32 protein-coding genes and 2 pseudogenes are annotated in these 48,315 nt (G+C 48.2%); 19 read left to right on the plus strand and 15 right to left on the minus strand.

Going from position 1 to position 48,315, the window contains the following annotated elements; all coding sequences use genetic code 11:
- The first annotated feature begins 472 nt into the window (after window positions 1-472).
- Window positions 473-892, plus strand: a complete 420-nt coding sequence (locus NDI52_RS26120) for a hypothetical protein (protein ID WP_190774965.1) — start codon at window positions 473-475, stop codon at window positions 890-892.
- 483 nt (window positions 893-1,375) lie between these two features.
- On the opposite strand, the gene NDI52_RS26125 is transcribed toward NDI52_RS26120, so the two are convergent.
- Window positions 1,376-5,002, minus strand: coding sequence for an NB-ARC domain-containing protein (locus NDI52_RS26125; RefSeq protein WP_190773794.1), 3,627 nt, complete (start codon window positions 5,000-5,002; stop codon window positions 1,376-1,378).
- Between the two features lie 504 nt (window positions 5,003-5,506).
- Between NDI52_RS26125 and NDI52_RS26130 the strand changes: the two genes are divergently transcribed.
- The 9 genes from NDI52_RS26130 to NDI52_RS26170 all read left to right on the plus strand — a co-directional run bounded on the left by NDI52_RS26130 (window position 5,507) and on the right by NDI52_RS26170 (window position 12,604).
- A complete protein-coding gene (locus tag NDI52_RS26130) occupies window positions 5,507-5,944 on the plus strand; it encodes a VOC family protein (RefSeq protein ID WP_199307586.1) in 438 nt (145 codons plus the stop codon).
- 117 nt (window positions 5,945-6,061) lie between these two features.
- Window positions 6,062-6,928, plus strand: coding sequence for an oxidoreductase (locus NDI52_RS26135; RefSeq protein WP_190773792.1), 867 nt, complete (start codon window positions 6,062-6,064; stop codon window positions 6,926-6,928).
- Window positions 6,929-6,967: 39 nt separating this feature from the next.
- Window positions 6,968-7,678 carry an SDR family oxidoreductase gene (locus tag NDI52_RS26140; protein ID WP_190773791.1) on the plus strand — a complete coding sequence of 237 codons (711 nt, stop codon included), beginning with the start codon at window positions 6,968-6,970 and terminating at the stop codon, window positions 7,676-7,678.
- Window positions 7,679-7,778: 100 nt separating this feature from the next.
- A complete protein-coding gene (locus NDI52_RS26145) occupies window positions 7,779-8,105 on the plus strand; it encodes an NIPSNAP family protein (RefSeq protein WP_190773796.1) in 327 nt (108 codons plus the stop codon).
- Between the two features lie 3 nt (window positions 8,106-8,108).
- The gene (locus tag NDI52_RS26150; protein WP_190773790.1) at window positions 8,109-8,294 is read left to right on the plus strand and encodes a hypothetical protein; all 186 of its coding nucleotides are present in this window, start codon (window positions 8,109-8,111) and stop codon (window positions 8,292-8,294) included.
- A gap of 47 nt (window positions 8,295-8,341) precedes the next feature.
- Window positions 8,342-9,028 (plus strand): VOC family protein, encoded by a 687-nt coding sequence (locus NDI52_RS26155; protein ID WP_190773789.1) that lies wholly within the window; start codon window positions 8,342-8,344, stop codon window positions 9,026-9,028.
- 97 nt (window positions 9,029-9,125) lie between these two features.
- Entirely contained in the window at window positions 9,126-10,214 is a 1,089-nt protein-coding gene (locus tag NDI52_RS26160; RefSeq protein WP_190773788.1) for a thioredoxin family protein, read from the plus strand.
- Window positions 10,215-10,239: 25 nt separating this feature from the next.
- Window positions 10,240-11,202 (plus strand): SDR family NAD(P)-dependent oxidoreductase, encoded by a 963-nt coding sequence (locus tag NDI52_RS26165; protein ID WP_199330869.1) that lies wholly within the window; start codon window positions 10,240-10,242, stop codon window positions 11,200-11,202.
- Between the two features lie 25 nt (window positions 11,203-11,227).
- Window positions 11,228-12,604, plus strand: coding sequence for an FAD-dependent oxidoreductase (locus tag NDI52_RS26170; RefSeq protein WP_190773787.1), 1,377 nt, complete (start codon window positions 11,228-11,230; stop codon window positions 12,602-12,604).
- 242 nt (window positions 12,605-12,846) lie between these two features.
- On the opposite strand, the gene NDI52_RS26175 is transcribed toward NDI52_RS26170, so the two are convergent.
- From NDI52_RS26175 to NDI52_RS26195, 5 genes and pseudogenes are all read right to left on the minus strand, one after another.
- A complete protein-coding gene (locus NDI52_RS26175; RefSeq protein ID WP_347280000.1) occupies window positions 12,847-13,284 on the minus strand; it encodes a response regulator in 438 nt (145 codons plus the stop codon).
- Window positions 13,267-13,644 (minus strand): annotated as a pseudogene (locus NDI52_RS26180) (response regulator); the annotation flags it as partial. The gene NDI52_RS26175 and the pseudogene NDI52_RS26180, both read right to left, overlap by 18 nt.
- 394 nt (window positions 13,645-14,038) lie before the next feature.
- Window positions 14,039-14,398: an ATP-binding protein gene (locus NDI52_RS26185; RefSeq protein ID WP_348256564.1), complete on the minus strand. Its 360-nt coding sequence runs from the start codon at window positions 14,396-14,398 to the stop codon at window positions 14,039-14,041.
- A gap of 50 nt (window positions 14,399-14,448) precedes the next feature.
- Entirely contained in the window at window positions 14,449-15,537 is a 1,089-nt protein-coding gene (locus NDI52_RS26190; RefSeq protein ID WP_348256561.1) for a response regulator, read from the minus strand.
- 24 nt (window positions 15,538-15,561) lie between these two features.
- On the minus strand, window positions 15,562-19,191 hold the full coding sequence (locus NDI52_RS26195) for a PAS domain S-box protein (RefSeq protein ID WP_190773784.1): 3,630 nt from the start codon (window positions 19,189-19,191) through the stop codon (window positions 15,562-15,564).
- An 838-nt stretch (window positions 19,192-20,029) separates the two neighbouring features.
- Between NDI52_RS26195 and NDI52_RS26200 the strand changes: the two genes are divergently transcribed.
- Window positions 20,030-20,440, plus strand: coding sequence for a hypothetical protein (locus NDI52_RS26200; RefSeq protein ID WP_190773783.1), 411 nt, complete (start codon window positions 20,030-20,032; stop codon window positions 20,438-20,440).
- Between the two features lie 113 nt (window positions 20,441-20,553).
- Here the strand turns inward: NDI52_RS26200 and NDI52_RS26205 are convergent, their stop codons facing one another.
- The 3 genes from NDI52_RS26205 to NDI52_RS26215 form a co-directional block, all read right to left on the minus strand.
- Window positions 20,554-20,976, minus strand: coding sequence for a hypothetical protein (locus NDI52_RS26205; RefSeq protein WP_190773782.1), 423 nt, complete (start codon window positions 20,974-20,976; stop codon window positions 20,554-20,556).
- A 356-nt stretch (window positions 20,977-21,332) separates the two neighbouring features.
- Window positions 21,333-23,039 (minus strand): hypothetical protein, encoded by a 1,707-nt coding sequence (locus tag NDI52_RS26210; protein WP_190773781.1) that lies wholly within the window; start codon window positions 23,037-23,039, stop codon window positions 21,333-21,335.
- Between the two features lie 100 nt (window positions 23,040-23,139).
- Window positions 23,140-23,448, minus strand: coding sequence for a hypothetical protein (locus NDI52_RS26215; RefSeq protein ID WP_348256562.1), 309 nt, complete (start codon window positions 23,446-23,448; stop codon window positions 23,140-23,142).
- 3,150 nt (window positions 23,449-26,598) lie between these two features.
- On the opposite strand from NDI52_RS26215, the gene NDI52_RS26220 reads away from it, so the two are divergent.
- Together NDI52_RS26220 and NDI52_RS26225 are read left to right on the plus strand one after the other, a co-directional pair.
- A complete protein-coding gene (locus NDI52_RS26220) occupies window positions 26,599-29,073 on the plus strand; it encodes an ATP-binding protein (RefSeq protein ID WP_190773779.1) in 2,475 nt (824 codons plus the stop codon).
- Entirely contained in the window at window positions 29,063-31,435 is a 2,373-nt protein-coding gene (locus tag NDI52_RS26225; RefSeq protein WP_190789201.1) for a response regulator, read from the plus strand. The genes NDI52_RS26220 and NDI52_RS26225 overlap by 11 nt, the downstream gene beginning before the upstream one ends.
- A gap of 266 nt (window positions 31,436-31,701) precedes the next feature.
- On the opposite strand, the pseudogene NDI52_RS26230 reads toward NDI52_RS26225, so the two are convergent.
- Window positions 31,702-31,842, minus strand: a pseudogene (locus NDI52_RS26230) (magnesium-protoporphyrin IX monomethyl ester cyclase); the annotation flags it as partial.
- 227 nt (window positions 31,843-32,069) lie between these two features.
- On the opposite strand from NDI52_RS26230, the gene NDI52_RS26235 reads away from it, so the two are divergent.
- Window positions 32,070-32,240: a PCP reductase family protein gene (locus NDI52_RS26235; protein WP_190789202.1), complete on the plus strand. Its 171-nt coding sequence runs from the start codon at window positions 32,070-32,072 to the stop codon at window positions 32,238-32,240.
- A 228-nt stretch (window positions 32,241-32,468) separates the two neighbouring features.
- Here NDI52_RS26235 and NDI52_RS26240 read toward each other — a convergent pair whose 3' ends face one another.
- Together NDI52_RS26240 and crtW are read right to left on the minus strand one after the other, a co-directional pair.
- Window positions 32,469-33,137 (minus strand): serine/threonine protein kinase, encoded by a 669-nt coding sequence (locus tag NDI52_RS26240; protein ID WP_190789203.1) that lies wholly within the window; start codon window positions 33,135-33,137, stop codon window positions 32,469-32,471.
- 329 nt (window positions 33,138-33,466) lie between these two features.
- The gene (gene crtW / locus NDI52_RS26245) at window positions 33,467-34,273 is read right to left on the minus strand and encodes a beta-carotene ketolase CrtW (protein ID WP_347279999.1); all 807 of its coding nucleotides are present in this window, start codon (window positions 34,271-34,273) and stop codon (window positions 33,467-33,469) included.
- 1,212 nt (window positions 34,274-35,485) lie between these two features.
- On the opposite strand from crtW, the gene NDI52_RS26250 reads away from it, so the two are divergent.
- Window positions 35,486-35,644 (plus strand): hypothetical protein, encoded by a 159-nt coding sequence (locus NDI52_RS26250; protein ID WP_190774460.1) that lies wholly within the window; start codon window positions 35,486-35,488, stop codon window positions 35,642-35,644.
- Here the strand turns inward: NDI52_RS26250 and NDI52_RS26255 are convergent.
- Both NDI52_RS26255 and NDI52_RS26260 read right to left on the minus strand, forming a co-directional pair.
- Window positions 35,580-37,520, minus strand: coding sequence for an ABC-F family ATP-binding cassette domain-containing protein (locus NDI52_RS26255; protein ID WP_190774461.1), 1,941 nt, complete (start codon window positions 37,518-37,520; stop codon window positions 35,580-35,582). The two genes, NDI52_RS26250 and NDI52_RS26255, sit on opposite strands and share 65 nt — an antisense overlap.
- 30 nt (window positions 37,521-37,550) lie before the next feature.
- Window positions 37,551-38,927 (minus strand): cytochrome P450, encoded by a 1,377-nt coding sequence (locus NDI52_RS26260; RefSeq protein ID WP_190774462.1) that lies wholly within the window; start codon window positions 38,925-38,927, stop codon window positions 37,551-37,553.
- Between the two features lie 468 nt (window positions 38,928-39,395).
- Here NDI52_RS26260 and NDI52_RS26265 point away from each other — a divergent pair, with 468 nt between their 5' ends.
- Window positions 39,396-41,678, plus strand: coding sequence for a Tex family protein (locus NDI52_RS26265; protein WP_190774485.1), 2,283 nt, complete (start codon window positions 39,396-39,398; stop codon window positions 41,676-41,678).
- A gap of 62 nt (window positions 41,679-41,740) precedes the next feature.
- Here NDI52_RS26265 and NDI52_RS26270 read toward each other — a convergent pair whose 3' ends face one another.
- Window positions 41,741-42,082: a cupin domain-containing protein gene (locus tag NDI52_RS26270; protein WP_190774463.1), complete on the minus strand. Its 342-nt coding sequence runs from the start codon at window positions 42,080-42,082 to the stop codon at window positions 41,741-41,743.
- A gap of 459 nt (window positions 42,083-42,541) precedes the next feature.
- Here NDI52_RS26270 and NDI52_RS26275 point away from each other — a divergent pair, with 459 nt between their 5' ends.
- From NDI52_RS26275 to NDI52_RS26285, 3 genes are all read left to right on the plus strand, one after another.
- Window positions 42,542-43,699: an MIR domain-containing protein gene (locus NDI52_RS26275; protein ID WP_348256563.1), complete on the plus strand. Its 1,158-nt coding sequence runs from the start codon at window positions 42,542-42,544 to the stop codon at window positions 43,697-43,699.
- A 576-nt stretch (window positions 43,700-44,275) separates the two neighbouring features.
- Window positions 44,276-44,419, plus strand: coding sequence for a hypothetical protein (locus NDI52_RS26280; protein WP_190789204.1), 144 nt, complete (start codon window positions 44,276-44,278; stop codon window positions 44,417-44,419).
- Window positions 44,420-47,014: 2,595 nt separating this feature from the next.
- A complete protein-coding gene (locus tag NDI52_RS26285) occupies window positions 47,015-47,818 on the plus strand; it encodes an SDR family NAD(P)-dependent oxidoreductase (protein ID WP_190774465.1) in 804 nt (267 codons plus the stop codon).
- Window positions 47,819-48,315 lie beyond the last annotated feature (497 nt).

Genomic DNA, 48,315 nt, shown 5'->3' on the forward strand with positions numbered 1-48,315 from the left:
CAATGTTTTTCGGATTAGAGTAATCTGGTTCATGAGGGTTTCGTGGATGAATGTGGTAATTCTCATGAAACCCTCTCCTACTCAATCTTTGCAAGCTTTTGTCCGGTACTTAGATAGAGCACATACATAAAACTAAATCTTTTTTGGAATTTCTGATAAACCCCGAATTTCCGCAGCATTCACCCTGCTGAGTAAACTAAATTGAGTAAACTAAGAAGTAATAGCTTATGTCATTTGTTAGAGGAATGAGGGCGATCGCTTTCCTAACATGGAATGAACATGCTATCCACAACATCCAGAATATTGTCAGTGAAAGACAATAGGCGATTGCCTAAACCGTGCCCATCTATATCACCGTTCCCATCCTTTAGAGAATGTTTGAAATCATCCAAGAGTTGATTTCGCACAGGTAAGATTCACGGCAAATTAGACTTGCAAGCATCCTTTTAGTCCCTCTCGTTTATCAAGAGCTATGAACTCTTTAATCTCGTTTGAGCAATTTTCAGACTGGGCAGCTGCTAGACCTGAGCCTCCCTACTTTTTGCTGTTTGCCAGCATGCTCATCATTTTGACATGCTCCCTTCCACTCATCGTTGCGGTGCGGCATCGGGTAAATTACTGGTCAAAAAACTTTTCTCCTGATACCTTGCCCCGGGGTGGGGGTGTACAAGTTCTGCTGCCCTTCCTTGGAACATCTGCAGGATTGTGTATCCTGCTTGCATCTACCATGGAAGTTTTTGGCCTGGCTATACTGCCATCTCTGATTTTCGCCCTTGTATTGACGGTTGTGATCAGCCAGCTTGCCTGGTCGCAATTAGGCAAACTGCTCAGTCGCCGTCTGGTTCGTTCCTATCTGGATCAGTTTTCTGATTTTCCACGAGTAGGCATTTAACCGCCTTATGGCGTTTTTCTAAGACCCATTCGAAGAGGGTGATTTTTCGTGCTTAACAGATACTAGTAGGCTACGGCCTAAGTTCGTTGCCTATTTTTTGTGGTGAGGTGCTTCGCACCTCACCACAAAAAATAGGTTGTACACTTCTGCCCCAGCCTACTAAAGATCAACCTCTTCAATAATTTTGAAAACAGCCTCAGGGATACTCAACATAGCGGATATTTTTCGCCCCAAAGACAAGTCGAGTAACAGCAAGAAATCAAGAGGAAGCCACTAAGTCGATCAGTTTGTTAAAAAGAAAATGGCGCGATCGCTCAATGCCTTTTAACTATTACTAGTGGGCTGCGGCCTAAGTTCGCAACCTATGTTTTTGTGTAGGGTGCTTCGCACCCTACACAAAAACATAGGTGATGGATTTCCGCCGCAGCGTACTAGGCACGATTGAAGACAAGAAAATTTATCGAACCCGGACGTATAGTCGCATTAGTTCTCGATTGCCCCTAACGTTTTCAGAGTGGCTCTCTGAGCCACGGTCAACCCGGTTACGCCTTGAATATTCATCCCTTCGTATAGGCGATCGACCGTTAACGTGTTGATACAACGTCCTGACTGCACATCCCAAAGCTTGATGGTGCGATCGTTGCTACCACTGAATAGAATTTGACCGTCGGAACTAAAGATCACCGACCGGACCCAACCGTTATGTTCATCCAGGACGTGGAGACAATGCCCCGTTTGCAGATCCCACAGTCGAATGGTTTGATCATCACCGCCACTTGCCAGAAATCGACCATTGGGACAGATGGCAACCGTCCAGATAGCTCCAGTATGCCCCTGCAAAACCTTCAAACATTTTCCAGTCTGCCCATCCCATAATCGAACGGTCTGGTCATGACTGCCACTTGCCAGCCGGTGACCATTCGGCTCAAATGCCAGTGCGAAAATTGCACCGATATGTCCCTGAAAAACCTTCAGACATTCTCCACTTTGCACATCCCACAAGCGAATAGTGAGATCAAAACTACCGCTTGCCAACCATTGACCACTGGAGTCGAACGCGATCGCACGAATACCGCTCTCATGTCCGCACAACATATGCAAACAGTGATGCGTTTGCACATCCCAAAGCCGCACAGTGCAATCATAACTACTACTTGCCAGAATTTGTCCCGTTGGGCTAAACAGAATGGTCCAGATCGATGCGTTGTGTGCTGACCATTGATCGAGGTGCCCAGTTTGGATATTCCATAGCGCGATCGACTCATTGTGTCGATTGACCGCGAGTGTTTGGCCGTCAGGACTAAAACTGACATTGCTGAAGGGTGACATCCGACGAATTGGGTTAGAAAAGGTTTTGTAGGGGTGAAGTTGCGATCGATTGTGATCTCGTTGCACATGCCACAACTGAATCGTTTCATCTTGACCACTACTCGCAAGAATTTGGCCATCCGGACTGAGGCTCAGGGAGTGAATGCCACCGGTATAGCCGCGCAGTGTTTTCAGGTTCTGTCCGCCCGGCAAATTCCACAGCCGCACGGTGTAATCTTTTCCTGTACTAGCCAATAATTGGCTGTCGGCACTGATGGCGAGCCCATAAACATCATGCGTATGGCCTTCAAGTACATGAATAGGTTGCCCGTCTGGAACACTCCAAAGGCGCAGCGTACTATCGAGGCTCGCACTGGCTAACCAATGACCATCCGGGCTAAAAGCAATGTTCCAAACCCAGTCGGTATGTTCCTGCAGTAGCTTGACGCTGGAAGTTATGACATTAGGCTTCGACGCTCGGTTGTGAGGCAGATGAGCGTTCCACAGTCGAATCGATCCATCCCGACAGCCGCTGGCGAGGAGTTGACCGTCCGGGCTGTAGCGTACACACTGAACCCCGCTGGTATGCCCTTGTAAGATACTCAAGCAGTTCCCATTACTCACATCCCAAATCCGAACCGTTGCATCATTACTGCTGCTGGCTAGAGTTTGTTGATTTGGAGCAAAGTGGACAGAATAAACACTCTGGGTGTGCCCTTCCAAAACACGGAAACACTGCCCCTGCAAGTTCCATAGGCGGACTGTTTTGTCTTCACTACCGCTCGCAAACTGCTGACCATCAGGACTAAAACTCACTGACCGAACACCACCCGAATGGTCTGTTAGCAGCTGCAAGCATTGCCCACTCTGAACATCCCACAAGCGCACGGAACTATCCGTACAGCCGCTGGCTAGCAAAGCACCAGAGGGACTAAAGGCAACTGACCAAACCCAGCCGACATGACCTTCCAAGGTGCCCAGAAGTTGGGTTGTGGTGACATTCCAGAGATAGATATTACCACTGGAATCGCCCACTGCCATCATCTCACCATCTGGGCTCATGTCGATTGACATGGCAATACTGAACATTTCCGAAAAGATGGACTTGGCAAACGTAGCATTCTGAAAATTGACCCTGGATAAATCGACTTGCCGTAAGTCGGCTTGTTGCATTACAAGACCAGAAAAATCTGAGCCACGCAAATCGACTTGAAGCTGCACCAGGAGGTTAATCAGGTTGCCGGCAATGTACCCGGGTTTCTTCCCCTGTTGCGTTAATAGGTGCCTTGCTTGCGACTCAATTGCTGCCACGCTACCAAAGCAAGACAGCAACCGTTCCATCACCGGTTGAATAATGAGGCGCGTCTGAATCTCTCGAACGTAATCTTTTGCTTGTACTCGTAATAAAGAATGCGTCTGCCAAACGTTAAGCCGCTGCGTCTCAAATTCGATACAAATTTGTTGTACGAATTGTTCCGTGACATATTCCATCACTACGGGTTGTAAGAAGAATAACCCATCATTTTTTTCAAGGAGCGATCGCCGGAGTAATGAGTTGACCAAATTAGGTACATGTTGCTGAGCAGCCAGATCAACTACATTCTCTCGAATGTCTGCGATCGAGACTGGCTCCCGATGAATAGCAAACCAGAACAGGATTTTTTGTTCTGCTTCAGATAGGCGATCGAACTGACGCTCCAGCACATCGCGAATATCTTCAAATACCGCCAATCCCTGGCTGAGAAAGGGTACTACCTCGCTAATACTGCCGTTAAACAAATCTTGAGTTGCGGCTGCCACCAGTTTCAGCGCCAGAGGATTGCCACCGTAGTGATGGATTAACGCCTCCCATTCGACTTCTGACCCTGTAAACGCTCCTTTTTGCCGAAAGATGGCACGTCCGTCATCCGGTGTGAGCCCACTCAGGGGCAGCGATCGCACCAGCGTCTGTGCGCCTTCCATCAGAGCCATCTCGCGTGGCTTTTCTCGACTCGTCAGTAACAAACAACTCCCATGAGACGCTTCACCAATGGCTCTGAGCAACTGTCCGTAACCTTCATACCCCGATCGCCATTGTCCCACTGGCTCACGCTGCAAAATGGTTTCAACGTTATCGAGAATTAATAAACACCGACGCGATCGCAGGTATTGCATCAGTTTGGGAAGCTGCTGAGCAAGCGTCGTGGGAATGATGGGGTCTTCCCCATAGAGCGGCATAAGAAACTTCAGCAGGCTTGATAGCAGTTCATCTAGCGGGGGCGCATTCGCCAGGGAGCGCCACACGACGATCTCAAACTCAGCTTGCATCTGCAGCGCCGCCTTGACGGTGATCGTACTTTTGCCAATGCCGCCAATGCCCAACAGCCCAACGATGCGACAGCGATCAGACACAACCCACTGCCATAGTTGCGCCAGTTCTGCCTCACGTCCATAAAATACCGAGGCATCAACCGCCGTGTCCCAGTCCTGTTGAGGATTGCATCGGCTCTCGGTTTCCTCCGAGGAGGCAGGGGATTTCACGTCTGCCTGCGTTAATTCCAACCCAAACGCTCGGAACAAATACTCTACGGATTGGCGATCGACCCCCAGTTCACGTTTGAAGATGCGAGCCAGGGTATTGAGGGAAAGCCCGGTGCGATCGCTGATGTCTTCCTGGGTAAAGTGTTTACCCCAGGTTTCATCGGATTCTGCCTGCTGTTTTGCCGTCTGAAATTTTTGCCATCCCTGAGGCGATAGGATGACTCCTCGCACTCGCTTAGACGGGGTTGTTCCACGTCTAGATTTTGATGGGTTGGAATTCATACAGCCACTCATGCAAAGGACAGAACGAACCTTTCCTTAAAGTATCGGGCGTTTCTTGAATACAAGCCTGACGAAGAGCTTCAGCGAACTAGAAAGACCGGCAAATGATTCCTTTTTGGCCGAAGTATATCAGGTTTCATTGATCCTCGCTATTAACGACCTATCCGAACAGCAATTCCCAGTATGAGAAGGCCGAGAGTGCGTGCCCGACGGGCACGCACTCTCGGCCTTGAAGCTCGAAAACCGCCCACTAAAGGTGGGCGGTTTTCGAGCTTGATTTCAAAATGAGAATTGCTGCTATCCGAAACCCTAATTCAGGGAAGGTGCGTCCGCACCTTCCCTGAATTAGGGTTTCAGTTTCGGACTTTAAGTCGCGTTTTAACTCAAAGAACTTGAGTGGTGTGGATAGGGCGATCGCAGAAGAATGAAGTTAACCGAGTGGGCCGCAAGCTCACCTAACAAAAGGAGAACAAGATGAGCAGCAATCACGTAAACAGTCAAAATATGAAACTCGAAGTTATGGTATTGCCCGTCTCAGATGTTGATCGTTCCAAGCACTTCTATGAGGCGTTGGGGTGGCGGTTGGATGCTGACTTTGTCACTAGTAAGGACTTCCGGGTAGTGCAATTAACCCCTCCTGGCTCCGAAGCCTCGATCATCTTCGGGCAGGGAGTGACGTTAGCCGCACCGGGTTCCGTTCAGGGGCTGTACCTCATCGTTTACGACATCGAGGCAGCCCGCGCCGAACTCGTTGATCGGGGTGTTGAGGTGAGTGAAGTATTCCACGACATCGGAGGAGTTTTCCATCACGCCGGAACCGAGGGACGGGTACCAGGCCCCGATCCGAAACGTCGCGACTATGCCTCCTATGCCTCGTTCCGTGATCCAGACGGCAATGGCTGGGTGCTCCAGGAGTTGAAAACACGGCTTCCCGGACGGTAACAAGACAAGCACTGAAGAACAAGGAGCCCAAAGTAACAGCTTTTTGCTCCTTCTAATACCCACCATCCATACAGCAGTCAGCCCACACACTAGACAACATCTAAAACGAGGACACATATGAAAACGCAGAACGTATGGTTTATTACCGGAGCCTCCAGAGGTTTTGGGTTGGAAATTGCCAGAGCAGCCCTGGCAGCAGGTGACCAGGTTGTGGCAACGGTTCGCAGCCAGCCCGCACAAGTCACCAATGCTTTGCACAACGACCCGAATCTGTATGTGGTGCAGATGGATGTCACCCAGGAAGACCAGGTAAAAGTGGCTGTTCAGCAGGGCATTGCCCGTTTTGGTCGGATTGATGTCTTGGTCAATAATGCTGGCTATGGCATGGTTACAGCGATCGAAGAAGCCACAGATGCCGAAGTTCGCCAACAGTATGACACCAACGTATTTGGTTTACTAAGCGTGACGCGTGCCGTATTGCCCTACCTGCGCCAGCAAAAGTCTGGACGCATCATCAATATTTCGTCGTTGTTTGGCTACGATGCCATTCCAGGCTGGGGGTTGTACGGGTCCACTAAGTTTGCCGTCGAAGGCCTCTCGAAAGGGCTGGCAGTCGAGCTGGCACCGCTCGGCATCCATGTCACGGTAGTCGCTCCCGGTCTTTTTAGTACCGACTTCCTGAGCACGGAATCCTATATTGCCGCAAAAACCATCATTGACGACTACCAGGAAACGGTAGGACAGATGCGGAGCGGAGCCGATGCGCTACACGGGAACCAACCCGGTGATCCGAAAAAGTTTGCTCAGGTGATTCTTCAAGTCGCCACTACAGACCATCCGCCCGTGCATTTGCCCGTCGGGAAGGATGCGATCGCCATGTACCAAAACAACGCCGTGAAAGTGGCCCAGGAAATCGAAGCATGGCTACCAGTCACGACCAGTACCGACCATGACCAACGTATTACAGCTTCGACCGTAGTTTGACCTGCAACATTCATACATGATTTCTAAAGGAGTTTTACCATGGACATCGAACAAAAAGTTGCTGTGATTACCGGCGCATCGCAGGGCATCGGCGCAGCTCTCGTCAAGGCGTACCGCGATCGCAACTACCGAGTCATCGCAATCTCGCGCTCGATCCAGCCCTCAGACGATGATGAAATCGTGACAGTATCTGGCGACATCGCGGAGCGAAAAACTGCCGAGCGTGCGATTATCGAGGGTGTGACCCGATTTGGGCGGATTGACACGCTCATTAACAACGCTGGCATCTTCATCGCCAAGCCATTTACCGACTACACCGAGGCTGATTACACGGCATACCTGGGCACCAATATCGCTGGATTTTTTCACATGACGCAACTCGCGATCGCTGAGATGGAAAAGCAGGGCAGCGGTCATATCGTGCAGATTTCAACGAGCCTAGTTGATAACGCGATCGCGGGTGTACCGTCTGTGCTTGCGTCCCTAACAAAAGGTGGATTAAATGCTGCAACCCGATCGCTGGCGATCGAGTACGCCAAGCGCGGTATCCGAGCGAATGCGATCGCGCTGGGTACGATCAAGACGCCGATGCATCCTGCCGAAACCCATGCACAGCTTGATGCTCTGCACCCAATGGGTCGTATGGGCGAGGTCTCCGATGTCGTCGATGCAGTCCTCTACCTGGAATCAGCCAACTTTGTAACAGGCGAAATCCTTCATGTTGATGGGGGTCAGAGTGCGGGGCACTAACACCCCCTTGTGAGACAACTGACGCTGACGCTCTCAAACAGAATTGCGCGATCATCTAGCCTTCACAGGAACATACACCATGACTCCACTCGAAAAAGGCATGATCTACGAATTACGCATTTATCACGCCACGCCCGGACGATTACCTGCCCTACTTTCGCGCTTCGAGCACCACACGCTACAGATTTGGGAAAAGCATGGCATCCGTCAGGCTGGATTCTGGACCACGTTAATCGGCGAGAGTAATCAGCGGCTCACCTTCATGCTTGCCTGGAACAGCATGGCTGAACGTGAAGAGCGCTGGGCTGCATTCCTTGCCGATCCCGAATGGATCGCGATCAGCACCGAAACTGAGAAAGACGGTCAACTTGTGCAGAACATCAGCAACGAGTTGCTGACACCGACCGCCTTTTCCTCGGTGAAGTGAGCGATGGAGCGAGTGACGGAACTCGAAACCGTTGCAGTCAGTGTGCAAACTCCTCTCCCCCGTCACAACAAGCAATACGGACAGACAACCTGTAACTCCCGTGAATTCAGCACCCCTGTAAACGCAGCTAAGTCACGTTTTAACTCAAAGAACTTGAGTGGTGTGAATCGGGCGATCGCAGAAGAATGAGAAGTAACGAATCTGAACACCAGATTTACCAACAAAAGGAGAACAAGATGAACAGCAATCCCGTAAACAGTCAAAACATAAAACTCGAAGTTGTGTTGTTCAATGTTGCCGATGTTGACCGTGCGAAAGCATTCTACGAAAACCTCGGCTGGCGATTTGACATTGACGTGGCGGAGGGCGACTTCCGAGGCGTGCAGATGACACCACCCAATTCAGACGCCTCGATCATCTTCGGCAAGGGAGTCACTCCAGCGAATTCTGACACGGCGCACAATCTAGTTCTCGCCGTCGAAGACCTCGATGCCGCTCGCGAAGACTTGATCGCTCGTGGTGTCAATGTAAGCGAGATCTTCCATTACGCTGGTGGTCCTTTTAATAATGCTGTGGAGAACCCGCGCGTCGACGGGCGCGATCCAGAAGGTCGTTCTTACTTCTCATTTGCCTCATTCGAGGATCCAGAGGGGAACGTTTGGCTGCTCCAGGAAATTACAACGCGGCTTCCCGGCCGAGAATGGAACTCAGCGCCAGCACAAGATACAGACGTTGCAACCCTTGCAAGCCTTCTCCGCGAGACGGCAGAGCACCACGACCCCTACGAGAAGACTCACGACGAGCATCACTGGTGGGACTGGTACGCGCCCTATTTAAATGCACGTCAGAATGGCAACAGCCCAGAAGAGGCCGCCGCTGCCGCCGACCGTTATATGGAGGAGGTGTTGTCTGCTTCCAGATAAGGCGGTCAGAGTTGTCACACCCACGTACTCGGTGGGTGTGGCAAAGTGATTCTCTCATTCCACCGTACCTATCTGAACACAACAAGGAGGTCAGCCCATGTTTGAAGAAGTCAATCCTAATCGCCGCTCCTTTTTAACAACCACGGTTCAAGCCCTTGCTGCCACTCAACTCGGCAGACTTGGCTACACTAAACAAGACGCTACACCAGCAATGGCCGAGTTACCGATTGAAGGCGAACTGCCTTCGCTTGTGGGCGCGATCGCATGGCTCAACTCGCAGCCATTGACGGTTGACGAGCTGCGTGGAAAAGTTGTGCTCATCAACTTCTGGACGTATACCTGCATCAATTGGCTGCGCCAGCTTCCTTATGTTCGCGCGTGGGCCGAGAAGTATCAGGATCAAGGACTGGTCGTGATCGGTGTGCACACACCGGAGTTCGAATTCGAGAAGACTCTCGATAACGTCCGCCGAGCCTCAACGGACATGGAAATTAACTACCCGATCGCCGTGGATAACGATTATGCGGTGTGGCACGCGTTCGGGAATCGTTATTGGCCGGCCCTTTATTTTATCGACACGCAAGGACGCATTCGTCATCACCACTTCGGCGAAGGCGAGTACGAGCAATCAGAACAGGCCATTCAACAGCTGTTAGCTGAGTCCGCAAGCCGCCGCAGTCAGGAAATGGTTGCAGTCGAGGCTCACGGTTTTGAAGCTGCCGCCGATTGGAACAACCTGAAATCGCCTGAAAACTACCTTGGATATCAAAGAACTGAAAATTTTGCGTCTCCCAGTGGCGCCGTGTTAAACAAGCGCCATTCCTACACCACCCCCGTACAATTGCAACGTAATCAATGGGCACTTTCGGGTGATTGGACCATTGGAAGACAAGCCATTGCACTGAACGAGCCCGGTGGACGGATTGTGTACCGCTTTCACGCCCGCGACCTTCATCTTGTTATGGGGCCAACTGTGTCAGGAACGTCTGTGCGGTTTCGCGTGCTCATAGACGGGCAACCAGCCGTCGCGGCTCACGGACTCGACCTCAATGAACAAGGCGAAGGCACCGTTACCGAACAGCGGTTGTATCAATTGATTCGACAGCCCCAGTCCATCACCGATCGCCAATTCGAGATTCAGTTTCTGGATGCCGGGGTAGAGGCTTTTGCATTCACGTTTGGATGATCACACAAACAGATATGTCCTCGACATGAGCGACAAGAAGGTAAATGATATGACCATGAACTCCACCCATGACAGCCCAATCCTCGTGACCGGAGCAGCCGGAGATGTTGGTGCGATCGGTCGTAACCTGACCGCAATGCTGCTCGACAAGGGGCATAAAGTGCGCGCCTTGGTCCGGCGGGAAGATGAACGCGCTGAAGCTCTACGCGAGCTTGGTGCCGAAGTTGTGCAGGGTGACCTGACGGATCTTGACTCGATGCATCGGGCGATCGCAGGAGTTGCGCGCATCTATTTCGGCATGTCAGTCTCGCCAGCTTATCTCGAAGCCACGGTCAACGTCGCTGCGGTGGCGAAGCATCATGGGGTCGAGGCTTTCGTGAATATGTCCCAGATGACGGTGACGCAGATGAGCATCACCGCGACTACAGACAGCCCACAGCACAAGCTGCACTGGCTTGCAGAACAGGCATTAGCGTGGTCGGGGCTACCCGTCGTCACAGTGCGACCAACGGTCTTTCTCGAAAGCTTCTTCCTGCGTCTCGCCGCTGCTAGTATTCGGGATAGCAACGAACTGGCACTGCCGCTGGGCAACAGCAAGACCTCGCCGGTCTCGGCGGTTGATGTAGCGCGTGCTGTTTCTGAGATCCTCGACGACCCTGCCCCGCACATTGGTCATGTGTACAATTTGACCGGATTCGAGTCAGCCGATCTAGACGACTACGCCCATGTCTTTTCTGAAGCCCTTGGCCGAACGATTCGCTATCGCGACGTACCGCTCCCTGAGTGGATTGATGGGCTTCGCGAGTTTGGGGTGCCAACGCACCTCGTCAACCACCTCGCGGTAATGGCCGAACTTCACGCGCAGGGACGGTATGACCGTATGACAAACGACCTGTTCAAGCTGACTGGCAAGACACCGACGAGCATGTACGACTTCGTGAAATTACACACCGCTGAATTCACGCGACGTGAAGTCACCAAACTGTAATGACAAACTATCAACCGAGGTAACCATGGAAACAGCAGATGTCATTGTGATTGGAAGTGGTCAGGGTGGAGTCCCACTCGCGGCTGACTTTGCCAGAGCTGGTAAGAACGTCGTTTTATTTGAGCGCGATGCGTTGGGCGGCAGTTGCATCAACTATGGCTGTACGCCTTCTAAAGCCTTTTTAGCCGCTGCTCATGCCGCAGGTCGCGCTCGGCAAGCTGCAAAACTCGGCATACACGCGCAGGTTGAAGTCGATTTTCCTGCGGTGATGGAGCGAGTGCAGGGCATTCGCAGCCAGTTTAACCAGGGCACTAAGGGGCGGTTAGAGAGCGCAGGGGTTAAAATCGTCTACGCTGAAGCTGTTTTCACTGGAGAGCGAACGGTCAGCGGAGGGGGCGTGACGGTGCAGGCGCCGATCATCGTCATCAACACAGGGACATCCTCTACGATTCCTGAGCTTCCTGGTTTAGCGGGAACGCCTTATCTCACCAATCGCAATTTCTTTGATTTGCAACAGCTTCCACCTCGGTTGCTTGTGGTTGGCGGAGGCTATATTGCCCTGGAGTTAGGGCAGGGAATGGCGCGTTTAGGCAGCCAGACTGAGTTGATTGTGCGGGGCGATCGCCTACTGGCTCAGGAAGAATCTGATGTCAGTGATGTGCTTTTGGATGCATTCAAGCAAGATGGAATTGGACTGCATTTCAACACGACGGTTCAGCAGGTTGCTTACACGAACGGTGTGTTTACCCTAACGCTGAATAACGGCAAAGTACTGGACGGAGAAGCATTGCTGGTTGCGACTGGGCGCAAACCCAATACCGGAGCATTAAATACTGCGGTGACAGGCATTGAATTGGATGCACAAGGGTTTATTAAAATCGATGATCAGTTTCAGACGACTTGCCCTGGAGTTTATGCGATCGGAGATGTTGCCAAGCAACCTGCTTTTACCCATGTCTCATGGGAAGACTATCGTCGATTGAAAGCCATTCTCTGTGGCGAACAGCGGAGCCGCAACGATCGGGTGTTAGGCTATGCCGTCTACACCGAGCCACAAGTGGGCCGAGTGGGTATGACGTTAGAGCAGGCTGGGAAACAGGGCATCGCTGCCCGCGAAGTCACCCTACCCATGGCTCATATCGCCCGCAGCATCGAGTGGGGGCATGATCTGGGCTTCTACCGCATGGTTATCGACACCCAGACGAATTTGATTTTAGGCGCAACGCTGGTTGGATATGAAGCGGCTGAACTCGTGCATGTCTTTTTGTCGCTGATAGAAGCTGGAGCAACATGGCAGGTACTCGAACAATCGGTTCACATTCACCCAACTTATGGTGAGGCATTGCCCAGCCTCGCAAGACTACTGGTTGGAGATGATATGCCAACCTGCCCCAATATATGAGAAAGCCTCAACCTGGAACAAAAAACGACGAGTTCTTGAATGTGCTACATTTTTTGTCCTGTACCGAGGTACAGGACAAAAAATAAAACGACCTCCAGAACTAGTAGGCTGCGGCCTAAGTTCGCAACCTATGTTTTTGTGTAGGGTGCGAAGCACCCTACACAAAAACATAGGTGATGGATTTCCGCCTCAGCCTACTAGATTCTTTTCCTATATTGAGGTCCTGTATGGAGGACCAAAGCTTAAACCAGACTGAGTTGTTGCAAAACGTCTGTTAACACAGTCACCTCCACCGGTTTGAGTAAATAAAACTTGATACCTAACTCGCATGCTTGTGGTAAATCTCGATTGCCAGAGCCAGTAATACCAATGACAGGTAAGGTCTGTAGTTCTGGTTGTTGTCTCAGCCATTGTAAGAAATCGAGACCTGACATACCCGGTAATTTCAGATCGAGGATGACAAAGTTAGGCAAAGGATAGCGAGTGCGATCGCCATAAGCACCTTCTCCACCCAAATACTCAATTGCATCCTCTGCTCTAGCAACCCGTTGTATCAGAAGGGTTAAATTTAACTGAGAAAATATTCGTTCCAGGTGAAGTGCATCAAAAGGACTATCTTCTATGACTAACACCGTTCGTGCCAGGGTATTCTGCTGTTGAGATCTTAAAAAAGCTCTCACTCTTGCCAGTAGTTCGTCAAAATTAATTGGTTTGCGAATGAAGTCGTTCGCACCTAAATCCAGTCCTCGAACTGCATCATCCCGCTCATGGGCTGAGATGAGCAAGATTGGAAAAAAAGGTAGCGCAGAATTTTGCCGGATCTGCTGGGTTACTTCATAACCGTTCATACCCGGCATCATAATATCGAGCAGAACTAGATCGGGGGGATTTGCCTCAACCTTGGCTAGAGCAAGACTTCCACTTTCAGCTGTTTCGACGTCATAGCCCTCAGCTTCTAGTAAAGTTTGCAATAAGAGAATATTGTCAGGCAGGTCGTCAACAACAAGAATGCGAAAACGTTTTTGAGAAGACACGGTCAGTTTTTATTAAAGGATTTTGATGCTTCTATAGCACTTTTTATCGTTATTCAAGCACATCTTAACTCAGGCAAGGCAGCTTTAAGCCGCAATTCAGCCTTTAGTAATATAGCTTACAAGGTTAGCCATTAGGGTGCATCCCACTTTTGCCAATTTGGAAACCCACTTTTGTAAGTGAAGCGGGCTTTACCCGCTTCACTTACAAAAGTGGGATGCACCCGGCCATTACAGCTATTTTGGAAGCCAGCGCGAAAACCGCTTGCCTATGCTTTAAAGCTTGATGAAGGGATCGTTTTTCTAGACGTAAAGCGCACGCCACAACAGCTTTTAAAGCCGGCTCTAAAATTCTTCCTCTATTTGAAATACAAGCATTCATTGATAGCTCAACATTTTTCTCTTAGGTTCCTTCCTCTTCAAACACAGGCAGCTCAATCCAAAAACGGCTTCCCTGACCGGCTTGAGATTCAACCCCTGATCGCCCACCAATTCGTTCTATGCCACGTTGAACGATCGCCAACCCAATACCCGTGCCCGAATAATCTTCCACTCCATGTAAGCGCTCAAAAAGACGAAAAATTTGGTCATGGTACTGCGGGGCAATGCCAATACCGTTATCCTCTACCCATAACCGAACGAATCTGTCACGTCGCTCATTCCAAATTCGGATACGCGGCTGTACGCCAGAAGCAACAAATTTAACAGCATTTGTGACTAAATTGGCGATCGCCTGTTCTACCGTTGAGTAATGCCCTAACACAGTAAACAATGGTTCTTCGACCGTAATTTGAGCTTGCCGGAGTTGGATCTCTAAGTGATTGAGCCATCGTTTACAAGATTGTTTAGATCAACCGGTTGTAATGCCAACTGGATTCGGCTCAAGCGATTATAAGACAACAAGCCCTGTAGCATTTGCTCTAGTTGGTCAGCGTTTTCTCGAATTCGAACAGCGTATTCCTGTCCTGTTACTGCCAATTGATCAGCAAAGTCTTCCAAGAGAATTTGAGCATAACCACGCACGGCTCGTAGGGGCTCCCGCAAGTCATGGGATACCGAGTATGCGAACGATTCCAAATCGTGATTTGCTTCCTCCAGCTCCTGGGTTCGGCGGCTCACTTCCTGTTCCAGCTGATGGGTGTAACGCTGCCGCTCTTCCTCCTGAATGGTCTGTAGCCGATTAGCATATTGTTTCAGCTCAGTAATGTCGTCTACTAGCCCGTCAATGACCATCTCCCCGTTGACAGAATTGAGAGCCTCAGTCAAACGAATCCAGATAGGATTGCCTGTTTTGTCAGCCAATTGTAATTCTCGTTCCCGCTTCTGGTTGAATGCAATCTCTGCCGATTGGGATAAGTGCTGAGTGAATTGATTGACATATTCATCTGTCAGTGAATCGATTTGCAATAGCTGAAGAAAAGCTGGATTGACTTCAATTAAGCGGCGATTGAGGGTTGCTCGAAACACACCGATACTCAATTGCTGCAGCAACGATTGAAAACGAACCTCAAGTAAAGCAGCTCTCTGCCTTGCTTCAGCCCGTTCTATAGCCGCTCTCGCCGCCGCTCGTAGACGAATATAATTCTTTGAAGACTTCAGAATATAGTCGTCCAAGCCTGCCTTCATGGCTTCAACGGCAATTTCTTGACTGGCAGTATCTGTAAACATAATCACCGGGCACTCTGGAAACTGCTGTTTTAGCCGGTGCAGTAAGTCCAGACCGTTGCTCCATAGCAATTGATAATCGATAATGGCCAGGTCAAAGCGATCGCCCGATAGTGCTTGTTCAAACGTCTCTTCATCAAAAATTTCTTGAGCCTGTAGCCCTGAAAACTCTTTCTCGAGTTCTCGAATGATAAAAAGTCGTTGATTGGCATTGTCGTCAGCTACCAGTATCTGCATGGGAATGAAACACTTCCTTTCCAACTATGCGGGTGCCTTGCGTAACTCCATCCAAAAGCGACTGCCCTGATCGGCTTGTGACTCGACCCCCACCCGTCCACCCATCCGTTCGGCTCCCTTGCGCACGATCGCTAGTCCAATCCCCGTGCCCGGATAGGTTTCGGCACTGTGCAGCCGCTCAAATACCTGAAAAATTTGCTCTTGAAATCTAGGTTCAATCCCAATTCCGTTATCTTCTACCCACAACCGTACCCACTCGCCCGTTTCATCAACTCGTTCTTCTGCCCATACGTGAACTTGAGGCTGACGATTCTGTTGGGTAAATTTCAGCGCATTGGTCAGTAAGTTCGTGAGAATTTGGCTAAGGGTGATGTAGTGCCCCATAACGTTCGGTAAGGCCGGCTCAACTATGACTTGAGCGTGCTTAGCATGAATATCAGCTTGTAGATGAGTTATGACTTCTGCAACTACCGCGTTGAGATTGAGGGCCTGTAATTGAATATCGGCCCGACTAAGACGGCTGTAATCCAGTAGAGCCAAAATCAAGGTGTCCATTTCTTGAGCCGCTTCAATGATCCGTTGAGCGTACTCCTGTCCATTCTCATCAAGGCAGTCGCTATAGTCCTCCAGTAGAATTGTCCCTAACCCCTCCATTGAGCGTAGGGGGGCACGGAGGTCATGGGAAACGGAGTAAGCAAATGCCTGCAACGCTTCATTGGCTTCCTGAAGCTCAGCAGTTCGTGCGTCTACCCGTTGTTCCAGTTCAGAGGCATAGCGTTGCAATTGCTCTCGCAGACGAGCTTGTTGAATCGCAACTGCAAGCTGATTGGCAATCTCCTGGGCGATTATCCGTTCTTCCGCATTAAAAGCAGCAGGCTCGCTTGCTAACAAGTATAGGTCTCCGAATAACTCCCCCTCCACGAGCAGAGCAACAATCAAAACGCTGCGTGTTCCTTGACCGAACTGATACTCCAGGATAGGAGGACGCTGGAGCATGGTGCTCAGATCCTCGATGTAGCGAACTGCTTCCCGATAGCGGAAGCCTTCCAAGGATGAGAATGAGGTAATCGGGATGATGGAACCTGCTGGTGTTGAATCAACCTGCCCTGCTAACACTTGAGCTTCGTTGGTCTCGAAATTGAACAAGACAACCGCCGCTTGTTGGTAGGCAATTACTTGATTGAGCCGCCGCAGAGCAGAGTGAGCGATCGCCTCAGAAGAGGTTGCCTGTAGGATGGCGCGATCAATTTGCTGTAAGGTTTCTAACCGTTGAGCCGTGCGGCGAAGTGATTCTTCCACCTGTTTGCGTCGGGTAATATCTACGTTTACGGCAACAGCACTAATAATTTCTCCCAACTCGTTACGGATCGGAACGGCAGAATTGAGGATTGTTTTCCGCTGACCATCGAATGTTTCAATATCAACTTCTTCATTGATAACAGTTTCTCCCTGTCCCACAACACGCGCCAATGCCCAATCATCAGCAGTCAGCCGCTCTCCCGTCTTGACCCACCACCCCTTATACTCGCCATACTCAGCCACACTCCTGTTGCGAGGAGCAGATTCACCCCAAATGGCTCGAATGGCAGCATTCAGTTCTAAAACCTCCCCACTCGCATCAGCAATGCCTACACCTACAGGTAGGAGATCCAGAAGAGTTCTCAGGCGTTTACGCTCTAGTTCATTGGCAATTTTTTCTTGTGTTAACCACTCTTCTGCCTGTTTACGGGCTGTGACATCAAACCGGACTGCCAGATGCTGAAAGGGACTACCAGACTCATCCTGAAAAGGAACGATCGTTGTATCAACCCAATAGTAAGTGCCATCCTTAGCGCGGTTCTTGATCTCGCCATGCCACACCTCACCTTGGGTAATCGTTGCCCAAAGCCTACGGAAGAATTCTTTCGGATGGTAGCCTGAGTTGATCAGGCGGTGGTTCTGCCCAATCAATTCTTCTCGGGAAAATTTCGAGATTTGACAAAATTTGTCATTGACCTCAGTGATCGTTCCTTGAGCATCAGTGATAGCTAAAATCGCAGCTTGGTCTAAAGCAAACTTGACATCCGACAGATCCTTTAAGGCTTTGCGCAACCTCTCTTCAGATTGCTTGCGTTGGGTAATATCCAAAAACGCACCAATACTGCCTCTCGTTTGTCCTTGTTCATCCAGTAGGGGAGCAGCATACTCCAACAGTGTGAGAGTGGTACCATCATTCCAAACCACCTCAACCTCATAATCCTGTACTTCAACTCCATCAGCCGCTGCACGCTGCAGGGGTAGTTCCTCTGGGGGCAGTTCCAGATTATTCTGACAAACTTTGAAGTTGGTCGGGCGTTCGCCTTCCGGCGCACTTAAAGACGCATTTTCAGTCGGAGCAATGGCTAACATTTGAGCCAGCGTCGAGTTAACCTGAATTTTTTCACACTGGGGATCTTTAGCAATACCAACACCAATCGGAATCACTTCTAATAAGGTTTGAGACTCTACCAACTGTCGCTGAAGTTCTCGGTTCAGGTTTAGAATTTCTGCCTCCGCTTGTTTTCGTCCTGTAATGTCGATTGCTGTCACAGCTACCAGCCTTCGGTCATCTAACAAGGGGGAAATCGGAGCAGCATGGAAATCCCATATACGGCTTTCGCCTGTAGAGGTTGTAATAGTGTACTCTCCCATCGCCTTTCGTTGAGTTAACGGATATTGGGACAAGATTGTGGCTCGTACTTCCTCTTTGCGATCGCCATAAGCTTTTTCCGTCCAAATCTCAAGTGTAGGAATGTCTTCGAGGCTATATCCACTAATCTCAGTCCAAGCATGGTTGACCAGCGCTACCTCCCCATCTTCGGTGTGTAGCATGATTGCAAGAGGAGCATTTAATAAGGCCTGTCGAAAGCGATCTTCACTAGTTTGCAATGCGTTCGCTGCTGTTTTGCGGTCTGTAATATCGCGCATGACCTTTGAAAAGCCTTGCAAGTTACCGTGTCTGTCCCGTAAGGCACTCAGTACAATATCTGCCCAGAATAACGACCCATTCTTCCGCCGCCGCCAGCCCTGTTCCTGATATTGACCTTCTGTGGTGGCAATCTCCAGCTTCCGCTCTGCTTGGTCTTGCTCAACGACTTCTGGTGGAAACAACAACGAGAAATGCCGGCCCACAACCTCAAAGGTGGAGTAACCGCTTACCCGCTCTGCTCCTGCATTCCAGGTTGTAATCTTGCCATCAGTATCCAGCATGAAGATGGCGTAGTCTTGCACACTCTCCACGAGTAGTCGATAATTCTCCTCACTTTCCTGTAGGGCTAAGGCTGTTCTCTCAGTTCGTTCTTTGGATGTGATGAGTGCCTGGTTGAGATAGCTAATCATCACTCCTTCGGTCAGAAAGATAGCAATCCGTACCCCGTTTTCTATCCCGGTAACACCGAGCGTAAACAGAGGTTGGACAAAGAAGTAGGTACCGACGAGGGCACTCAAGCCCGTTGCGAATAGCCCTGGCCCTAGCCCCCCATACCAAGCAGCAAACATGACAGGCATGATGAAGACCAATAACGGTGCTTCATAACCAAGCACTGGCACCAGTAGAAACCGGATGATTAACGCCAGCAAGCTTGCCAGGACAGCCACACTATAGCGAGACAGTAGTATCCGTCTTGCTCCTGACATTGTCTAGCCTCCTCATGCAGTTGAACTGCTTGAGCGATCATTCATTAGCAAATTACTCTCAAGCAAATCTATTGAATGATGGCAATCAGCAGGTTATCGTTAACACCTTTTATCCTACTTCCAAGCTTAAGAACTAGCCCTCTAACTGAGTGGAGGTAAGCAGGCTATAACTTTCTGCAGGGTTGTTACTCAATCGTTGAGCTCCGCAGGTTTAACAAGTTTATGCGAGCGATAATTAAGCTGGGTAAGGGATAACGCTCGCGATCGCCATACTACCCCTCCCCCTTCAGATAAGCCACGGCTTTTCCAATCGTCCAATAGTGACACTTTTTTAGGAGGGGTAACGTGACAAGCATGTCAGTAGGGTAAGCGCTTCGCAATAAAAACCGCAGTCTAAACTGCGGTAAGGATACGCGGTAATACTTTTGTGATATAGCTAGTCTGGCAACGCTTTCTCTACAAGACATCAACCTAAAAGCAGAGAATCACCGTCCCAACAAGGACATGCATCATGTGAAGCAATACGGGGACAATCAAGGCTCTTTGGGGATGATGCGTTAGATGGCGATCGCCCCTACTAGCCTCACATCGGAACTTTGTAGTTCTCCAACAAAAAGCCCTCACCCCTTGAAGGCATTTGCTTATTACTACTTGAGCAAGCACAATGATTAATCACTTCATCATCTTGCTGAAATCGTCTCCCCTCGAAAACTCTAATCCTCTCCAGCTAAACACTGTGCAGTTTTAGGGATACGTGAATTTTTTAGAAAATTTTAGAAGGAGCAACCTGAGTCTGGCAAACTTTACGTATCTCCCGTATTTCTCCCTCTGACGAAACATGAAAAGTAGTTACAAAATTGGGTTTGCAGCTATCTGTGGATCAGCAGCAACTCTTGCCCTTTCACCTATCCCGGCCCATGCTTGGGGGCCAGTGTATGAGTTTGGAAACTGCATAATTGATACCGGAGCTCGTAGAGAAACGTTCGAGTGCTACGTGAGCACTGGTGGCGAACCCGATGGCTTCTCTATGAACATCATTCGTGCTGTCAGTAACAATCCAAGTCATGATCCACTAGTCGGAACTTATCGCGCTCGCAACTCCGGTAGTTCGCAACATGTTACGTTTAACTGGAGTAATGGGACAGAAGAACAAGTGCAAGCCTCAGACTTTAGCAACCCTGAGGACTGGGCATTTTGGACCCAAGATGGTTGTGGCATCGGCTTCCAGAGATCAACCTTAGAATTGTAAGTGGCTCAACTCAATTAAACATCAAATTTCAAGAAGCTGTGCCACCCGCTTTGCGAACAACACAGCCTCTTGAAATTTGATGTAGCTCATCAGCTCGGAAAGTGCTGTAAACGTTAACCTGCACGAAATACTACCACTCGTACCAAAATTCCTATGATCAGGAGCAGATAAGCCAGGAGAATCGAGAACCAAAGGGTGCGCCTCGGTAGCGGTGTAGACCGATGACAACCACGGATACCACCTGCGATACCGCCCCCAATAGATCCCACTGGAATTAAAACAATCAGCATCGCTAGAACATAAATTCCCGCATAGGCACCTCCATTCACTAACCCAGGTATCGAAAAGAGCGGGACAAACGCGATCACCAACGTGCCCAAAAACGAACCTAAAATGGCAGGAAATAGGGTAAATTTGATGCGCCGTTTAATGATTCCAATCACTAAACCAATAACGCCACCGACCACTAATCCAATACTTAAAGACCAGATAGAAACAGATAAAACCTCAGATAGAACCTGTGCCAAAATATTCATAAAGTAAGACAAATGATTAGTAAATTATGAATGATTAGAGCTACATACCGCTTAGCTACATCTCAAGCTTTTAGCAACTACAGGCTGAATGACAATCTTTGTATACAAGCGAATCAATCGAGATAATGATCTACTGCACGCTCTCAAGCAGCTCACAGGTTCTATATAAGCGAGTGGAAGGTGATCACCCTCCACTCGCTCATTCGCTTCCAAGCAACTTACAGGTTCTTTTGTTGGTGAGAAGGTAGGGCGATCGCCCCACCTTCCCAGGCGCTTCTAGAAAACACACTTGTTCCTTTCATATTTCACTGGATGGAACCGTTGCACAGTTCCATCCAGTGAAAAGCTCACGTCTATCATTTCGCCGAGGAAATCGACTGAGTTGCTTGCAAGGCTTGTTCTAACATCTCAGTCGCTCTTTCACGATCGGAGGTACCAAATAGCCCCGCGACCCAATCCTGCAACTGTATCACAAGCTGCTGTGTTCCTTGTGCCTCAGCCTGTGGCTGAGCATAAGCACGAGCGATCGCAATGAATGCCTGTGCTCGATCTGCCGGATTAGCAATTGATTGGGCCGTTTGCAAAGCAGCATCAAACTTCCCCTGCTGCGCAAATCCCTGCACGACCGAAGGCAGTAGCCACGGGATCTCTTCACTTTGAGCCATTTGTAACGCTTGCTCCGGTTGCCCAGACTGGGCATAGCCCTGCACGATATCTGATGTAAATCCCTCCAACTGGCCAGTCTGAGCAAGTTGCAGTGCCCGTTCAGGCTGTCCGGCATCGAGATACCCAACTGCCACCTCCGACAAAATGCCTTTGACCTGCTGTGCCTGGACAAACTGCCATGCCTGATCCGGCTGCTTTTGATCTAAATAGTGTCTGACGATGCCGATCATTGCACCATTACGGTTAGGGTTGGACTGCGCCAACTCAACTGCTGCTTCTAAATTGCCTGCCGCAGCATAGGCGATCGCAATATCTCCCAATGCCCCCTGCCGCTCGCTAATCGGCGGGATCTCCTGAACAATCTGCATAGCTCGCTCAAAGTTGCCGATTTTGGCATAGCCAATGGCGACTCGACCCAGCGCATCCGCGTCGGCTTGACCACGCTTAGCATCATTGGGACCGATGGCTCTAGCAAACTGGTAAGCCTCTGCCAACGTTGCCACGGCTTTGTCGTCCAAACCCACCTGCTGGTAGAGGAGTGCCGCATCGACAAGGTGAATCACTTTATCCAGGGGAAATGGAGCATCAGGGCGGTTACGGATTGTGGGAAGGGTTTGATCCAGAAGGGCGATCGCCCGATCATTTGCGCCCAACTCCGTAAACTGCCGTGTCGTCCAGAGGATAGCGCTTCCCTGCAATGCAGCCGTTTCAGCCTTCTCGGTATCCAGCGTTGCGGCACTGATGATGGCCTGTTCGAGTACTGTCTTTGCAGGTTCAGGATGCCCTGCTAGAGCCAGCTTCATGCCCATGCTGTTCAACATTTGTGTTCGGTAATAGGCATCGTCAATCTTTTGCGCGTTGGCGATCGCTTCCTTCAGTAACCCATCCGCTCGCTGAGATTGTCCTGCATCCAACAAATCCGCTGCAATTTCTGACAGGGCGAGTGGGTCCCCCATGCCGCTGCCGAGGGCGATCGCTAAATCAAACTGTCCCTCATCGGCAAACTCTCCTGCGCGATACATCAACGATTCCGTCGGAGAGGTGCCGCTGCCGCTACACCCGCTTGCTGCTTGAGTACGAGCGGATTCCAGTGCCTCTGTAACCCATCGCCTGCCCTCCGCCTCCTGTCCGGCTAACCAATAGCTGCCCGCTACCCTTGCCAGAGGGATGGCCTTGAAGCAGGGCTGCATGGCCTCTGCTGCCCCCAGCGCCTGTTGGGAAATGGCAACGGCCTGTTGCGAATTACCTAGTTTTGCGTATTGAAAGGCAATGTCTGACAGTAGTCTGGCTTGCTGATCAGGAGCAGGTAGGGCAACCGCCTGCTTCACGGTGAGAATCCCCAGAACGGGCAGGGCTGCCAGAAGGAAAAGTTTGGCACAACGCACGTTAGATTTCATAGTGGCTCGATGGGGATAGAGAATTTGAGTAACCGACCGTCACTTAGCAATGCACCCCGATCACGAAACTATTTTGCGGTTCGCTTCCCTTGATTCTGAACTAAGCTCGGATCACAGAGAAAACCCGTCGAATCAACCTTTGGAACAGCCATAAGGTGAGACTGTAAAAGGCAACATTCAGAGTGAATGCCCCAAGATTTGCGTAGGCATAGTCTTCTAGCCCAAGCTTGCCCCAACCAGTTGTAGGTGAACCGGCCTCCACATCCTGAACAAACGCCAAGGGAAAACCTGCTCTTTGCTCTCCAAACTTGCACTGTCCAGTTCGACAGGGTTGAGCACCAGTGCAGAGCGTTTCACAATAGGCGGGCTGCTTGTAACGCAGAGAGGCAATCGTCAACCCGACTGCCATCAGAATAGTGAGGGTAATCTTGATTCCTTTATAAGCGAAAGGGCCGCTGCTTGTCATTAGAGACTGATCAAGGATGTGATCCGGATTATGTTAACTTAGTGCTACGAAACCTAAATGTACCTGGCTCGATCTGAACTTTTAATTAGTTTTCATCTTGGGCAACCCATTCAAGAAGTTTTGCTGAGCAGCAGACTCAAGTATTGACGACAGTAGAATACATCGGTTCCCATTACATCCTCTCTCCAGGTACCCTAGCCGCTTTCTCCTGCAGCCATATAAGGTTTGGCCGCTGCAACGCTGATTGCAGGATTATTATCACGTCTTTGGCTGTTAGCTAAGGAGATTTCTGAGAAACAATATCCCCATTATTTGGAAAAAAGGCGCGGCTTCGCCGCGCCTTTTTTCCAAATAATGGGGAAGTTCTTATCTGGAAATCTCCTAAGACTAAGCTGATTTTAGAAAACAGGGATTTGCGCGTGGGGTGTAAATCTCCGTCTTAACTCTTTACTCTCTTCTTCAAAGAATCCCTTGGTATTTACCAGGGGATTTTGTTATGTCAATGAGGTGATAGAAGGCATCGACAACAGCCATTGCACTGCTTTCAAACAGCACACGGCCCTTACGTCTCCTGCTCCTCAAGCTGATAATCCATCAGTACAAGCCCTCTGGAGCTAGAATCATGCGATCGCCCAAGCCCCACAAAAGAACCATTTCCCCTTGCCGGTACAGCTGAAGCAGTTCTCACACTGCTTCACAGAATGCATAAAATTTGAAGCAGTGGATCAATAGTGTTCACTGTACGGTTGTACAATGCCGTACCTTTTCGCAATAACGGCTACATCCCACTTTTACAGATTCGAAAACCCACTTTTGTGAGTGAAGTGGGAGAAGCCTATCTCACCCATAAAAGTGGGATACTGCCAGCAATAACTAAGTCAGTTATTATTATTAAATATAAGACTGAAAAGGCTGTGCCATTTGAAATACGAGCAGCCCAACCTTCTCGGCCTGATGTTTAATCGGGCTGAGCTGCTTATCAGAAATTCATAAGTTTTTATATTGAGGAAATTGCCCTGCCAAAGATTGCCTTTTCCCACGTAGAGCGCGCGAAAAGGCAATCTTTAAAGCAGACCTGACCACTAAACCGCGAAAATCAACTCATGTTTGAAGGTGGGGAGGTCGGTACCCCGCCTTCAAACATGAGCAAGCTTAAGCCGCCGAGTCCTAAAGCAGCTCAATTCGTAAGAGGGCCGCCCTGTTTATATCTAGTCTGCAAATACCCCAGAACGCTATCCAGAGTTCTGTAATCAGTACGATTCTTGGTTTCTAGATTTATCAGGGAATATCCTGTTCCGTCCTCCAGAATACCGACTATAAGCCGATAACCGAACTTCTCGGCCGTAACAGAAGCTAAAAAATTTGGATAACTCACTATATGCACCTATCTTTAGAGAGACCTTTCTAGCCAGGGACACTTTATAAATCTATACCTAAAGATAGAGGTAAGGCAATTAAAGGGTTTTTCGTAGGATAAAGCGAATGCAATTTATGCATAACTAGTACGCTGAGGCGGAAATCCATCACCTATGTTTTGTGTGGGGTGCTTCGCACCCCACACAAAACATAGGTTGCGAACTTAGGCCGCAGCCTACTAGCTAGATAGGACTGGCCTTTCCTGCACCACAATTGTGTGCTTCCTCCCACGACAATTCTGCAAAGGGCGATCGCCATGGCTACCAGAAACAAGGGTTTGGGGGCTACCTCAAGTTAAGAATAGGAAGAAACAGACAGTTACATGCTTAGCTTTGCTGCCGCACATACATCTACACTCTGCTTGATATACGCCATGACTTCGGCCCCATAGGTGATCACAGAAATCAGCGGCAGCACTTCAGTGGGCACCGTTGTGGCAGCAGATCCTAGGCATGGCGATTACGCCTCAACGATAGGTTTAGTACTGCCTCACAGAATTTATAGGCTTGGGAGTTTACCTCGGCTACCCCCTTCCTTACATGAAGCCATTGGGTAATAGAGTTTGGACCGGCACTCCTTCTGGCCAGCTCTAAGCATTCCGCGAGCAGCACCTCATCTCCATTTATCAAGCGAACTAAATATTCAGCGTTGTTTTGACCCAAAGTAGAACAAAGTATCCTCTCTACTGCTTGCCGACCAATTTCCTCATCAGGGTGCACGGCGATCGCCTCCATCCTGTTTTTTCTTCTCTTGCCACTGTTTTTTCTGAGACAGCTTTGGCTCTTTTTCCGCCATTAGCACAGCTAAACGGCAAACATAAATTTACTCACCCTCCGATAGTACTGCATTACCGCTATCTCACTGCATTGCTAGCGGAAGCACAAACTATGTCAGCGCTTGTCAGCAACTTCACTAAATTACGTGAAATTCAGACTGTGACACTCACAGAATCGCAGAAATGTAGCATTCTGAATTTCACGTTTAATCACGCTCACCGACTTATTAACGTTACACCCTTACGGAACCAAGGTTACAGGTAACGAAAGGTGCTCTTTCATCAGCGTGAAGACGACGACTGCGATCAAGAAGGTTTTAATCAAACCCCGGATTTTGTAGAAGATCCTACAACAGCCTCAGCTTTAGTAATAACAGTGGAAATTGAAACCATAAAGTATTTAGGCTAACTAGAATCTCTTAATTTATCACAACAAACGGTGAACCATACGCTCACAATTGGTTCCTCAAAAATTCTCATTTTGAAATGAAGCCCTGGAAACTCATCATGAGAACGGCTATTACTTCGGGTTAAGTGGTTAAAATCGAGCAGGAACCTGAAAGGCTGTGCCACCCGTAACGTTGGTGATACAGCCTTTTGGGTCTTATGCCTAGTTGAGCTGGGCTACTTAGGGCTTATGGTGTAGTCAATCTAAATGGCATCTATCTGAAGACAGCTATAAGTAAATAAATCTTGCATAGATACCTAGTTTATTTCGGGTTTTGGCATCTTAGTTATGTAAGCAAACTTGAGTCTAAAAGTAACTATCTCTGGTTTTCATAAGTAAGCCATTTAAGTTCCCATGTTCAGTTTTTCGCTTCAATTCAGGACTCGCCCTAAAAAGGTATTGAGTGCCATTAAACGAAACTGCAACAGAAGTTTTTATACAGTTTGAAAAATTTATGAGAGACAAAGCGCAAATTCAGCCAGAGGATTGCTTGGCTGGGGGTGGCGAGATGGGAATGCTAATGCGATCTCTGGACTGGTCAAAAACCTTAGTGGGTCCTGTCAGTACCTGGCCCCAGAGCTTACGAACAGCAGTGAGCATTATGCTGGCATCCCGCTTTCCAATGCTGATTCATTGGGGGCCAGAATATGTACAGTTTTATAACGATGGTTTTCGTCCAATCTTAGGGAATAGCAAGCATCCAGGTGCGCTAGGGCAGCCTGCTTATCCATGGTGGGCAGAGATCTGGGACGTTCTAGTTCCCATGTTCGATCGCGTCATGGCTGGTGAAGGTACCTGGTATGAGGATCAGGTCGTCTTCCCAAACCGTTACGGCTACACCGAAGAAGCCTATTTCACCTTCTCCCACAGCCCCATCCGTGATGAGTCAGGGCAGGTTGCGGGAATTTTTCAAGCCGTAACAGAAACCACAGAACGAGTCCTTAACGAACGTCGCCTCAAAACACTGCGAGATCTCGCGGCCAGAGCAGTTGAAGCCCAAATGGCAGAGGCAGCCTGTCAAATTGCGGCTGAAACACTGGACGAGAATCCCAACGATATTCCCTTTGCCCTGTTGTATCTCATTGACCAGGATAGAAATCAAGCAACGTTAGCTGGCACTGTTGGATTAGAACCTGATACACCTGCAAGCCCGGCGATCGTCCAACTTAATAAAGATTTAGCAACCTATGATTGCTGGTCTATCACTCAGGTTGCATCGACAGGGCAAATGGTACAGGTCGACAACCTGTTTGAGAAATTTGGTTTATTACCAGGAGGGCTGTGGCCCGAATCCCCATCAACGGCTTTAGTATTACCGGTTGCTCAACCGGGATCGCTCCTACCCACTGGCCTACTGGTAGCGGGAATTAGCCCTCGGCGAGCACTGAACGATAGCTATCAAAGTTTTTTGACCCTGGTCGCTGGGCAAATAGCGATCGCCATTAGTAATACCCGGGCACTGGAGCAAGAACGAAAACGGGCATCTGCACTGGCAGAACTCGATCGCGCCAAAAGTCAGTTTCTGGCAAATATGAGCCACGAGCTGCGAACTCCTCTCAATGGCATTTTGGGATATGCTCAAATCCTCAAACGACACAAAACATTAAGCGATTCTCAGAAGAATGGATTGAGCGTTATCAACCAATGCGGCGAACATTTATTGACTTTAATTAATGATGTTCTCGATATATCCAAAATTGAAGCTCGAAAAATGGAGCTGCATCCGAAAAACTTTCGATTCCCCGAATTCCTGGAAGGGGTTGCTGATATTTGTCAGATTCGGGCAAAACAGAAGGGAATCGAGCTTATCTATGAAGCTTTAACTCCTCTTCCTTTAAGAATTCGAGCAGATGAGAAGCGATTACGCCAGATATTGCTCAATCTGCTAGGAAATGCCGTAAAGTTTACCGAAATGGGTAGTGTGACTTTCAAAGTCGGCTGTGTTGGTGATTCTCAGTGGATTGTGGATGACCAAACTTCTCTTCCCCTTAAAATTCGTTTTCAGGTAGAAGATACAGGCGTAGGGATCGCACCAGATCAGCTTGAAAATATTTTTCTGCCGTTTCAGCAGGCAGAGGGGCAGGACCAGCAGATTGAAGGTACGGGGCTAGGGCTTACGATTACACGCCAACTGATTGAAATGATGGGGGGAGAAATTCATGTAAAAAGTATTTTGGGGCAGGGAAGCACTTTCTGGTTGGAGTTAGAATTACCCGAAGTAGATTCTGTAGATGAACTGAATAGTTTGAATACTCAAGAAATTATCAGCTACGAGGGGCCCACGCGTAGAGTATTAGTCGTAGATGACAAATGGGCGAACCGCGCCGTTCTGATTAATTTGCTAGAACCGCTCGGATTTGAGGTTGTTGAGGCAGAGAATGGGCAGGAAGGGTTGAACAAAACGCAGCAGTTCAAGCCAGACATCATTTTCATGGATTTAGTCATGCCTGTGATGGATGGGTTTGAGGCCACTCGTCAGCTTCGGGCCTCGTCTAACTTCAAAGACAACATCATTATTGCTACGTCAGCCAGTGTGTTTGAGTTTGATCAACAACAAAGCTTGGATGTTGGCTGCGATGACTTTCTACCTAAACCCGTGCGGGAAGCAGATCTCCTCGAACAGTTGCGCACTCACCTGAAGTTGCAATGGATTTACGAGAAGCAAGGAGGCGAAACTGATTCTGCAATCAGTGCTTCAGAGAATTCACAGATGGCTCCTTCTTCCCTGATAATTCCTTCTGATGCGATCGCAACTCTACTTGATCTATCTTTGCGGGGCGACCTCAAGGGTATCACTGAGCGCTTAAATCAGCTTGAGCTTTCAAGCCCACAGCTAACTCCCTTCACCCATCATTTGCGACAATTAGTAAAAGGTTTCAAGATCAAACAAATCCAAGAGTTTATCAAAGAATATAAAAATGAGCACTGATACAGCTGAGCAGGGTGTTATTCTCATTGTGGATGATAAACCTGCGAATTTAAGTGTTTTATTTGAGTTTCTTGCAGATGCAGGCTTCCAAATTTTGGTAGCAGAAGATAGCGATGGAGCAATTGAAACAGCTAAATATGCAGCTCCTGATCTAATTCTGCTAGACATTCTGATGCCAGAAATTGATGGCTTTGAAACCTGCCGCCGTCTGAAACAGGATGGGCAAACAAAAGAAATTCCAGTTATCTTTTTAACGGCTCTTAATGAGACGGTTGATAAAGTCAGAGGATTAGAATTGGGAGCCGTTGATTATTTAACAAAGCCACTTCAGGAAGAAGAAGTTTTAGCTCGCGTTAGGATACATTTAAGTATTCGAAAGTTAACTCGGCAACTACAATCACAAAACTTACAGCTAGAACAAGAAATTGCTGAACGCAAACAAATTGAAGCTCGTTTACAGCATCAAACAACAGAATTAATCCAACGAGAAGAAGCCTTAAGGGAAACATCACAGAAGCTTCAGGCAATTGTGCAATCTGCTCCTTTAGCAATTCTGGTACTGGATCCTCAAGGGTACGTAAAAATGTGGAACCGTGCTGCTGAAAAAACATTTGGATGGCATGAGTCCGAAGTGTTAGGTTGCCCTTTGCCGATTGTGCAGAAGAATAAGCAAGAGGAGTTCCACTCCCTTCTCCAACAGGGTTTGCAGGGACAGTCATTAACCCAGGTAGAAGTTCGTCGCCAAAAACGAGATGGAACAGACATTGATATTAGCATTTCAACTGCACCTTTACAGGATACCGATGGTCAGATCAGCGGGATCATGGCTGTCCTAATGGATATTACGGAACGCAGACAAACAGAACAAAAAATCCATGAGCAAGCTGCTTTACTAGACATTACGACAGACGCTATTTTCGTGCGAAATTTAGACAATCAAATTTCGTTCTGGAACAAAGGTGCAGAGCGTTTATACGGGTGGTTGGCAGAAGAAATTCTGGGTAAGAGTGCGAACTGTCTCTCCTCCAACAAAGATATATCGCAACTAGCCGAAGCTCAGAAGGTAGTAGCGAGGCAGGGCGAATGGCAAGGTAGATTATGGCAACTAACCAAAAATGGTAGCAAAGTTGTTGTTGAAAGCCGCTGGACATTGGTAAAAGATGAGAATGATCATCCTAAATCGATTTTAGTCGTTAATACGGATGTGACTGAAAAACAACAGCTAGAAGCACAGTTTTTGCGGACCCAGCGCATTCAAAGTATTGGAACATTAGCAGGTGGTATTGCTCATGACCTCAACAACCTTTTAACTCCAATTCTGGCCTCTGTTCAGCTTATGCAAATGCAAAATGGCTTACAGGATGAGAAAAAAGAGCTGTTATTAAAAACAATTGAACAGAACACAAAGCGTGGAGCAGCCCTTATCAAACAAGTTCTATCGTTTGCTCGAGGGATGGAGGGGCAACGAACGGTTGTTCAAGTAAAACATTTAATTACGGAAATAAAGCAGACGGCTCTGGAGACATTTCCAAAAACGATAGATATTCAAACGAATGTTATTTCTGACTTATGGACAGTATTTGGAGATGCAACTCAGCTACATCAAGTTCTGCTGAATCTTTGCATCAATGCAAGTGATGCAATGCCTCGCGGCGGCACGTTAAATATTAAAGCTTGCAATTTACTCGTAGACAACAACTATGCCCGTTTGCACCTTGATGCCAAAGTGGGCCCTTACCTGGTTATTGCTGTATCGGATACGGGAACAGGGATTCCTCCAGAAGTGATGGAGCATATTTTTGAGCCATTCTTCACTACTAAAGAATTTGGTAAAGGAACAGGCTTAGGCTTATCAACTGTCCATATGATTGTGAAAGGCCATGGTGGTTTTGTTGATGTGGCTAGCTCAGTTGGGCAGGGAACTCGGGTCAAGATTTACTTACCCGCAATTCACGCCATTGAACCTGTGCAATCAGAAGAACCTAAAATTCCGTTGGGTAATGGCGAACTAATTTTAGTTGTCGATGATGAAGAGGCTATTCGTGAAACCTGCAAAATATCATTAGAAGCCTACAATTACCGTGTTTTGACAGCAAGTGATGGAATGGAAGCGATCGCCCTCTACAATAAATATCAACATGAGATCCAGTTGGTAGTGATTGATTTAATGATGCCAAAGATGGATGGAAGAGTGACGGTTCCGGCCCTAAGGCGAATTAATCGGGATATCAAGATTATTGGAATGAGCGGATTACTTTCCAACAATCACCTACCTGGCTCAGTCAATAGTTATATGAAGGCGTTTTTACCGAAACCAATAGCTATAACCGAACTCTTACCGAGAATCAGGCAAATACTTTGAAGCATTACGATTAATGGAATAGAAAATTTGGTCTTCGGCGCAGGAAGTCTATTGTAATGAGATGCGCCCATAAAATGTGAGTTGGGTTAGTTTTTCGTGAGCGATGCGCACGAAAAACTAACCTTAGCGAAATTTTTCTCAGGCTAATCTTCGCGAACACGACTTGATTAGCCTGTCGCTTTAGAACGCAAGGTTTGACCAAAGTGGCCTTCAGCAATCCCGCCTGGGTAAAACCAACTTTAGCCATGCCAGCTTTCGTGAAGCAGAGCCAGCATGGCTTCGAGTTCCGTGTCTTGCTTAGAAAGGTCAAGCTGGGCAAACGTTTCAAAATCCGTTGTGTAGGACCGGGGCGCAAGGACTGTCTCCTTAACGGCCTGCTGAAGTACGGCCCATTGATGGTTGGGGATTTCGCCGAAGAATTCACTATATCACTCAAACATCACTTATAAACTTCATAGCTAACAAGTCATATTACTTTGTGTTCCTCCGTTAGCACCCTTGGCCAAAAAGATAAAAACTGTATTAATGTTCAGTTTGGGCTCAGCCAAAGCCCATCGTTGCGAGTGGCACACGCAACAATGGGTACATTACTGCTATACATTAGAAGCGTTATAACCTAGTACACGCGCTAGCCATGAGCAACTCGATCGCTTGGACACCTGACGCTGAAGCACGCTTGAAAGAAATTCCATTTTTTGTGCGACCTGCTGCCCGCAAAAAAATTGAGAAGTTTGCTCAAGAGTCAGGAATTACTCAGATTACTGTCGAGGTATACGAGCAAGCCAAACAAAAGTTTGGCAACTAATGAATTAAAGCCAATCATTGTTTTGCTCACCTTATATCCTGTTTCAAAATCTAGTACAAAGCAGCAATCAGCCCATGTTTGAAGGTGGGGGGTGCTTTGCACCCCCCACCTTCAAACATGGGCTGACTTAAGCCGTCGATTAATAGAATGCTAATCCGTCTTTGTTGAACCCATACAGCCAGTTGTCGTGTTAAGGAATCTTGGAATCCCGAAAAGCTTGACAAGGCATTAAGGTGCTTTGCGATCGCACTTTCGATAAGGAAGCAACCGCCGAAAGAAACGATACGTCTTGCGTACCATGTTTAGTACTGTATGAGGTACCTTGAGCCTCATAGGAGCCAGGATAGGAAGATAGAAACGATAGTAAGCCCATTTCAAGTCATCCCAGGCAGAACAGGGTTCCTGGTTCAGAAAATCTGACACATCCACAACCAAGCCCCTACCTTCGTACATCATCACGTTTCGACCATGCACATCATGCCCGTTCAGCCCTCGGCTCTGCGCATAGTCCAATGCCTGATCAATATCCTTAATAACCTGCTTTGGAATACGAATTCCTAAGCTGAGACAGTCATACAACGTTATACCCTCTAACCGCTTAAGAATTAAGCAGTTACTTCCCCGGTAAAAGCACTCCGAAAAAGCCGGATGTGTTCCCAGTCGTCGATAAACTTCCGCCTCTTCGGTTAAACCAGGCCGCCCCGGAGCATAAACCTTAATGACATAATCAGGGAACTCGGGATGCCAGAAAACAGCTGCATAATTCCCCATCCCGAGAGCCCGCCACGGAAACGGAACCTTTCGCACAACTACAGGATCGTTGGGATCAACGCTTTCGATGTGTACATGGGGAAGCAATTGAGCCTCAACCCGTTGAACTAGACTATCTAAGGACATAGATAAGCATTGAGCTCGGTTCTATAACAATTTTAAGAGAATAATTCGTATTCCCTTCGGTGGGTTATTGGCAGAGCCGGGTAGGGATTATATCTTGCGTCTGGATAGAATTAATATCTAAACCCCTTATTTTCCCATGTTGCAACGGGGAAGTAGGAGGTTCGTTTCTGAAATTTGGAAGGGCAATTTTTCTGCTATGAAGTGATAGAAAAATTGCCCTTCCAAATTCTGGTTTTAGCTATCTACAAGATATGAGCGTATTCAAAAGAGGGGGATGAGCATTATATGCTCATCCCCCTCTTTTGTTCTACCTAAACACAAAACTGACCTTACAGTAGACTCTTATTTCTCAACCGATAAACTTGAGGTAGCTGCCACCAGGGAATATTAGGATATTCATGGTGTTCTTGATGATAACCAAAGTGGTAACAGGTGAGAAATGACCAGATAACAGGGAAGTTTGTGCTCTTGGCTCGGTGAGGGTTAGTGTAGCCCTCATCTGGCTCTCGATGGGTTAGGAAAGTACCGAAATAAAACAACTGAACTGAGCTTAAGAGAGAGGGAACCACCCAAAATAATGCCAAATTACTATCAGGAATTCCGAGGAAATAGTGAATGCTGTGAAAGAGCACTACCAATGCAATAATTCGACCCCAACTCCAATAGTGCTTCATGAATTGGAAATACCAGATAAAGAAGTTTTCACTTCTTCCTTCATGGTAGTCTGGGTCACGTTCTGTGCTGGGATACTTATGGTGTAACCAATGCTTCTTCAACAATTCCTGATAGGAGAACAGCCCGTAGCACCATACAGCAAGAGTGCCAATCGCATGGTTGATTTTAATATTCGAGGGATAAACCACACCATGCATGGCATCATGGGCCGTAATAAACAATCCTGTGTACAGGAATACTTGCCAAACAAAAGCCAAACCAACTATCCAAACGCTGGTCTTGGAAACATCTATCGATAGGAGGAATAACAAACTGACTAACCACAGGGTTAGGATGGTGCAGGCAACCAATAGCCCTTTCACAGACTGAGTGACTGCTCGTTGGTTTGGCGATTCCAGTCCCTCCATTTCTAAAGAGGAGGCTTGAATCGGTCTTGATTGAAGGGAACTTAATTTAGTCACACCTACTTCTCGCTAACACGGGGTAATCAATTGAACCTATTGTGAGTTAGGCTTGTCAAACTCTTATCTGTATCCTAGCGATTCAGTTCTGAATCTTTGTCCATCTTTTGTCTAGTTATAAAGCTACTCGAAGTAGTTATTACCAAAGGATGGTAGCCAGCAAATATAAAAAGTTAAAAAACTAATGCATGTAGAGAAATTTAGTTATTTTTATTAAGAAAAAGGAGAAAGGTAGCATACTACGTCATCTCTTCCATCTCGTCTTATGATTTCGAGCTTCAAGAATACGGAGTACCAAACCCTATACATGGTCCGCATTTCGGTAGCAAGTATCACCAAACCAGTTTTTAATCAGCCTTTGTTACGGCAGGATAACAACTACGGTTTATCCTTCTATTCAGTAGCACCGTAATCTGGGTTTAAGTGCACAAATATTTCTACGTGGCTTATGAAATAATTTTTAAAAAGTGAGGTAAATACAAATTACTCAAGCTTCAAAAACTATTAGATTCGCTGAAAAACCAGGTCACCTTCCTATACTTCTTCGGTTTTACCTATTTTTTTTAAGTCCTATAGTATTTGCGAGGCTTATCACTTCAACAGCAAAAGATTTACCTGCTTATAGCGTTTTTGAAGGTCTTCCAGCTAGGAAATGCTCCGCTCCGTTACCCATTCAACCCTTATTTAATTGAAATAGACCGACCAGTGTAGAAATTAGTCTTCCTTTACAAGGCATCAGCCATCATACTAACTGACAATACTCACTCCATAAGTTACTGCTTTTTTTGCTTAGGATTCGTCTTACCTAATCAAAAAATCATGATAGCGACGCTTCCCATTTCATAAATCACACGAAGAAATGCCGTGAGAGTACACTCCAATAATTTAGCGATTGCTCCTATAGCAGACCTCTACTCCAGGCATAGAGCTTAATTCACAAAAGTATGAAGTTTTATTAAATCCACTAATTTTACTGAATTATCTTAGGGCGTACGCCGATATGAGTACACAAATTACAGTTTTGCATTCAAGATAAGCAACAAATCTCTCCGCTAATAAAGATAGAATCTACCCCAGGGGTGTATCATGCGGAATCTGCCTACGAAGTAACAGTATGTTGATTGTGATCCCCCTTTAATGGACATCACAATCAATATAACGTTTCTATACGAAGCAGAGTTTGTAACACTTCAACTTAGGAGATTTCCAGTAATGAAATTACCCCCAGAATGTTGGTGCTTTGCCCGCGAAGCGGGCAAAGCACCAACATTCTGGGTAAATTCTTATGCAGAAACCTCCTTAAAGGTCAATCACCCACACGTTCAGCTAATTCCAACCATCGTTCCGTCGAGTCGTCGATCGCCTGACTAAGCGCTGCTAGCTGTTCGGTAAGACGTTGGAGTTCAGTAAAGTCACCCGGAGGTTTACCATAGAGCAACGTTTCCAACTCCTCCTTTTGGCGCTCCATCTCGGGAATCTTGTGTTCCAGTTCCTCGTATTCCCGCTTTTCCTTATAGGAAAGCTTACGGGGTTGAGTCGAATTAGCCGTTTTGGCACTGGATTTTGGCTCACTAGGCTCTGTAGAGGAAGACTTCTCTTTTTTGGCAGAAGTTTTCTCAGCTTTCTCGGCCTCGCTGTCCTGGGCCTGTTTATAGTCCAGGTAAAGGGAGTAATTGCCGGGATACTGGCGAATGTTACCGCCTTCCTCGAAGGCAAAGACGGTATCGACCGTGCGATCCAGAAAATAGCGATCGTGCGAGACGACAATCACACAACCATTAAAATCTTCTAAATACTCCTCCAAAACCGATAGTGTTTGTACATCCAGATCATTGGTTGGTTCATCCAGAATCAATACATTGGGAGCGCTCATGAGTACACGCAGGAGAAACAAGCGACGCTTCTCTCCACCCGATAGTTTATGGATCGGTGCATACTGCTGATTGGGAGGAAACAAAAAGCGCTCCAACATCTGGGAAGCCGTAATGATACTTCCATCCGAAGTTTTTACCAGTTCTGCAATGCTTTTGAGATAGTCAATGACGCGATCATTTTCATTCATCGCGACATCTTCGGAATGTTGGTCGAAATAACCAATATGGATAGTGGCTCCCAATTCCACAGTTCCAGAATCCGGCTGAACCCTGCCTGTAATGATGTCCATCAGGGTAGATTTGCCAACTCCATTGCCACCAATAATACCGATGCGATCGTCTGGACTAAAGAGGTAGCTGAAATCCTGGATCAAAATGCGATCGCCATACCCTTTCCGGATATGTTCTAGTTCAATCACCTTCTTACCAATCCGACGGCCCACGGTGGAAATTTCCACCTTACCCTGCGACTGCTTAAACTCCTGTGCCTGCATATCGCGAATGCGCTCAATGCGTGCCTTTTGTTTGGTGCTGCGAGCTTTAGGGCCACGCTTCAGCCATTCCAACTCGCGCCGTAATACCCCAGCATGTTTGCGCTGGGTGCTGGCAGCGGAGTCCTCCGATTCTGCCTTTTTCTCTAAGTAATAGGCGTAGTTGCCAGAGTAATTGAACAAATCACCCCGGTCGATTTCGAGAATGCGATTCGTAACCCGATCCAGGAAGTAGCGATCGTGAGTAATCAGAAGCAAGGCTCCTCGAAAGCGGTTGAGGTAGCTTTGCAGCCATTCCACCGAGAGAGCATCCAGGTGGTTGGTTGGCTCATCCATTAGCAGCACATCGGGGTCAGAGAGAAGAGCGGTGGCGATCGCAATTCGCTTACGATATCCCCCCGACAAATCTCCAACACGGGCCTCAAAATCATCAATGCCCAACCTGCTCAGCACAGTTTTAGCATTGGTTTCCAGATCCCATGCCCCAGCCGCCTCAATCTTTTGGCTCACGGTAGACAGCCGGGACATCACCGCATCGGCGTCTCCATGACCATGGGCTAGTTTATCCGAGAGTTCTTCATACTCCCGAATCAGTGCCATCTGTTCGCCACTATCGACAAACACTTGTTCCAGAACGGTATGGTTATCATTCAGATCTGGCTGCTGAGGCAGGTAGACAATCTTGGCCCCCTGGTTAATCCAGATATCGCCGCCATCCGTAGGCTCCAACCCGGCAATCATTTTCAGTAGGGTAGATTTGCCCGACCCATTGGTGCCAATCAACCCTACCTTATCGCCCTCCTCCAGGCTAAAGGTGGCATCTTTCAGGATCTCCTTGATGCCAAAGTCTTTTTTGAGCGATCGCACAGAATAAATAGTCATGGGTCACAGGATAGCTTCCAGTCACCTAGTCTAACGTTGCCTGGCTCCCAATAGCCGCATCTGCACCCCTCGGGCTGGAGCCAGAGTTACTCCTCGCCGCCGGGGCACCTCCGGTTCTGAGTCAACCAACTCTAGCTGGTAGTGGGTTAGAACAGTAGCCAGAGCTAACTTCAACTCATACAGAGCGAGTGCCTCCCCTACACAGCGACGCGCACCGTTGCCAAAGGGAATGAACTCGAAGGGTGTGTACTTTCGCTCCAAAAAGCGCTCAGGCCGAAATTCCTTAGGATTAGGGTAGAGGTCCTCCCGTTGCAGGGTGAGGTACATACAGCCCATAAAAATGGTTCCAGCGGGGAACTGGTAGCCCAGCAGTTCTACAGGTTCCTGGGCCTCTCGGGGGAAGGTGAGCATTGCTACAGGGGTACAACGTAGGGTTTCCTGGCAGACAGCCGTGAGATAGGGAAGCTTGGCGATGGTTATGGGATCGGCTCCTGGTTCCAGGCTATTGAGTTCGGCCAGGAGCTTTGCTTGAATCTCGGTTTTGTGGTGGAGCCAATACAACGCCCAAGCCATAGCCGTTGCGGTGGTTTCATGGCCCGCAAACAACAACGTCATCAATTCATCACGCAGTTCTTTATCGCTAAGAGGTTGCCCATCCTCATCGCGAGCCGCCATCAACAGGGACAGAATATCAGAGCGGTTTTCATCGGGGTTCGCACGACGCTCCTCCAATTCGGCATAGAGGAGATCGGTTAGTTGTTGCCGCAACCTCACAAACTGCCCCCAAGGGCTCCAGGCACCCAAATCGAACTGAAGGAACTTGAGAAAGAGTAAAGCCGAAGTTAGGGGCGAAGCAAAATGTTCCGTTGTTTCAGCCAACACGCTTTTAATTTGTTTCGCGCGATCGCCATCGGAAAGGCCGAACACGGCCTCAAAAATCACTTGTAGCGAAATACCCTGGGTGACTTTTCGAGCTGAAAAAACGTCTCCAACGTTCAGTTCTTTAAAAGCATCCTGAGTAATGCGGCCGATGAGATCACCGTACACGGCCAATCGCTCCCCATGGAAGGGCGGCATTAGCAGTTGGCGGTGGCGTTTGTGACGGTCATCACTTAAGGTGATGATTGATTGATCACCCACCAAGGGCTCTAGCAACAGATTGAGTTCGCCGGGAGCACTGAAGAGTTTGCGATCGTTGGTGAGAATATATTGAATCGCATCAGGATGGCTAACCAGGACGATTTTGTCACCAAACCCTAAACCCGTTCCCACAAATATGTCGGGAGACAGCTGATGATTGCTCTCTAAATAGCCCACTGGATCAAAAATCCATTGTACCCGTTGCAAAAATACGGGCTTGGACACGGGCTTGAGGGTTTTTCCGGGGGGGGCTTCGAGGGTTTTCATGGCGGTTTAGCTACCTTCTTGAGCACCAACTTGACCCTATCATTACATATTTATTTACAGCGCTTTGCGCTTGAATCAGCCACAGTTGTTTTTGTGAGAGCCGCGCGGAGCGCAGTTCTCACAAAAACAACCAGATTTTAAGCGCTGGAAAAGCACGATAAGACAAGTTTTTCTGATACTCTTGACTCCGTTTGCGCGTTGAACACGCAAAATCAAGGGTTTTGGAAAAACCTCAGCAATTCCAATTTTGAAATCAGGCCCGAAAACCGCGCGCCTTTGGCGCGCGGTTTTCGGGCATCAAAGCCAAGAGTTCATGCCCTACGGGTATGAACTCTTGGCTTTGATGCCCATACTGAGAATTGCTGGAAAAACCTATCCTGAGTGCGGGTCTAGAACACGACCCGCTATAGTGAAGAATGATCTTCCTGACCGAGAGGGGAACCGTCCCTTACTCCTGTTGTGACGTCCATGCAAAACCTTGAACAACAACTGGCTCAGGAGCTTTCCCTGCGCCCTGCCCAGATCCAAAACGCCCTGGAGCTCTTTGCAGAAGGGGCCACTGTTCCCTTCATCGCTCGCTACCGAAAAGAGCGTACGGGGGAGATGAATGAGGTGCAATTGCGAGAACTGGCCGATCGCTACGCCTACCTGACCGAACTGGGAGAGCGTAAGACGACGATTTTGCAGGCGATCGCGGAGCAGGGCAAACTCACCGATGAGTTAAAAGCCAAAATTGAAGCCTGCACTCAAAAAACCGAGTTAGAAGACCTCTACCTGCCCTACCGGCCCAAGCGCCGCACCCGTGCAACCATTGCCCGTGAGAAAGGGCTAGAACCATTGGCAGCGGCCATCAAAGCGGCCAACCGTCCGAATGCGCCAGCACTATCTCTAGAAGCAGAAGCGGCGAAGTTTCTCTCCGAGCAGGTCAAGACCGCAGAAGAAGCGCTGAAGGGCGCGGCAGATATTCTGGCAGAGGAAGTAGCTGAGCAGGCACCATACCGAGCATACCTGCGGCAATACTTATTAGAATCTGGCGTGTTTATGTCGCAAATTAAGGCGGCGCATCCCGAGGGAACAACCAAGTTTGAGATGTACCGCAACTATCAAGCCAAGGTGCAGGCGATCGCTCCCCACAACTTGCTCGCCTTACTGCGTGGGGAAACAGAAGACATCCTCACTCTCACCCTCAGTTTTGATGAAGAGCAGGTGCTGTATTACCTGGAATCTGAGGTCATTCGCACCAAAACACCAGCGATTAAGCAGTTTTATCGAGAGATGTTGAAGGATGCCTTCAACCGACTGATGAAAACTTCGCTGATCTCAGCCGTGATGGCGGAGAAGAAAGCCTGGGCGGACGGAGAATCGATCAAAACCTTTGAAGCGAATTTGCGGGATCTACTTCTGGCGGCTCCGGCAGGGATGAAGCCGACTCTGGCGCTCGATCCTGGATTTCGTACCGGTTGCAAGACAGCGGTGATCAGCGAAACGGGAAAGTTTTTGGAATATCAAACTATTTTTCCCCACCAGTCTGCAGCTCAACGGGAGCAGGCTGCCAAAACGGTCAAAACGCTGATTGAGAAGTACCAGATTCAACTGATTGCCATTGGTAACGGTACCGCTGGACGTGAAACAGATGCCTTTGTCACGGAAGTTCTGCAAGGGATTGAACGCCCTCCCATCAAAGTGATGGTGAATGAATCAGGCGCCTCCATTTATTCCGCAAGCTCTGTGGCTTTAGAGGAGTTTCCTGATCTGGATCTGACAGTGAGAGGTGCTATTAGCATTGGGCGACGGCTGCAAGATCCGCTTGCAGAGCTGGTGAAGATTGACCCCAAATCCATCGGTGTTGGCCAGTACCAGCACGATGTCGACCAGAAATTGCTGAAGAAAAAACTGGATGAAACGGTAGAAAGCTGCGTGAACTATGTGGGTGTGGACTTAAACACCGCTTCCAAAGAACTGCTGACCTTTGTATCGGGGTTGAGCCCCAGCGTAGCCAGCAACATTGTTGCCTATCGCAATCAAAATGGGGCCTTTCGCGATCGCCGTCATCTCCTCAAAGTGCCTAAGCTCGGGGCGAAAGCCTTTGAGCAGGCAGCAGGATTTCTGCGCATTCGGGGCGGTAACAACCCGTTAGATAACACAGCGGTACACCCGGAAAGCTATGGGGTGGTGGAAGCGATCGCCCGCGACTTGAAGGTGCCCCTGTCCGACATCTCCAAATCCCTTGATCAATTGAAAGCAGTTAATTTGAAGCAATATGTTACCGACACCATCGGTGAACCCACATTGCGGGACATTTTTCGGGAGTTGGAGAAGCCAGGACGTGACCCCCGAGCAGAGTTTAAGTATGCCACCTTCAACGAAGCGGTAAAGGAAATCTCTGATCTTCAGGTTGGAATGCAGCTTGAAGGCATTGTGACCAACGTTGCCAACTTTGGAGCTTTCGTTGATATTGGCGTACACCAAGATGGACTGATCCATGTCTCGCAAATGGCTGATCACTTTGTCAGCGATCCGAAGCAGGTTGTCAAGGTAGGTCAGGTCGTCAGCGTGCGTGTTCTAGAAGTAAATGAAGGGCTCAAGCGAATCAGCCTCTCCATGAAGTCTTCGGATTCTCCACCACCCAATCGGGGCGATCGCCAAAGCAATCCTCGTCCTAGCTCCAAAGGAAAAGCCCCAGCACCCGAGTCGAAACCCTCCAGCCTGGAAGACTTACAAGCTAAATTTGGTCGCAAACGGCCTAAATAAACGGCTTCAATACTCCAAAATAGAAATTCGCGGCCGTTGTGCCGCGAATTTCTATTTTGGGGTTAAGCGCGATCGCGCCCATGCACTTCGGCGGGAGGCGTCGTCACCTCAACCGCAGTAAAGGGTTCCAGGATTTTATAGGTGTGGGATGCGCCTTCAGGAACCACCCAGGAGTTGCCGGGTTCCAGCAAAATCATTTGGCCTTCCAAATGCAACTCAGCACGGCCATTGATCACATAGCCGATCGCCTCATAAGGACGTTGAGTCATCGGTTTTGCATCGTTGGGTTGCTCATTTTCCCAGAGCCGCATAGAGAGTTTTTTACTCAGTGCCAAGTGCTTCTGGCCCATCTCACCGATGGGTGCGGTTTCAGATGTCACTTTAATGACCGTCGTATCACTCATAGAACAATACCTCCAAATGATGTGGATAAAAGAACTTAAAACCTTCTGAGAACAAGGGTTAAACGGCATTCTTGATGCGAAATACCGTTCAGCGCGCTAATACGATTTGATAACACCGCATTATTTTCTCTATCCCATACGCATCCTAAGTTGAACATTTTGATCCAACATCTTTCCAATGGCTGACCATCAAAAGCTGTTTACCTTTATCCAGCCAATTAACCAGCTGGCCCAAATCATTCTCACCCATTTACTTGAGACAGAATCTCAAGCATTTCTTGCGAAAGGATTGATTCTGCTTGTTTCTGGCCCATGCCAAATCCACACTTCCATAAAAAATGTTTCCACTAAATGATCAGGACAGTTCTTTTTCTGGCGCAGAATCACCGAGTTAATCCGAAATAACGTTGGCTGTGTCTGGAGTTTCAGAAGTCACTTGTTCCTGTAAGGAAGTCACCTATGCGAGTTCGGATTGAATTTTTGGATGTTACTTGCCGCGACTCTGAAGATGTTACTGGAGCTGATACCCTTTACATTGTCGGTGGGGCATCTGATGGAGGGCGACAATTACAGCCTGTACTAACCAGTCGGCTGTGGTTACAAGGAGGCCAAACTCGCCCATTTTTCAATAACAGCAATGTGATTTTTGATGGCGATCTTCCCGTGGGCAGCATGGTTCACTTGGGGTTCAATGCTTATGACGAAGATGCATCCAAAGACTGGGCCAAGCATGGTGATTGGATCACCAAACTTGCAGATGGCATTGCAGGAGAAATTGAAAAACTTCCTCGCAATCCCAATCAGCCTCAGCAAACGGATGGGCCCAACTCAAAAGATCCGGCACAGGTTGCTGCAGCCATTTTGCGGGGCGGAGTACGTGTCATCGGCTTTTTTGCCAACACGGATAAGGATGACCCTCTCGGTAGCCATACTGCCGATATTGCCATCGGCAACCCCGGTTGGGAAGTGCGGGAATGGCTTTGTAAGGGCAACCGTCTCGGTGGTTTTCTAGGGTATTCCACCTGGGATTACAGCATTCGCTACCGTGTTACTCAGCTCAGTGATGGAGTACCCGGAGCGATCGCCACCTACGGCAACACAATTAAACTGCGCCATCTGGCCAGCGCCCGTACCCTCCACTCCCATGAGCAGACCTATGGCCATCCCGGTAGCTCTCGTCAACAACAGGTCACGGCATTTGAATACGCAGATGACAACGATTTATGGGTGATCAAAGGCCCCCACGGACAACCGGAGGATTACAAGCGGGGTCAGGTCGTTCAACATGGCGACATCATTCGACTGGAGCATGTTGCGACCCGGCGTAACCTGCACAGCCACGGGGGCATTCCCTCTCCGGTCACTGGGCAGCAGGAAGTCACCTGCTATGGTTACAACGGCATCGGAGATGATAATGATAACTGGCGCGTTGAATTGGAAGCTGGCGGCTCTCTGGGATCAAATAAGCGGCTACGATTGATTCACGTCAACACCAACCATGCACTGCATTCCCACTACGGCTACAGCCACCCCAACTGGACTCAGGGCCAGCAAGAGGTAACAGGCTTCGGTGGCCGGGATGATAATGATTGGTGGTCGCTGTTTGAGATCCGCTAAGTGATGGAAGGGGTAGGCGATCGCCTACCTCCTCTTATACTTACAGTCGAACAAAGGAGAGTGGACACTCAGTGCTCCCTCTCCTTTGTTCTAATAAAAATGGCTATTCCCACATCTTGCACTACAGCGCTTTTCAAGCGCTTAAAATCTGGTTGTTTTTGTGAGAGTTGCGCTCAACGCAACTCTCACAAAAACAACCGTAGCTGATTCAAGCGCAAAGCGCTATAAAACCCAAAGCCTCATTTTGTGTGCGCTTCGGGCACACAAAATGAGGCTTTGGGTTTTGGTCAGCAATTCTCATTTTGAAATCAGGCCCGAAAACCGCGCGAAGGCGCGCGGTTTTCGGGCATCAAAGCCAAGAGTTCACACCCGTAGGGCGTGAACTCTTGGCTTTGATGCCCATACTGAGAATTGATGGGTTTTGGTACGGTAGAGGTGCAAGAGGAAAGAAACAAGTGTGTTTCTTAGGAGGTTTCTGCATAAGAATTTACCCAGAATGTTAGTGCTTTGCCCGCTTCGCGGGCAAAGCACTAACATTCTGGGGGTAATTTCATTACTGGAAATCTCCTTAAAGTATTGCTAGACGAAAGGGAATTGTCGAGCTTGGTGGAATGGAGAGCGATCGCCAACCTCAGCAGCACCATCGTTGAAACCACTATAAAAATGTCCCAGCGGGAGCCCAAATATTTGCCTAAGAAACAAAAGGCCCACACCCTGTAATTGGGCGCAGGCCAGAATGCTAGTACTCTTATTTTTCACGGAAGGCGACGATAAGTCTGTACGGTAGCGTGATGGCTACACTAAATTTAATAACAACAAAAAATACCAACAGAATCATAGGAGAAAGAATGCTACATAAGGTAATACGGCATTGCGTCAGCCTTTATCACGGTTATCGAACCGGATACCATACAGCATTCTTCTAAAAGCTGAGTTCGGCTACACTCGTAATAAAAGCCACAGTCAGCAGGAACTGTGGCATGGGTTGTACTTTTTTTCATCCTGCCAACTCGTAACTTTAAAGCCCTCTACCAACATAAGGAGGGGATAAGGAATCTTTGGGAGGAAATCAAACTCCAACAAAAAATTGCAGGCGAGCTGTAGCATTGGTACGCTCTTTAGCTGCGTTTTACGTTGATGGCCTTAGCTGAATGGTTATGTCATGACGAGTCACTAAGGAGACTTCCAAAAAATGGGGATATTGTTTCTCAGAAACCTCCTAAGAGTACAGCTTCTACTGGCTCTTCAGGCTCTAACCATCCAGGAGATAGCGCTCATTCATCCTGTAACGATCGCCAACCAGGATCAGCTCCCTCAAAGTAGAGTCTGGTTACGAAAATAAGCTCCAATGAAAAAACCCGCTCTGAATATCAGAACGGGCCGAAGTGGAGAAAATCAACCATGAAATCTATAAGGGAGGCAAGGGCGGCTTGTAACTGGCCCGTTGCGTCATCCAAAACTTTCGCTTGGGGAAACTTTGCTTATACTCTCACCCCATTCCCTAGCGTTCTACAGCAAAATTGCCAAACCTAATAGCCGCGATCGATGGAATAAATCGGGGTACTTACGGTTGAGCGGACACAGCAAGGGTCTTTAGACCTCTAAAATAACCTTATAACTTATGGGAGTTGCAGGATGTAGAGCATAGTGCAAGATGTGGGGGGTAAAACTCACTACATTTTGCACTATCCGTAAGTCCTAATATTGTAAGTTGCCGTGGTTTAGCTCAATAGCATATTTCTAAAGTAGAGCTCGGTTATGACTTCGGTTATATCGGAGGACTACCCTAAAAGCCATACAAATTAGAACGGCGGGAAGAGGCTCACCAGAACGGGATCGGATAATTTTGTATATGAATCAAGTCGCATTTTATACTAGGTTCTTCCCAAAAGAACGCTGATCCATCCACGTTTTTCCTAAAGAGCGAGATTACAGTGATTTCTTCATGGCATAATCCACTTCCATCAAAAGGGTACACAACTCATCAAGTAGTTGTTTGTTGCTATAAAGACAGATGGGTCCCAATCTTGTTGTACCCACTTACGGATGCAATCGCATTGCGTCAAAAAGCACAAACTTTTGGTAAGGATCTCTTTATCTGCCCAGTCAGCGGGTTTTCAAGCAAGGAACTTGATTTGCTGTGAATCTGTAGATCGGTAGCGGCAAATAGCTCAACTCGATCAAACCTAAAAGCCATAGTGCTGTGCTTCCCAATAGGTGAAAAGCACGGCATCGTGGTTTTTAGGTTTGATTAACAGGTATGGAATGCGTAATTGTTTCTGGACGTATAGGTTTATAGGTTTTGTAGAGCGGTGCTGAATTTGGAAATGGGACGCGATCGCCAACACTAGCGCTGCTAGTGTTAGCACCCCAAAAATTGCAGGAAATCCGTAGCACCCAGTACAAAGTAGTGGCTAAGCAGCCACTTCCACAAAAAATTCTGGATTTTATTCTGTACAGAATCCTAAATAAATAAGCTTTTTAAAGGTCAAAAATTTTCAGATTTCCTGCAATCAAAAGTTCCCCACATTTGCCATAAGCCCTAAATTTAAGCACTCTGAAGATTTTTGCCACTATTCAGCATCGGTCTTTTCTGAGAAATTGATTAAGCAATATAATGTTTCAACTTTTTCACTAATAAATGTTGCAGCTGCTTGATCCCGTTGCTAGGGTGTGCAGAGGACTTGAGCGGATGCCTTCATCCTGTAAGTTCTCCTGATCTGTACGGAAACGTTAGTTGTAATCATGCTTGCGAACGTTATGACCATGGCTGCTCTGCTCGATTTGCATCAAGCCGCATCCATTCACCCGCGACAATCACGTCATGGCGTTCTTTGCCCAGGACTTGTTTTAGAAGTTGTTTCGCGCAAAGCGCACGAAACAACCCTTCTAGCCAGTTCTAAAACATGCCCTAGTGAATGCGATCGCAGTTCCCTTGAGCTACTTGATGCAACGTTCCCTGTTGTTTCGGTCGAGCCTTGTTCAATTGCAAACTGCTGTTGAATTCCTATGTGACTCACAATTCCATATCAGGCAAATTCTTTAGAGGTTCTCTGGAAAACTGCTTTTTGTGCATGTAGTGTACGAGAAAAAAGCCCTGACTGGGGCTTCTCACATCTCTTCTCGGCTCTACCGCCTTTAGAGCTTCTGGCTCGTCATAACACACATCCTGCCTGTGTATCCTTGCAGGTTTGTGACTATTCAATGCGGGTCAGCTATCCATCCAATCACGAGTGATTTGCATCTCATGGGCTTTCGGGTAGCTCTTCCACTCCTGGAGCTTCCCCATGAGACCCTAACTCTGGAGGTTTTAGTATGGCAATTCAAGGAAAAACAGCCCTGATCACAGGAGCTTCTCGCGGCATTGGCCGTGCGATCGCCCTCGAATTTGCCCGCCGGGGTGCAGTTCGACTGTTACTGGTGGCACGCGATCGCCAACTTCTCAACGAGCTTGCGGCTGAGCTACGAACCTTTGGTACAGAGGCAATTCCCCTTCCCCTCGATTTGCGCCAACCTGTAGAAGTCAACATTGCGATCGCCCACGCCTGGCGAGATCATGGCCCTATTCATTATCTGGTGAACTGTGCGGGAGTAGCCCACCAATCTACGTTCCTGCAATCACGCCTCCCACTAGTACAGGAGGAAATCGGGATCAACTTATTGGGAACGTATACTGTTACCCGCTTAATTGCTCGCCGTATGGTCGCCCAACGAGAAGGAACGATTATCAACGTTTCCAGCCTCATGGGTAAATTAGCAGCTCCAACCATGGCGACCTATTCGGCTACTAAGTTTGCCCTGCTCGGGTTCACTCAAGCCCTCCGGGGCGAGTTAGCCGCTCACAATGTGCGAGTGGTCGCCCTGCTGCCATCCCTAACAGATACAGACATGGTGCGCCATCTCCGCTGGTTCCGGTGGATTGTGCCTATGACCTCTGAGGAAGTTGCCGAAGCTCTCGTTAAAGGGTTAGCACGAAACTCAACAGAAATTTTGGTAGGCTGGCAAAGTCACCTGGCGGTCTGGGGCCATCGCCTTGCTCCTGGCATCGTAGAACGCGTCCTGCAATGGGCTGCGCCACTTCCTAAAACACCCCCCAAAGCTTATTCGGCTTTGCGATAACCGGCTACAGAATTCGTTAATACAGTAGCCTTTTTGCAGGAGAAAATGTAGGAGCGAATGGCTGTTCGCTCCTACACAAGAATTCTCCAAACCATGAAATTTTACGATAGTCATCTCATATCATTGAGCATCTAAATTCTCACTTAATCTAACCTGAGTTCGGGTAAGGGCGTTTTCGAGTGCTGCGCGTTGCGCGGCACTCGAAAACGCTCATTTTAGCGTGCGCAAAGTGCACACCAAAATGAGCACTTCAGCTTATCTCAAACTGAGGTTAATCTATTGAGATGCTTTTAATATAAGCGTTACATATAATGTCACTATCACAAATATTTAATACATTTAGTATTTGAATAATTGTATAAACCAAGTTTTTTAAGCTTGGCTGAGCTATGTTTATTTGTGGTGTATGAGTAAAGGAGAAGAAACGGCGTATCCTGCTGGATAAGGAAAAAGACCAGACGAGGATACACCATGAATAACGACAATCTTATTGCATT

The sequence above is a fragment of the Leptolyngbya sp. PL-A3 genome (assembly GCF_039962325.1).
GTDB lineage: Bacteria > Cyanobacteriota > Cyanobacteriia > Elainellales > Elainellaceae > Vacuolonema.

Bases quoted from the DNA above. Each gene is read 5' to 3' on its own strand.
- NDI52_RS26265 (WP_190774485.1), top strand. From the start codon at position 39,396: ATGCAAAACCTTGAACAACAACTGGCTCAGGAGCTTTCCCTGCGCCCT.
- NDI52_RS26135 (WP_190773792.1), top strand. From the start codon at position 6,062: ATGAAAACGCAGAACGTATGGTTTATTACCGGAGCCTCCAGAGGTTTT.
- NDI52_RS26190 (WP_348256561.1), bottom strand. From the start codon at position 15,537: ATGCAGATACTGGTAGCTGACGACAATGCCAATCAACGACTTTTTATC.
- NDI52_RS26120 (WP_190774965.1), top strand. From the start codon at position 473: ATGAACTCTTTAATCTCGTTTGAGCAATTTTCAGACTGGGCAGCTGCT.
- NDI52_RS26215 (WP_348256562.1), bottom strand. From the start codon at position 23,448: ATGGCAGTCGGGTTGACGATTGCCTCTCTGCGTTACAAGCAGCCCGCC.
- NDI52_RS26275 (WP_348256563.1), top strand. From the start codon at position 42,542: ATGCGAGTTCGGATTGAATTTTTGGATGTTACTTGCCGCGACTCTGAA.
- NDI52_RS26145 (WP_190773796.1), top strand. From the start codon at position 7,779: ATGATCTACGAATTACGCATTTATCACGCCACGCCCGGACGATTACCT.
- NDI52_RS26205 (WP_190773782.1), bottom strand. From the start codon at position 20,976: ATGAATATTTTGGCACAGGTTCTATCTGAGGTTTTATCTGTTTCTATC.
- NDI52_RS26285 (WP_190774465.1), top strand. From the start codon at position 47,015: ATGGCAATTCAAGGAAAAACAGCCCTGATCACAGGAGCTTCTCGCGGC.
- NDI52_RS26155 (WP_190773789.1), top strand. From the start codon at position 8,342: ATGAACAGCAATCCCGTAAACAGTCAAAACATAAAACTCGAAGTTGTG.
- NDI52_RS26225 (WP_190789201.1), top strand. From the start codon at position 29,063: ATGAGCACTGATACAGCTGAGCAGGGTGTTATTCTCATTGTGGATGAT.
- NDI52_RS26130 (WP_199307586.1), top strand. From the start codon at position 5,507: ATGAAACTCGAAGTTATGGTATTGCCCGTCTCAGATGTTGATCGTTCC.
- NDI52_RS26170 (WP_190773787.1), top strand. From the start codon at position 11,228: ATGGAAACAGCAGATGTCATTGTGATTGGAAGTGGTCAGGGTGGAGTC.
- NDI52_RS26260 (WP_190774462.1), bottom strand. From the start codon at position 38,927: ATGAAAACCCTCGAAGCCCCCCCCGGAAAAACCCTCAAGCCCGTGTCC.
- NDI52_RS26255 (WP_190774461.1), bottom strand. From the start codon at position 37,520: ATGACTATTTATTCTGTGCGATCGCTCAAAAAAGACTTTGGCATCAAG.
- NDI52_RS26160 (WP_190773788.1), top strand. From the start codon at position 9,126: ATGTTTGAAGAAGTCAATCCTAATCGCCGCTCCTTTTTAACAACCACG.
- NDI52_RS26195 (WP_190773784.1), bottom strand. From the start codon at position 19,191: ATGTCAGGAGCAAGACGGATACTACTGTCTCGCTATAGTGTGGCTGTC.
- NDI52_RS26150 (WP_190773790.1), top strand. From the start codon at position 8,109: ATGGAGCGAGTGACGGAACTCGAAACCGTTGCAGTCAGTGTGCAAACT.
- NDI52_RS26220 (WP_190773779.1), top strand. From the start codon at position 26,599: ATGAGAGACAAAGCGCAAATTCAGCCAGAGGATTGCTTGGCTGGGGGT.
- NDI52_RS26165 (WP_199330869.1), top strand. From the start codon at position 10,240: ATGAGCGACAAGAAGGTAAATGATATGACCATGAACTCCACCCATGAC.
- NDI52_RS26235 (WP_190789202.1), top strand. From the start codon at position 32,070: ATGAGCAACTCGATCGCTTGGACACCTGACGCTGAAGCACGCTTGAAA.
- NDI52_RS26140 (WP_190773791.1), top strand. From the start codon at position 6,968: ATGGACATCGAACAAAAAGTTGCTGTGATTACCGGCGCATCGCAGGGC.
- NDI52_RS26270 (WP_190774463.1), bottom strand. From the start codon at position 42,082: ATGAGTGATACGACGGTCATTAAAGTGACATCTGAAACCGCACCCATC.
- NDI52_RS26210 (WP_190773781.1), bottom strand. From the start codon at position 23,039: ATGAAATCTAACGTGCGTTGTGCCAAACTTTTCCTTCTGGCAGCCCTG.
- NDI52_RS26250 (WP_190774460.1), top strand. From the start codon at position 35,486: ATGAAATTACCCCCAGAATGTTGGTGCTTTGCCCGCGAAGCGGGCAAA.
- NDI52_RS26125 (WP_190773794.1), bottom strand. From the start codon at position 5,002: ATGAATTCCAACCCATCAAAATCTAGACGTGGAACAACCCCGTCTAAG.
- NDI52_RS26200 (WP_190773783.1), top strand. From the start codon at position 20,030: ATGAAAAGTAGTTACAAAATTGGGTTTGCAGCTATCTGTGGATCAGCA.
- NDI52_RS26240 (WP_190789203.1), bottom strand. From the start codon at position 33,137: ATGTCCTTAGATAGTCTAGTTCAACGGGTTGAGGCTCAATTGCTTCCC.